The organism is Rhizobium sp. BK313 (assembly GCF_014193655.1).
In the GTDB taxonomy this organism is placed as follows: Bacteria; Pseudomonadota; Alphaproteobacteria; order Rhizobiales; family Rhizobiaceae; genus Rhizobium.
Map to the genome: position 1 here is coordinate 677,827 of NZ_JACHZQ010000002.1, position 57,671 is coordinate 735,497.

Sequence of the window (57,671 nt, forward strand, 5' to 3'; positions counted from 1 at the left end):
GTTGCTCTCCACTGCCACGGTCGCCGCCTTGAAGACGGCGCAGATCGCGGCGCTGACATCCAGTCAGATCGGCGCGCTCACGACCGGTCAGATCCAGGTTTTGAGTTCCGCGCAGATTGGCGCTTTGAGCCTGAAGCAGGTTGCGGCTCTAAGCACCGTCGCGGTGGCCGCACTCTTGACCGAACAAATCGCCGCGATGAAGTCTTCCTCGATCGCGGGGCTGACCACCGGTGAGATCGCGGCATTGTCGACGGCGCAGATCGGTTCATTGACGACGACGCAGATCGCCGCTCTCTCTGCCGCAGAGGTTGGTGCGCTGTCGTCGCAGGATATCGCGGCGTTCTCGACCGACCAGATCGGTGCCATCAGCGCGCTCGCTCTATCGAAGCTTTCCACGGCCAATGTTGCGTTGCTCTCCACTGCCACGGTCGCCGCCTTGAAGACGGCGCAGATCGCGGCGCTGACATCCAGTCAGATCGGCGCGCTCACGACCGGTCAGATCCAGGTTTTGAGTTCGGCGCAGATGGGCGCTTTGAGCCTGAAGCAGGTTGCTGCTCTGAGCACCGTCGCTGTGGCCGCACTCTCGACCGAACAAATCGCCGCGATGAAGCCTGCCTCGATCGCGGCGCTGACCAGCAGTCAGGTCGCGGCCCTATCGACGGCGCAGATCGGCGCATTGTCGACCGCGCAGGTCGCCGCGCTGACCGCCACAGAGATCGGCGCCATGTCGTCGCAGGATATCGCGGCGTTCTCGACCGACCAGATCGAAGCGATCAGCGCGCTTGCCCTGTCGAAGCTTTCCACCGATGATGTTGCATCGCTCTCCACCGATAAAATCGCTGCTTTGAAGACGGCGCAGATTGCGGCGCTGACATCCAGTCAGATCGGTGCGCTCACGACTGGTCAGATCCATGTTTTGAGTTCCGCACAGATTGGCGCTTTGAGCCTGAAGCAGGTTGCGGCTCTGAGCACCGTCGCCGTGGCCGCACTCTCGACCGAACAAATCGCCGCGATGAAGTCTGCCTCGATCGCGGCGCTGACCAGCGGTCAGGTCGCGGCATTGTCGTCGGCGCAGATCGGCGCATTGTCGACCGCGCAGGTCGCCGCGCTGACCGCCACAGAGATCGGCGCCATGTCGTCGCAGGATATCGCGACGTTCTCGACCGACCAGATCGGTGCCATCAGCGCGCTCGCCCTGTCGAAGCTTTCCACCGATGATGTTGCATCGCTCTCCACCGATAAAATCGCTGCTTTGAAGACGATGCAGATCGCGGCGTTGACGTCCAGCCAGATCGGTGCGCTCACGACCGGTCACATCCAGGTTTTGAGTTCCGCGCAGATTGGCGCTTTGAGCCTGAAGCAGGTTGCGGCTCTGAGCACCGTCGCTGTGGCCGCACTTTCCACCGCGCAAATCGCCGCGATGCAGCCTGCCTCGATCGCGGCGCTGACCAGCAGTCAGGTCACGGCGCTGTCGTCGGCGCAGATCGGTGCATTGTCGACCGCGCAGGTCGCCGCTCTGACCGCCACAGAGATCGGCGCCCTGTCGTCGCAGGATATCGCGGCGTTCTCGACCGACCAGATCGAAGCGATTGGCATCCACGGCCTGCCGGGGCTGTCAACCTATGATATTTCTGTGCTGTCCAGCGCCCAACTGTACGCTATCACGACAACCCAGGCGCAAGCACTGGATTTGGGACAAGTCGAGGCGATTATTGCGGCCTATGCTGCCTATAGCTGAATATGACGTCTGTGATTGCGGAATTTTTGCGGTCTACTCGAAATGGCCGCAGGGTAAGATCCCTTCAAGACCGGCGGTTGATTGGTTGGTCAGCCCTTTCGTCGCAGCATCATCATCAGGAAAGGCGCGCCGACGATGGCCGAGACGAGGCCGGCGGGTATCTGGTATGGCCACGCGATGGTGCGGCCGATGAAGTCTGCAAGGACCATCAGTGCCCCGCCGATGGCGGCTGCTCCCGCCATTTGCGGCAGCGCGCGGACGAGCCCCGCTTCCCTTGCCAGATGAGGCCCCATCAGGCCGATGAATGTCAGCGGGCCGACGCTCAATGTTGCCGCTGCGCTCATCAGGCCAGCAAGGCCGAAGAGCGCGAAACGGGCCTTGCGTACCGGAATGCCGACAGCTGCCGCCTGCGATGGACCGAGCGGCAAGATGTCCAGCGAGCGCCGGGCAAGGAAAGCAGCGGCGGTTAAAATTACGGCCGCAACGGTAACGGTTGCCGCGGAACGGGCGTCGACACTGTAGGTCGAACCGCTCATCCAGCGCATCAGGAGGACAGCGCGCGGATCGCCAGTGGAACTCAGGACGCCGACAATGGCATCGACCATGGCGCTCAACGAGATGCCGGCGAGCAAGACACGCTCTGGCGCCAACCCCGTGCGCAAGGAACTGAGGAAAATCAAGGCGAGCACAAGAAGTGCGCCTATCGCGGCGAACGTTACCTGCCCGGTAAACCCGGGAACGACGACAAAGACAGCGACCGCTACTCCAAAGGTCGCACCCGCGCTGATCCCCAGTAGTTCTGGGCTCGCCATTTCATTGCCGGTGGTCCTTTGCAGTATGACGCCTGCAACGGCCAGCATTGCGCCCGAGGACAAAGCGGCAAAAACCTTGGGCAGCCGCATCGGAACAATCTTGTCGAAGAGCGCTGCGTCAGGCAAGCTCCAGGTTCCATCGATACCGCGTCCGACGAACACACCGACGACGACCGCCACCAGCAAGACGACGAGCGCGACGGCAAGCACGCTCATTCCGGCCGGCGCCCATGAGCGCGATCTCTCTTTCAACTCCAACACCCGGTGTCGGACTTTTAGCCTGGGAAGCAGCAGCAGAAGCAAGGGCGAGCCGAAGATCGCCGTCACCGCACCCGTGGGCAAGAATTCTCCCAGTTGGCCAGCAACCAGCTGAATGGCGGCGTCAGCAAACAGCAACAGTCCCGCGCCGATCAACGGCGACCAGAACATCAATTGCTGCGGTCGCCGTGCCCCGGAAAGCCGAGCAATTGTCGGCGCGACCAGGCCGATGAAGCTGATGACCCCGACTGCGCTCGTCACAAGCGCAGCAAGCGCTACCGCACCACCAACGACCATGAAGCGCAGCCGGACAAGGCGGACCCCGAGCGCCGATGCTGTGCCTTCACCGAGATCGAGAAGAGAGAGCGGACGCATGACGAGCGCGCAGATGATTGCAATGACCGCCGTCTTCCAGAGGAGCGACAGCGGAATGACCCAGCTCTGCTGCGCAAGCGATCCGGCGCCCCAGATGAAGAGGCTGACGAGATAGCGTTCGTTCAGAAGAGTAAGGATCGCCGACAGGGCGCCGCACCACAGGCTGATGACAAGGCCAGACAACACTAGCGAAAAGGGCGAAAAGCCGCGCCGCGCCCCGAGGCCCATGACAAGGCAGGCGACGACTGCGCTTCCCGCGAGCGCTACCAGATCCCGGCCCAGTCCCAGCAAGCCCGGGAAGAACAGGGTCGCGACGACCAATGCGAGATTGGCGCCAGCGGAAATCCCAAGCGTCGTCGGATCGGCAAGCGGATTGCGCAGAACCTGCTGAAGGAGCGCACCGGCCAGCGAAAGCGCCGCCCCTGCAAGGAGCGCCGTCGCAAGGCGAGGGAGCGTCGAATAGAAAAGAACCATCCTCGGCACGTCATAGCCCGCCTGGCTTTTGGCCTCGAGCGTGTGGGCGATGAGCAACCATGACAGGAGGCTGCCGGCGCCGAAGAGCACCAGCGCGACGATTGCCGGTCCGAGGGCGAACCTTCCAAAAATCCTGTTCATGTCTTGGGATCCAAAAGGTCGGTCAAAAGGCGGCCGAACCGCACCGCTTCGTTGACCATGCCGAACATCAAAGCAGGGGGAAGGATTGAAAGATGTCCCGGCCTGGCGAACGGGAGGCTTTGCCACAGGGGGCTTTGCGTAATTTTGGGCAGGACGTCCGCGGGTACCGGCTCGAAGGCGACCAGACGTGCATCAGGATCGGCGATGCGGGAAAGGTCCTCGATGGCGATCGTCTGGAAACCCCAGTAGTTCGATTCCTCGGTCCAGGCGTTTCGTACGCCGATGCGCTCCAGAACGTTATGATAGAGGCCCGGGCTCGCATAGATTCTGGCGTGGCGCGCGTCCATGAAATTAACCAGCGCTACGGCAGGAGGGGATTTTGCGGCAAGACGAGCGCGGCATTCAGCGAAGAAAGCATCGGCGCGTTGGAGAAAACCTTCCGCCTCCACCTCCCGGTCGACCGCCGCCGCGAGTTTTCGTGTGGCCGCGATGGCCGCAGGCAATATCGGCCCGATACCGGGTGCATAAATCTCCAGACGGACGACCTTCGAGACCTGCTTTAGCTTCGGTAGGAGCTCATCGAGATAGGGTGTGGTCAGAATGATATCCGGCTTGAGGGCAACAAGGAGTTCGAAATTGACCTCCCACGAGCTGCCGAGGTTGGCGACGGATTGGGGCATTGCCGGCTCGACCACCCATTTATCCCAATCGGCCAGATCGGACACTGCCAAGGGGACGATGCCAAGCGATAGAAGCGTCGATGCAAGACCATAGTCGAGGCTGACGATCCGAGGTGCGGATTGCGCAAAAGCCGGGGCATTGGCCGCTACCGTCGCGGCAGCCATTGTTCGCAAAAGGGCCCGGCGTGATAGCGCGGAAAAAGAAACCGGATTAGCAGGCATAGGCAAGCGGAAAGCCGGTCTTCGGGGCGGCGATGACATCCATGTCGATGCCGTAGATCTCCTGCAGACGCTCACGCATCAGAATCTCGTCCGGTCTTCCACTGACGACGACACGACCACCTTTTAGCGCGCAGATGCGATCACAGAAGCGCGCAGCCATGTTGATGTCGTGAAGGACGATGACCACGCTCAAGCCTTTTTCATGGGAGAGCCTGCGCACCAGAGACAGGACCTCGATCTGATGCGCAATGTCGAGAGCGGCGGTCGGCTCATCCAGCAACAGGCATTCGGTATCCTGCGCGACCAGCATGGCGAGCCACGCGCGCTGCCGCTCGCCGCCGGAAAGCGTCGCCACGATGCGGCCGGCCAGAGGTTCCAGATGCGTCAAGGCAAGCGCTTGCTCCACCTTTTCTCCATCTGTCCTGGAAAAGCGCCCGAGGGGGCCATGCCAAGGATAGCGCCCGCAGCGTACCAGCTCCCGAACCGTCATGTCGGTGCTGGCATTCACATCCTGCGGGAGATAGGCGACCGAGCGCGCGAAGGCGCGTTCCGCAAATGAGCGGATATCCTGACCGGCATAGAAGGCCAAACCCGCTGTCGGCAGGATCTGCCGGCCCAGGATTTTCAGCAGGCTGGATTTTCCCGAACCGTTATGCCCAACCAGTGCGACGAACTCGCCTTTTGGAAACGAAAGATTGACATCGCTAAGGATGTCGTTTCCGTCGATCGAAAGCCGAATGTGATGCGTCGCGAACGCCTCGGTCGAGGCAGTTGCGCCAGCGGTGTCTATGCGATTTTCCACGTGTCGTCCCTCGCGGTAAGGTGCTTGTCGGTACTAAAGATGACTTAAGTAATCAAGTATTATTTTCTGCCTCTGAGGTGCTCGCTCAGATCGCCATCTGTGTCTCGGTGGAATCGAGAGGGCCGTCAGCGACGGCTTTGCCGCCCTACACATTGCGAGCTCGAAAATTCATATTAGTCATCGGCTTAAGCCCGTCGCGCCGGCTCTTTCGGCAGAGTGTGGGACGTTGGATTTTTTAAGTTGACTCTTTTGGTTATGTTTATATTTTGCCCGCGACGCAGGCGGATCGCCGGGGACCGCTGCTCCGCTGCGTGACCAGAAAATGATAGACAGGAGTGGCTTTGCATGGGGATCGTCCGGCAGGCAGGACTTCGCGCGTCCTTAAACTGCGCGGATCGGCATCGTGCGACGAGGCATCTGATAGCCAGCAGTGCTTTGATGGCTGTTTCCCTGCCTTTGGCGCCTACGGCTTGGGCACAGGATTCCGCGACCGAGCTTCCGAAGATTGTCGTGGTTGGCAAGTCCGACCGGGCAATCGGTCCCGATGCCACCATTGTCGCCAAGGAGACAATGACCGGTACCAAGACGGACACCCCAATCATCGATATTCCGGCAGCTGTTTCGGTCGTGACCGAAAAGGAACTCGAAGAGCGTCATGTCGACAATCTGCAGCAGGCCGTGGCCTACACCGCGGGGGTCTTCACCGACGAATTCGGCAATGACGACCGTTATGATTATTTCCGTATTCGCGGTTTCGACCAGACGGCGCTAGGCACCTACCGGGACGGGCTCGCGGCACGCATTCCTGCTTGGTATACGGCAAGTCGCCTTGAGCCCTACGGCCTGCAGCGCGTGGAAGTACTGAAGGGATCGACGTCGACGCTTTTTGGTCTTAACGCTCCAGGGGGTCTTATCAATGCGATCACGAAGCGGCCGCCCGAGGAAAAGCAGGGCGAGGTCTACACATCCTTTGGCGATGGGACCAAGGAGGTCGGTGCCGACTTCGGCGGGCCGCTCGATGTCGACGGCGTCTGGAGCTATCGGCTGACGGCGCTCGCCAAGGACGGAGACCTTGGCTGGGACTATTCTAACGACGATCGTCTCTATGTCGCGCCGGCTCTGACCATCAAGCCCGACGAAGGAACATCACTCACCATTCTTACCGACTACTACAAACGGAATGGCACGGGGGCGCGCGGTTTTCCGATCGGTGCCAACCTGGACATCAATACCTTCCTGGGAGAACCGGATTTCAATCGCTTCAACACCCGTGAAAGCGATATCGGCTATCAGTTCGAACATGAAATCAATGACGGCCTGACCTTCCGCTCCAATGCTCGATATACGCATCTCAGCCTGGATTATGCCGAGGTCTACGGCGCCTCGCTCGATCCGACCGCCGACCGCCAAGCCTTCTCGGTGGATGGCATGTCGAACCGCTATGTGATCGACAACCAGCTTCAATACGATACGGGCTGGAAAGCCTTTGACAGCAAGACGCTTGTCGGCGTCGACTATGCCAACGACAACACCCGCGAAAACATCCTTTACGGCACGGCCGGTCCGATCGACATCTACGACCCTGTCTTCTGCGGCCTGTCCTGCATCAATCTCGACCCATACGTAAACTGGCGCGTCAAGCAGCAGGCCGTCGGGCTCTATGCTCAGGAGCAGTTGACCTTCGACGATCGTTGGATCGCTACGCTTGGCGGCCGTTGGGACCACGTCCACACGACCGCCGATTATGTCGACCTGGGCACCAGGGATGACAATACCGAATCCGCGTTCAGCAAGCGCGCCGGACTTACCTATAAGATCAATTCCAATCTTGCCGCCTATGTAAATTATTCGGAAAGCTTCCAGCCTCTCGTGACGCCGAGCGCCAATGGCTATGCATTGAGCGGCTCCCTGAAGCCCCAGAGGGGCGAGCAGTATGAAGTTGGCCTGAAATATCAGCCTGACAACTTCGATGGACTGTTTACCGCGGCCTTGTTCGATCTGACGCAGACAAATGTGCCGACCTACCTGACGCCACACATTCAGCAGCAGATCGGCAAAGTCGGCGTGCGCGGTGTCGAGCTGGAGGGTAAGGCGGCACTGAACGATCGTGTCAACCTGACGCTGGCCTATTCCTATTGGGACGCTGAGATCCGCGAAGACGGAACGGGTGGAAATGTCGGCAACAGGCCGCAGCGCGTCCCGAGACATCTTGCTTCGGCGTGGCTCGACTACACGATCCCCGGGGAAGGGCAGCGTGGCGATCTGACCCTCGGTGGTGGGGTGCGCTATATCGGGCAGACCTATGGCGACGATGCCAACACCGTATCCGTCGGAGGATATACCGTGTTCGATGCGGCGGTCAGCTACAACGTGACCAAGAATGTCAAGCTTGCGGTCAACGCAACCAATCTCTTCGACCGCAAGTATGTCGCAAGCAGCTACTACGGGACCGAATATTATGGCGATCGACGCAAGGTCGTTGGAACGCTGAAGTATACCTGGTGAGATAGTGAGCAAGCAATTGGTTCCGACCCAAACCTTGCCAAAGCAACCGATGCCGTCCGCACCAGAAGATGCGGACGGCGACCGCGATCTCGGAGCGCTATTGGTTCGCCGTGGCGGAGAGAAGTATGGCTTCTACCGCGGGAAATTTTTGCTGGACGCACCGGCAGGCTGCGATGTCATCGCATGCTCCGCGCTTAGCGACGCAGATTGCTTCAATAGCATCATCGATCGATACGCGGCCGCGTTTTTGCCGGCCGATCGGCGCGCCATCGTATCCCTCTGGACCCTTTACTACTTCAGTATCTTGACCATCAACACCGCGCTCGCATGGCTCGAGCTGCGACGCTATCTACCGGTCTCGCTCGACGAGGTCTCGGTATGTCTCGACCGGGAAACGGCAACGCCGGTCTCGTTTCTTCTGCCTAATCTCGGAGAGGTGCGGGAATTCGATATCCACACGGCGATGAAGCCTCTCCTGCGGCAGCACATAGAACCCTTGACCTGTGCGATTTCCGACCATGCAAATCTGAGCACCAAGCTGCTTTGGGGAAACGCGGCTGGTTATCTCGATTGGATCATCGATGAAGCGGGCCGTCAAAGCGCTCCGGCATTGGCCGAGGAAGGCGCGCCGCTGTTTTCCGATGCTACGTTTCCCGACGGCGAGAGGAACCCCTTGTGTGGTACCCTTCGCAACATGCAGGATGGGAGCGGCCTTCAATTCAAACGTCGCAAGGTTTGTTGTTTGCGCTACTGTCTGGCGGATATCGGCGGGTGCGGTCTTAGCTGCCCGCTGCGGCAGGGAAGACGATAGACCGGAAGCGAACTTGCCGTTCCTCGCCGATATCTTGTCTTTCAGCTTTGACCCGATCAGAGGGCGCCGGTTCGATTCCAGATTTGCATGAGATCCCGTCTAGCGCCGCAACAGGTTTCCGGCTGATGTGATTGCCCACGCCGTTTGGCTCTATTTCCGGCTTCATCCCGGCGTTTTTTAAGCTCGCCTCAAGAAGATCTCAAGCATTCGCGGTTCCGGGGAGGCAGGTATGCCGACTGCTACACCGCCTTTGTGTTCCCGGAAGGTCGCCACAAGGCCATCGAGATAGATGCCGATCGCTTCGCCCGCCGCTATCGATGGCAAGAAAATTTCGCCGTCGCTCTCGACGGAATCAATCGACATACGCAAGCACCCGGCGCTGATCGACAGTCTGGAAATTCGAAGCTTGAGCTCAGTCTCCAGCGAAGGTTCGCCATTGATCGAGAGCGATAGCCGCCCATTCGATATGGCGACGGTGATCGGCCCGTGTGGAGAGACCACGGGCCCAAGCGTTGTATCCTGCTGTTCATTGCTGATCGTCCAACCGCGCCATGGATCTACATCGAGAACGTCGGCCATGGCCATGAGCGGCAACAGACCGGCCCAGATATAGAAGGGATCGGTATCTCCCTGGTCCATAGCTTCGCCCGTTTGCGAATTGTAGTTTTCTGCCGCTATCCGCGATCCTCGCCAGGATTTGAGGAAGAGCCGCCTTGATTGCTCCATCAGGGTGCGTGCTTCTTCGTCAAGGTCGTATCTCTTCAGGCCGAGCCAGACGAGATAGTTGACGTTTGGCCAGATCCGGCCGCGCCAATAGACGTTTTCGGCAAAAGCCGGATCGTTTCTCGTCGCATTCGGAAGGCCGAATTCGCCGGCAAATAGGCTCTCGTCCTTCAGGTGGCCGATCAAGTAGCGCGCTTGCTCGTCACTCGCGGCACCGCACAAAAGAGGATAGAAGCTCGTCGGCGACAAGGACTTTACGAAAGCTCCGGAACGCTGGCGGTTGGCGAAAATTTTCCCTTGATCGTCCCAGAGTTCCTCGCGAATGCGTTCGCGCAATTTCATTGCAATCGCTTCAAATTGAGCTGCGTCCTGCCGTTTGCCAAGAACCGTCGCCAATTTTGCAAGCATTTCAGCGTCGAGCGCCACGGCGCAGTTCAGGCCAAGATCGAAGGTTGAGAGCGTCCGCGTTGCCGGATCGTAGACCGCCTCGTCATGCGTTGCGGAATTATCCATGCCGGTCTCATTGCGCGCGCCAAAGAAAGTTCCCTTGTAGAGGGCTTCTCCTACATCCGAGGTGCCGCAGGAAACCATTCCGCGCCCCTCCGGATCGCGGTTTGCCCACCACCATCGATGAGCGCGGACAAGAACGCCATAGTTTGCTTCGACAATCGAACGTTCGCCGCTTCGCTGGTAAAGGTTCCAGACGACGAATGATCCGAGTGGCGGTTGGGTCCGGTCGACCCATGCATCGTTTGACGTGACGATGCAGGCGACATTGCCTTGCGGCGTTGATCCCGCAAACGCCGCAGCTAGGTTCTCGCGGGCGACATCCATGTCAAACAGCCCCGAAAGCAGCGCGGCGTAGGTCTGGTCGTTGTACCAGACGGCGAATTTTCCGAGATTCCAGATTCGGGTGACCGCCGTGTAAGGCCTGTTGTTGGTCTCGTCCCAGATGGTGTTCCAGCCAACGATATCGCGAACTGCTGCCAGCAATTCGTTGGTCTGGTCCGGCTCAAGGCTGTCAGCCTCTTTGAGGGCTGCCCGTGCCTTTTCGATCGCCAGATCCGCGCGATCGGCCACGGCGGCGGCGTATCGGCCATCGCGCATCATTTCCAGATTGAAGCGTAGTCCGATGACGGGGGATGCGCTGCTCCGGCTATCGAGGTAAAAGTAGCCGTTCTCCTCAAAATCCCGGCGCAGATCTTCGATGCTGTTGTGCCCCGTGACTTGAACGGGCTTTTCGTTGCTGACGATCGCAACAAACCTTTGCCCCACCTTGACGAGGGTCGCACCGGCAGCCTCGTCGTAAATGACATCCGCGCCGTCTGCGGAAATCGCCAGGGTCACCCAGAAACGCAGACCCCATTCTCCGGTCGATAGCGTTTTCCAACCGCCGTGAATGACGAAGGGGTCAGGCTTCTTCCAAAAAAGGGAAAGAGCGGTGCCGGCGTGCTCTGTCTGCAGCGATACCTCGGAACCGTCGAGCTCGTGCCGGCCCAGACGGACCTTGTCGTGCCGCGGTTCGATAGCTGAGGTCTTTCGGGTGCGGGTCGAATACAAAATGGGTGTCAGGCGAACCCCCAGCGGAAGAAACACCATCTCGGCCGGCCGATCGGCCCATGTATTCCAGGCGCGCTGAAGGGGAATGGTTGTATGCTGCGGCATGTCTCAGTGTCCCAAGAAGAAGAGGATGGGTGGCTTGGAAAGCCCTGCGGGATCATCGGCATCGCCCTTGAATGGGGTGCCGGCATAATATTTGTTTGCCGCCGTGGAGGAGACGGCGACTTCGATGACATGAGCCCCTGGCTCGAGCCTGCCAAGGTTGAAGCGATAGGGGCCCCAGCCGCGCCTGCCCGACGAGCGGGCGTCCACGGTAACGCTCGCGGCCGTGTGTACTGCCGGTAGTTCCAGCAACCATCTGCCGGGCCTTTGCGTGATGATCGTCCGAGAATAGATTGCCGTACCGGAGCGGGCCTCGAATCCTTGGCCGTCCCAGCCGCGGTCGACCCGAATGGCCACGGCCTCACGCTCTTCCTCGAAACGAAGCGTCCAGCCGTCGTCCAGAACGATTTCGTGGTCTTCTGGGAGAGTGGGGATGGCGAGGGTTGACGTCAGCGCGAGCTCACTGCTTTTTGTCGAACTGGGCGCGAGCCGCAGGCAAATCAATTCATAAGGTTCGAGGCTTACCGAAACCTGCGATGAGGATCCATGCCGCTCGACCGCACCGGTCGCGCACGACCAGATTTCGACATCGAAGCCCGAGCAAAGCGCGAAAATTTCCGTAAGAGGTTCCCGACTGTCGTTAAAGAGAGCGAGCCGCCAGCCGGAGGCATCCTCCCCCAGCCACCGCCAAAACTTGGCCTCAGCGCCGGTCTGGAGGATGGGGCCACGTTGTCCAAATCCAGATTGCAGGAGAGCGATATCAGCGTCGGCCGGCGGCACGTCGAGTTTGACAGTCGAAGGATCGGAAATCTGGGCTCCGTCGTCGATCGTCAAAAACTGCTGCCCGCAACCCGATGACCAGACTTGGCCCCCGGCCTTTTTATAACGCTCAAGTGAGCGAATGGCCTTGCTGTCTTTGACAGCGGTGACGGCAGGCAGCACCACCGCATCGAAAGTCTGGCCGCTGATTTCGATCAGTGACCCGTTAACCGCGGCATTGGCCACAGCATCTTCGGAAACGAATAGGAAATCGATACGCTTTTCTAAGAGCGCGCTGCACCAGGCTCCGGTGTGATCTGCGTGTGCGTGTGTTGGGCCCTCTGCCCATGCCGTCTGGAGGGGATAGAAGATGGCGACACGCGTCAAGGGGTGCGCAGGCTCCAGGAATGCCGATAACCGTGCGGTCTCCTCGGCGAGTAAATCGTGGAACGGCCACCAGGGTTCGAAGTTGATCCCGGGTGCAAAGTCGAAGCGCGGATTGACGAAGGGCCTCGGATCCGCATTGCCGTCGGACAGATAGAGCCCATGCCAGATGGACTGCCGCATGCCGAGAAAATGCATCCTGATCAGATGGTTCCTCAATGTCTCGAGGGTGAGTTCCCATTGTCCTGCGGCTCTCACCAACGTCCGTTCCGCGGTCGCATAGGTCTCGAGCATGCAGCGGCTCCGGCCATTGGCGCGCGCGACCGAATCCGCAAGTTTTGGGGACAGTTGGGCAATAAAGTTGTTGGCATCGGCTGCCGTCAGATGGCGGTAAGCATCGATCCCGAAAAAGTCGACAGCGGGCGCAATGCGCGGATCTATACCCTTGAAGGTGCCATTGAGGCTGAAGCTTCCGACATGAGGCAGGATTTCATGGCCGCTCAACGATAGCCCTTTGTCCTCCGCCCAGGCCCGCAGCGTGCCAAAGAACGCTTCATTCATCTGCCGGGAGAGAGCGCCATAGGCGTTCGCCCGGATTGCCGCTGTCGAAGGACCGATGTCACGGACTAGGGAAAGGAGCGTGGTTTCGAGCGGCCGGCCCGTTTGCGCGACCATCGACCTCGCGAGACCAGCTGAAAACGGCAAGCTGTTCTCGAGATTTCCCGTCTTTTGGTCCCAATGATAAAAGCCGGGTGCCGGCTGATCGTAGAAAATCTGGTCGATCGGATCCGGTATCAATCCCCCGAGCACCGAGACCAAAGGCTCAAGCCCCTGCGTGATAAAAGCCTGGGCCGCCTCCGGGAGCAGATAATTGATGATGCGGGAGGTCCGGCTTCGCGCGCTCAGAAAAACGGTCGCCTTCATTCCGGCAGGAATGTCGCCAGAGAGCCGAAACTCGCAATGCTGGTCGCTGCTGCCGGCAATCGTGACGGCGCCGGGGAAGGGCAGGATTCGGTCTAGCGATGAAATGTCTTCTGCCGGATGCAGGACTGCCGCCTCGACTTTCCAATCGCACCAGGCAGGATATCCCTCGTCATACTGCCAATCGAGGATGTCCTTTCCCATCCCCGATGTCCAGGACGTGACGATCCCGCTGACGCGCCCCGTTCGTTCAGAGGTTTCGCTCCAGAACAGATGGCGCTCGCGAAGTTCGTCGCGACCCCTAACCGTGCGTCCAGCAGCCTGTCCGCTGATCCAATTATAGTCGTCATAGATTCCGACCCGCAGGCCGAGCGTCTTGGCAGCTTCAACTGCATCCTTGTAAGCGGCGACGAACGTTTCAGACAGGTAATCGTCGAGCGGCATGGCCAGCCTGGCCTGAATATAGATCCTGCCAAAACCCTTGTCGCGGAAGTCCTCAAGTTGCCGGCCTGTCAAATCCCGGGAGGGGATCGAATGCCAAAACCAGTAAGCGGCAGGCTTGAATTCACAGCCGGGAGACTGGAAAATTCGTTCGATGAAGGCGTCCTGGCGGGATGGCATCGATCAGACCTTTAGTGGTTCGAGGAGCGCGCTCTTGCGAGCGAGCCAGCGACGTCGGACCACGCAGGTTCGTCCGGTGCAAAACGTGCTCGCAGATAGGCAACGAGATCCTCGATCGCGCTATCGCTTAATGTCGGTCCGAAGGCCGGCATCGACATCGTCTCGGGCGAATTTCGCATCTTCATCTCCGAGGGTGCCTCGGCCCCGCCCAAAATGGTCTGAATGACATTGTCGGGCGTCGGCGCGTGCAGGTTTGTGTTCAGGGCAAGCGAGGAGAGTGCGCGGTTGTCGCTGTGGCACGTGGCGCATGCCCCCTCAAAGATCCTCTGGCCCCGCGGCGCGACGGCAAGTGCCGCTTGCTTTGAGGTCTCCGCCTTGGCGATTGCCTCATCGGCCTGTTTGTCAGGAGTGGTTGCCACGGTTTCCGCACTGAGACTTGCCAGATACGCCGCCATCGCCTTGATATCTTGATCGTGCAGCGGCTCCAACGCCCTGACCACATCGCCCATCGGCCCCAAAGCGCTGCCATGGTGAGCCGAGCTGCCTTTGCGCAGATAGTCGTAAAGGGCCGCCTCCGTCCATTGCACCGGTGTATTTCCCGAACCGTTCAGCGCCGGCGCGTGCCAGCCGTCCGCAAAGCCGCCGGCAAGGTGGGCCTTGCCCGACATTTCCGCGCCGAAGGTGTTTCTTGGAGAATGACAGGCAGAACAATGTCCCAGAGTTTCGACGAGGTAGGCTCCTCTATTCCAGACCGCGTCCCTTTCCGGTGTATATTGCATTTCGCGACCGCGATGGAAGAGCGCATTCCAGCCCGCCATCAAGGGACGGATATTGTAGGGGAAGGCCAGTTTGGTCTCGGAGATCTTTGCCTCGATCGGCGGCTGGCTCATCAGATAGGCGTAGAGAGCCTGGAGGTCCGCGTCTTCAGCGCCGGCGAAAGACGTGTAGGGGTGGGCGGGATAGAGATGATGACCGTCGCGGCTCACCCCCCTGCGCATGGCCCGCTCGAAGGCCGGATAGGACCATCCCCCGATCCCCGTCGCGACGTCCGGGCTGATATTGCTGGCGTAGATATCGCCGAACGGCGTCTCGAGGCGGCGACCGCCGCCGAAAGCCTGTCCATCGCCCGAAACGTGACAGACATTGCAGGCGCCGGCAGCTGCAGCGAGCCTGCCCCGCTCGATTGTCGAGGCGGAGAAGACCCCGGGTTCCGGACGGCTGATCGTTGCTATGTTCTGCTGCCAGGGCGAGGCAAGCTGAAGAAGCCCGCCGAACAAGGCAGCAGCCCCTGCTGTTCCCAGAGAAAAGCGCCGCCATTTCCGGCTGCGCGGCGGGCCTTCCGGTTGCTTGGGGCCTAGGTTACCCAATCCGGCAAGGACGGCTTCCGGTGTCAGGGGCAGCTCGCGAAACCGCACGCCCGTCGCATCATAGACCGCGTTGGCGATTGCCGCGGCACTTGGGACGGACGCGGATTCTCCGACGCCAAGCGGGGGATCGTTCGGCCGGTCCAGCATCAGCACGTCGATCTCGGGCACTTCCGGGAATGTGATGATCGGATAGCCGCCCCACTCTTTCGAGAGCACCGATGTGTCGGAGAATTCGACCTTCTCCTTCAGGACGCGGCTCGCCGATTGGATGACATTGCCATGGATCTGGTGGCGGACGCCGTCCGGGTTGATCATCAGACCCGCGTCCTGCCCGCAGGTGACCTTGGTGATCGCTATTTCGCCGGTCTTTTTATTGACGGCGACGTCGGCAACCCAAGCGGCCCAGGCGGCAGCGGTTCCCGGGAATTTTCCGTGCACATAGACCGCATAGGCAAAGCCGCGCCCGTATAGAAGATCACCTTCCCCGCCCAGACTGCCCCAGGAGGTGTGCGGCTGCCATTTCGCCCTTTCGGCGACCGCCCGGACAAGCTCGCTTGCCCGTTCGTCCGGCAGGTAACGCAGCCGGTACTCGATCGGGTCGACCTGAGCGGCGGCCGCCAGCTCGTCGATGTAGCATTCGTGAGCGAAGGTATTCGGCATCGCCGAGACGCCGCGCAACCACGAGGCACGGGCAATCGGCGGCATGTCGTAGACCGTGACCCGCAGATTTCCGTAGGCGTAGGGGGGAATAGCCGTCCGGTCTCCCATCTGCGCCACGTCAGGCACGGGAGCGATCTTGCCCGTCAGGATCAAGGCGAGCGTTGGGGCAAGGTTGGAGGGGTAGCGGGTTTCGAAATCATAGGCTGCCGGACCGCCGTCTGTGTCGAGGCCGCCGCGCACATCCATGATCTGAGCGGCTCCCTTGGGCTCCCAGGCATGTTCCTGGTCGCGGGTCAGCTGAACACGGACGGGGGCGCCAACAGCCCTCGAAAGCAGGGCGGCGTCGGCGGTCACATCATCGGCGCAATTTCGTCCGTAGCATCCCGCCGCCTCAAAGCGTTCGACGACGATCTGCTCTTCGGCCACGTCCATCAGCAGGGCAAGGTCGCGCCGCATCGGATAGGGGTTCTGCGTTCCTGACCATACCGTGAGGCTGTCGCCGCTAAAATGCGCGACCGCGCAGGAAGGGCCGATCGAACCATGCATCTGATAGGGCCACACATAGGTGCGGTTCATCGCAGCCGGCGTGCCTTGAAGCGCAAGATCGACATTTCCGCGGTCGATCAATTGTCGCGCTGTCGCCGGGTTCGCGCGAAGCGCCATCTCCGGCCTGTTTAAGTCCGGGCGTCGAGTGGGTGCAAGCCATTCGACCTTCAGGGCATCCATGGCGGCGATGGCGTTTTCCTCGCGTGTCGCAACCACGCCGACAAAATCGCCAAGGACGACAACGGCTACCAGACCTTCGATGTGAGATACCGAAGTCTCGTCGATGGAAACGAAGCTCGCACCGACATTGTCTCCGTGGTCAAAGCCTCCATAAGGCGGCCGTATGACGCGACCGTGCAGCATCCCCGGAATGCGGACGTCATGAACGAAGGTCCAGGCGCCAACAGCCTTGAGCGGGATATCGACTCGCGGTTTCGATTTTCCGACAAGGCTGTAATCCTCGACCCTCTTCAGGGAGACATTGGGATCGTACTCCAGATGCTCGTCAAGGCCGCCGACGAGCTCGCCGTAGCTGATCGCAACGTTCCTTTCATTCGCGCAGGATATGACGCCGTCTTCTATTTTCAGCTCTTCGCCTTCGATCCCGAGGACCGTTCGAGCGCGGTTCGCCAGGAACTGTCTGGCGGTCGCGGCTGCCTGCCTCAAGGGGATTGCCGTGACCTGTATGGTTTCGCTGGCAATCGTGGCGCCCTGATCCAGTCCGCTGACCGTATTGCCGAGCACCATCTCGACGCTGTCAAATGCGACGTCCAGCTCTTCGGCAACGATCTGGGCAAGCGAGGTGCGTATTCCGGTTCCGAGATCGACGTGACCGTTGTAGGCGACGACGTGGCCATCGTCATGGATGACCAGGAACAAAGGGCCGTTCTGCGCCTTGGAGTGAACGCTAAGCATTCCGCTCTCCCCGGTCTGTTTTGACATTTGACGGCTCGAAGCCGCTTTCCCTTGCGCTATCCAGTGACCCAGGCAGAGCCGCGCTATTCGTCAGAAAAAGCGCCCTTTTGGCAGCTGCAAGGATCTCCTTGTGGGTGCCGCAGCGGCAAAGATTATGTGCGAGAGCGTTTTTGATCTCAGCTTCACCGGCATCGGGCTGATGCAGAGCGAGAGAGACGACCGTCATGATCATGCCGTTCAAGCAATAACCACATTGAGCCGCATTCTCGTCGATAAAGGCCTGTTGCACCGGATGCGGCGAGGTACTGTTGCCCAATCCCTCCAGCGTCGTCACGCTCCGGTTTTTGACCGCCGTGACCGGAACGACGCAGGAGCGGACCGCGCGTCCGTCGATCAGTACAGCGCAGGCGCCGCACTCCCCAAGCCCGCAGCCGAATTTCGGACCATTGAGAGCCAGGTCGTTGCGCAGAATGTAAAGCAGCGGCGTTTTCGGATCACATGAGATCGTATGCTGCGCATCGTTTACGCGGATTGATATGGGAGATGCGCTCAAGTGCCAAGTGCTCCCGCCGCCTGCTGTTCAGCGCACCGATAGCGGAGGGCAAATATGGCAAATCGCCTCGCCAAATCCAGCATCCCAGTCTCCAAAGCGAGCCTTGCCCGCATGATGTTCGCAACTCTCAGCCCACCGGATCAACCGTGTTCCTATGGAGCGCGTTCCCTTTTTTATTTAATAGTGCATACACTGGTTTAAGAGTGCGCTCAAGTCAATCCGTCTCTTTTTGGCTGTATTTTAAGAGGGTTAGAATCGGATATTTTGGAGTATGCGGAGAGGATTGGCCTAAATCGTGCTTGCAAAAAATAGTGTATACGCTTAATTTACCTGAAGCTGATGGCGATGCGATATCGGCCACAAAAAGGGGATTGCTGCTCATGGGAAAACAGAAGATTGCCATTATCGGCGCCGGTCTTGGCGGCGCGGTCGCAGGCTCGTTGCTGCAGCATTCCGGATTCGACGTCGACGTCTATGAGCAGGCGCCGACCTTCTCCCGGCTCGGGGCGGGGATCCACATGGGGCCGAACGTGCTGAAAATCTTCGAGCGCATCGGTGTTGCCGAAAAAGTCGTTTCGATCAGCAGTACGCCGAAGTTCTGGCTGAGCAGGGATGGCATCACCGGCGAATATCTCTCGCGCATCCCGCTGGAAGGCTACGGGGCGACCTACTGCACCGTGCACCGGGGCGACCTTCAGGCGCTTCAATGCGAGACCCTGACGGACGGGACGCTTCATTTCGGCAAGAAGCTCGCGACGATCGAGGACACCGGCAGCGATGTCCACATGACCTTTGAAGATGGCACCTCGGCGCGCGCCGACATCGTGATCGGCGCCGACGGCATCAATTCGAAGGTCCGTGAAACGCTTCTCGGCTTCGAGAAGCCGAACTACAGCGGCTGGGTCGGCCATCGCGCGCTCATCAATGCGGAGCGGCTGAAAAAGTACGATCTCGAATTCGAGGACTGTGTCAAATGGTGGGGGCCGGACCGCCACATGATGGTCTACTTCACCACGGGCCGGAAGGACGAATATTACTACGTCACGGGCGTTCCGCATGCTGCATGGGAATTCGAGACGGCGTTCGTGGACAGCAGCCGGGAGGAAATGCATGCAGCGTTCCCGGGTTATCATCCGGTGATCGAGGCGCTGATCGACAGCACAGAGACGGTCACCAAGTGGCCGCTGTTTAATCGGAACCCGCTGCCTATCTGGAGTCGCGGCAGGCTGGTGATGCTTGGCGACGCCTGCCATCCGATGAAGCCCCATATGGCGCAAGGCGCTGCAATGGCGATCGAAGATGCCGCCATGCTGACGCGCTGCCTTCTGGAAACGGGAATCTCCGACTACGAAACGGCCTTCAGGCTCTACGAAGTCAACCGGCGCGACCGGGCAACGCGCGTCCAGAACGTATCCAACGCCAACACCTTCCTGCTTCATCAGGAAGATCCCTCATGGGTCTACGGTTACGACGTCTATGCCGAACCACTCCGCTCGGAGAGCGCCGCATGAGCAACCAATTTCTCTATGGTGGCAATATTCTTGCCAATGGTATTCGCCAGCACTATTTGCGCTACGGCGGCAAGGGACGGGCGGTTATCCTCATTCCTGGAATAACGTCTCCGGCGATTACTTGGGGGTTCGTCGCCGAAAGGCTGTCGCTGCACCATGATGTCTACATTGTGGACGTTCGCGGTCGTGGTCTCTCGTCCACCGGCCCCGGTCTCGACTATGGTCTCGATGCGATGGCGGATGATGCGATCGCCTTTGCCCAGAGCCTTCAATTAAAGAATCCCGCTATTCTCGGCCATTCTATGGGCGCGCGCATTGCAATGCGGGCTGCAATCCGTTCGGAAGGGGTGTTTGGTCGCTTGGCACTCATCGATCCGCCGGTTTCTGGTCCGGGACGGCGTCCCTATCCCAGCCAATTGCCCTGGTACGTCGACTCGATCCGGCTCGCCGAAAAGGGCATGGATGCAGAAGCGATGAAGGCCTTTTGTCCGAGCTGGACCGATGAACAGTTGCAACTGCGCGCCGAGTGGCTCCACACCTGCTACGAGCCCGCGATCGTCAAGGCATTCAACGATTTCCACGACATCGACATCCTGCCCGATTTTGCCCGATTGAGGGTCCCCGCCATGTTGATGGTCGCGGGACGAGGCGGGGTCATTCAGGCCGCCGACGAAGAGGAGATCAGAGAGCTCAATCCATCGATCCAGATCAGCCGTGTTGCTGAGGCCGGCCATATGATCCCCTGGGATCATTTCGATGGCTTTTTCGAAGCGCTCGGCGACTTTCTGCTGCCCTAACATCGCGTGGTGCGATCGCCCCACGTCCCTTCGAACGCATTGCAAAAGGACAAGCCGTGCAAAACGTCTATCGCATTGGTCAGATTGTACCGAGCTCCAACACGACGATGGAGACCGAAATTCCCGCAATGCTGCTCGCAAGGCAGTCCATACGGCCGGAGCGCTTCACCTTTCACTCGAGCCGCATGCGTATGAAGACGGTCAAGAAGGAGGAGCTCGCGGCGATGGATGCGGAATCCGATCGTTGCGCTGTCGAACTCTCCGACGCCCAAGTCGATGTGCTTGGTTATGCTTGCCTAGTGGCGATCATGGCGATGGGTCCCGGCTATCACCGGGAATCGGAAACGCGCCTCAGGGGTCGAACTGTCGAAAACGGGACAAATACCCCGGTCGTGACAAGTGCAGGAGCGCTCATCGAAGCGCTCAAGATGATGAAGGCGAAGCGCATCGCAGTCGTCGCCCCCTACATGAAGCCTCTGACCGAACTTGTGGTCGACTACATTCGGCAGGAAGGCTTCGAGGTCGCTGACTGGCGTGCTCTGGAGATCCCGGACAACCTCGCCGTCGGCCGCCACGATCCTCAAAACCTTCCTGCCATCGTCGCAGGTCTCGATTTGAGCGGGGTCGATGTGATCGTGCTCTCGGCCTGTGTGCAGATGCCGTCGCTGCCTGCCATTGCGAAGGTGGAAGCAATGACGGGCAAGCCCGTGGTGACCGCCGCCGTTGCCACCACCTACTGCATGTTGAAGTCGCTGGGGCTGGAGACGGTGGTCCCCGGGGCGGGCGCGCTTCTGTCGGGCGCATATTAAGGAGCCTTCGAGATGGAGACAGCCGAAGCCAACTACCAGGGTGTATGGGGAAACAGGATCGGCTTCGGCCAATCTCCCGCGTTGCTCGTCATCGACTTCCTGAAGGCCTATACGATTGAGGGCGCCCCCCTCTATGCGCCTGGTGTCGTCGATGCAGTGGCAAGAACCCCGCGCTTGCTGCAGGAAGCCCGCGCGAAGGGGATCCCGGTCATCCATACGCGCATCCTCTATCTCGCGAAGGACTGCGCCGACGGCGGGGTCTGGGTCAAGAAGGCTCCGGTCATGAAGGCGATGGTCGAGGGCAACGTGCTTGCGGAATTCTGCGACGGTGTCGAGCCGAAAGACGGAGAGCTGGTTGTCGTCAAGCAATATGCCAGCGCCTTCTTCGGAACGAGCCTGGCATCCTATCTCCATGCGCGCGGCATCGACACCGTCGTGCTTTCGGGTTGCTCGACCAGCGGCTGCATCCGGGCAAGTGCGGTAGATGCAGTTCAGCACGGCTTTCGAACGATCGTTGTGCGCGATTGCGTTGGCGATCGCCATCCCGATCCGCATGAGGCCAATCTCTTCGACATCGATAGCAAATACGGCGACGTCGTGTCGCTCGAAGAGGCAATTGCCGCCCTTTCGAGGCGCGGTTCGAGTTCCGCCCCCGGCGCCGACTGAAGATCAAAGCCAAGCAACCAGAGGATAGAACAATGGATAGAAGCGTCTTTACCGAACTTTGCCTCGAGCAGTTGAAAATGAGTGGCGTTCATGAAGGTGAAAAGGTCGTCGTCCTGTCGCAAGGCGACGATCGCCTCGACTATGCCGATGCTTTTCTGGCCGCCGGCCAGCGGCTCGGCGCCCGGATGTATCATTTAAGGTTGCCGGCACCTTTGCCGGGGACCGGCAGCTGGGCGGTTGGCCAGACCGGTCTTGCCGGTAATCCGGAGGCGGTGGAAGCCTTGAAAAAGGCTGACATGGTCGTCGATCTTATTTTCCTGCTGTTCAGCCCGGAGCAGATGGCCATCCAGGCCGCCGGCGCCCGTGTTTTGACCGCCGTCGAACCGGCGCCTCTTCTCGGCCGGCTGATGCCGACCAAGCAGTTGCGCGAGCGCGTCGAGATCGGCGTCGACTATATGAAACGGGCGAAGACGCTGCGCATCACCAACAAGGCTGGAACGGACGTGCTCTACAAGATGGGTGTCTATCCGACCGTCGGCGAATACGGTTGCACCGATGAGGCGGGTCGATGGGACCATTGGCCGGCGGCATTCGTGTTCTCCGGAGCGTCTGACGACGGGGTCGACGGCCAGATCGTCCTTTCGCCGGGTGACGTGCTTCTGCCCCTCAACATCTATGTCCGCGAGCCTGTGACCTACACCATCGAAAAAGGCTTCATCCAGGACATCCGCGGCGGGCTCGAGGCCGACCTGATCAAGTCTTACATGAAGACCTTCAACGATCCGCGCGGCATGGGTATGAGCCATGTCGGATGGGGTCTCGACCACCGCGCCAACTGGCATGGACTGTGCGATTTCGGTGGCGGCATGGGTATGGAGCTGAGGTCGTTCTACGGCAACGTGATGTTCTCGACCGGACCAAACAACGAGCTGGGCGGACCGAACGATACCGCTTGCCATCTCGATATTCCGATGCGTAATTGCAGCCTGTTCCTGGACGATGAACCGATCGTCCTGGACGGCGAGATCGCGGTGAAGGAAATGCAGCATAAGTTTGCGTGACATCGGCGCCGGCCACCACACGCTTGAGCGGCTGCATCATCGTCATGGTGCAGCCGCTTGCAAAAAAATGGGATGAAACGAGTGGCGCGGGAGGTTTTTTGATCAGAATGAGCGGCGTGGAAGACAACCCTTCGGTAGAACCGTACCGCGTCACCGACCAGGTGGGACATCTGCTGCGTAAAGCCTATCAGCGCCACCTGGCGATTTTTCAGGAAAATGCTGTCGATCCTTCCCTGACATCGGTTCAATTCGTCACCCTATGCGCGCTGCGTGATAACGGCCCGATTTCTCAAGGTGAGCTCGTAAAGGCGACAGCCGTCGACCAGGCGACGATCCGCGGCATCATCGACCGTCTGAAATCCAAGAACCTGATCGAAATCTCGCGTGACGCCCATGACGGACGAAAAGTAATCGTCTCGCTGATACCCGCCGGGGAGGCGATCCTCGAACAGATGTATCCACGTGCCTATTCGATTTCGGAAAAGACCATGGGGCCGCTCAATCCGGCCGAGCAGGTCGCATTGCTTTATCTGCTGCGCAAGATCGCCGATGTCGATACGGATCCCAATGGTCTGGCGGAAGCAGGCTGACGTTCTTCGGGTTGCCTGTCCCTCACGCGCTTGCAGGCGCGATCACGCCCTTGTCCAGCAGGAAACATCCGTAGAAACGGCTTTCCCCCGTTTGGATCACGCAATAGCCGCGTTTGCCTGCTCGCAGAAAGCGAAGCGTTTAATCCTGTAAGGCGGCGTCGGCTGCGCAGAGCGAGCTGTCCGATGCCTGGGGGCACCGGACAGCTCTTGCGATCAGGCTGCGTAGAATGCCTTCACTTCCTGCCACAGATTGTTGAAGTTCTCCCGGCGGTCGTCCGGCAATGCGGACTGGATCGCCATGGACTTCAGATATTCGGGCTTGTGAATCTGCCGGTTCAGATCGTCTGCAGGCAGTTTCTCCATGGCGGCCGCATTGGCCGACGCCGGAGCACCGATCTTGGTCGCCCATTCCACATAGAAGGTCGGATCGATCATGTAATTGATGAAGGTTGCTGCCGCCTCCGGATCCGGCGCAGATGCCGGAATGGACAGACTGTCGAGCCAGCCGATGCCGCCTTCCTTCGGAACCACGAATTCGACCGGCAGGTGGCTGTTGCGCTTCGAGCGAACCGCCGCACCCGACCAGTAGACCGAAAGATCGAATTCCTTCGCGGCAAAAGACTTGTTCCACTGGTCTTCGCTCGACCAAAGGAGCTTGACGTTCTCCTTGAAGGCCTTGAGCTTTTCTCCGACAGCCTTGAGATCCGCCGGGTTGTTGATGTCCTGGCCGGAGAGAAGAGCACCGATGGCGATCGCCGTGACGGCGTCGTCGAACAGGGCGACTTTGCCTTTATGCTCGGGTGCGCCGAGGGCGGCATAACTATCCGGCTTGGTTGCACCTTCTGCAACCGCAAGCGCGGTTATGCCCCAGACCCATGCGACACCGTTGGTCTTGCCATCGAGCTGGAGATTGGCATGGTTCTTCAATTCCGGAGACAGCCCGGATGCGTTCGGGATTTTCGAGAAGTCGATCGGTGTCAGCAATCCGTCTGCGGCAGCCTGCTGCGAGCGGGCGCTATTAACGAGGACCACGTCGTACGCGCCGGGATTCGTGCGAAGTTTGGTCAGCATCTCCGGTTCAGAGCTGAAATAGTCATGGACGACCTCAATGCCGGTTTGGTCCTTGAATGCTTTCAACGCCCAGGTTTCGTCAGTCCCATAGCCCTGCCAATTGAGGACAGTGATCTTGCCGGCGGCGCGAGCGGGGCGCGTTGAGATTGACAGGCCGGTTGTCGCAACTGCGGCGGCGGTGCCAAAGAGGCCTAGGGCTTGCCTACGGGTGAGATGGTTCATGTCTGTTACCCCTTGATCGATACTTTTTTGGATTTTTGTCTGCGGCTGACAGGCGATTGCGTTGATGCCTCCCCGCATCCTCTGAGCGTCCGCAACGAAGGTGTTCACGAGCTGTCGGCCGCGATGATGGGCCGATGGCTGATTGCGGAAAACCATTCGTGTACAAATAAAGTGTCTCCAGACGGAATTCTTGTCAAGTGGCACAATTGCAATAGATACGGCCAGGCCCAAAGCAGTCTGAAAATCTCGGCCCTCATCGCTTATTGGACTGTAATGGCTCCTCGAGGCGATCTTCCTAGTTCCTCCGACTATTGCCTAAGGAAAACAGTATCTAAGCGCCCTTTGGAAAAAGCCGGCTTGACAAGTGGCTGCACTACTGAAATCATTTGTATACAAATAAAGAAACAAGATTTCGAGGGTGAGCAAATGGGACTGTTGAGGACGATCAAGCGCGCAGTCGCTTAGCGGGAGCCGATTTCGGCCTATCGGCTGAACGGGATCTGCAACTCAGCCTGAAAAGGCGGCAATCGAATATCAAAACACCGGAATGATCGCCGCAGTGACGACGGCAGTTCGTCTGTCCTGTGGTCGTGGAGGAGGGCTGAATGGCCAAACTTACCGCTCAAGAACCCCCGCTTGCGGCTGCCGTGAGGTCATCGCAATCACGGCGGCTTCCGCCGTGGGTTACCACCGGGGCGCTTCTCCTGCCAACCTATGGCTGGCTGACGATTGCGGTCTTCATACCTTTGCTTGCGATGTTTGCCTTTTCTTTCCTGACTGCGACGCCGCTCGGGAACAAGCCGATTGTCTTTACACTGAAGCAGTACCGCGCCTTCATTGACCAGCCCTATCTCGTCGGCGTCGGGCTGAGCTCGCTTCTGATCGGTTTCTGGACAACGTTCTTCTGTGCCGTGCTCGGCTTCTTTGCCGCTCTTGCGCTGGCGCGCGCCACGATCGGCAAGACGAAAGAGACCCTGCTTGTGCTCATCCTTCTACCCTTCTGGACCAACGGGCTGGTGCGCATCTTTTCCTGGACCATGGTTCTGAGAGAAGGCGGATTTCTCGACTATATCTTGCATCTCGTAGCCCCGCAGGCCGGATCGATCGGCTTCCTCTATACGCGGCCGGCGATCGTGGTCGGTCTGGTGCACGGCTATCTGCCCTATATGATCCTGACCTGCTACATCGCATTGTCCACGATCGACGATGCGATCATCGAAGCTGCCGTCAGCCTTGGCGCCCGATGGTGGGTGGTCCTTTACAAGATCCTCATTCCCATGGCTGCGCCTGGGCTGATTTCCGGTGCCGTCCTGACCTTCGTCCCCGTGATCGGCTCGTTCATGGAGCCCAGAATTCTCGGCGGCCGCGTCGGGGTGACCATGGGAACGGTCATCGAGGATCAGTTCACACAGGCCTTCAACTGGCCGCTCGGGGCCTCACTCTCCTTCACGCTGCTGGCGGTGGTTCTGGCGATCTTCGCCACATTTTCCGGCGTTCTGAAGCGCGGATCCGTCGCGTAGGTGCTCAAATGAAAACTTTAGGACGTTTCTATCTTTTCGCGATCCTCGCGTTTCTCTACACGCCAATCATCGTCATGATGGCCATGGGGTTCAATGAATCCCCGCTCTACCAGCTGCCGTTCAGCTTCTCGACCAGATGGTACGTCGCTCTGATGGGCAATACCGGCTTGCTGACGGCTGGACTGAACAGCATCATCATCGCCGTCATCACCGCAGTCGTTGCCACCTCTCTCGGAACGGTCGCCTCGGTGGCGCTTTCCCGCCACACATTCCGTGGACGCAGCCTCCTGCAGTTGCTGCTGCTTCCGCCGATCGCCATCCCATGGCTCATCACCGGCACGGCGATGCTGATCTTCTTTTATTGGAGCGGCATCGGTCGGGGAATGCATGCGCTGATCATCGGGCATGTGGCACTTGCCATTCCCTATGTGGTCATCGTCGTGGGTACCGGGTTCAAGACGATCCGCGCCGATCTCGAAGAGGCGGCGATGAGTCTCGGATCAACGCCGGTCCACGCCTTCTACTCCGTGACCTTGCCGCTGCTCTTTCCAAGTATCCTTGGCGCTGCACTTTTTGCGTTCGCCGTCTCTCTCGATCAGTTCGTGATCTCTTACTTCCTTGCGACGCCCGGCTACACGACGTTGCCGGTGCAGATCTATTCGGCGATCCGCAAGGGGTTCACCCCGGAGATCAACGCCATCTCCACCATTTTGTTGCTCGGCTCCATGGCCGCAATTCTCATCTTTGCCCGTTTTGCAAAACCCGGAGAAAATCGTGACCCACGTTAACGTAAAGTCGGTTGCCAAGAGCTACGGCTCAACGCCGGTCCTGTCCGACATTTCGACGGAGTTCGGCGAGGGCTCCTTTACCAGCCTGCTCGGTCCATCCGGATCGGGAAAGACAACCCTGCTGCGCATCATTGCCGGTTTCATTCGGCCAGACCAGGGTGTTGTGATGATCGGAGACCAGGATGTAACGCATGTCCCGGTCTGGGGACGCAACATCGGCATGATGTTTCAGTCCTATGCGCTGTTTCCGCACATGACCATTGCGCAGAATGTTGCCTTCGGTCTCGAGCGCAGGGGTATCCGGGGCGAGGCGGCGCGCAAGGAGGTTGAGCGGGCATTGGAGATGGTGCGGCTGCCGGGCTTTGCCGAACGCTTTCCAAAACAGCTCTCCGGCGGGCAGCAACAGCGCGTCGCGCTTGCCCGCGCCATCGTCATCAAACCGAACGTGTTGCTGCTTGATGAGCCGCTGTCGGCCCTTGATCGCAGGCTGCGCCAGGAGATGCAGGTCGAGCTGCTGCGCATCCAGCGGCAAAGCGGATTGACGACGATCTTCGTGACCCATGACCAGGAGGAAGCGCTGACCTTGTCTGACAAGGTCGCAATTCTCGACAAGGGCAAGATCGTTCAGATCGGCGATCCTGCCACCGTCTACGAGCGGCCGCGCACACGATTTGCGGCGGAGTTCCTTGGCGATTCAAATTTCCTTCCTGGTGTTGTCGAGGCCGGGGGCGTGCGGCTGGAGGACGGCGGTATAATCGAAGTGGCGGGATCGCTACCTTCGGCGGGAACGAAAGTGACGCTTGCCGTCAGACCGGAGAAAATGTCGCCGGCCGGTGAGGGCAAGAACCGCATCTCTGCCCAAATCAAGACGGTCATTTATGCAGGCCCGGTTTTGTCCTACCACCTCGAAACCAGTCAGGGCAGGGAACTGAAATTGTTCTCGCAGAATCGCGACGGCAACCTCATGCGCGAGGGTGAAAACGTGACGCTCTCGTGGATGCCCGAACACACAGTCGCGCTGGTTGAATAGGTCATGAAAATTGAATCCGTCTTTGACGATTGCTGCCATGTCGTAATCGACATGCAGCGGCTTTTTGCAGAAGAGACCGCATGGCATGCGCCGGCGCTGGCGGGCATTCTGGAAAATGTCGTTGCGCTAAGTCGCCAGATGTCGTCCAACACGCTCTTTGCAAGGTTCGTGGTTCCGGCCTCTCTAGAGGAGGCCCATGGATGCTGGAGGCCCTATTATGAACGCTGGTCGATGCTTACGGGCGAGCAGCACGATCCAACGCTGCACGATCTGGTACAGCCCCTAAAGGCGATCGCGCGGCCGGAGCAGATTTTCGACAAGCCAGGATATTCGATCTTCTCGAACAAGGATCTGCATGGCCGGCTGCGCCAGAAAGGCGTCAGAAACCTGATCTTCTCGGGTGTGGAGACCGATGTCTGCGTCTACTCCAGTGTCCTTCAGGCCGTCGATCTCGGCTACCGGGTGGTGATCGCAACCGATGCGGTTGCAAGCACCGAGGGTGCGGCCCACCGCGCCATTCTTGACTGTCTCGCACCGCGCCTGCCCGAACAAATTTTGCTCTTTCCAACCGCGACGATTTTGAGCGCTACGGACAGGACCGCCTCCCGCGGTCCCGTTCATTGACGGATACGCACATGGAGAACCAGCATCGCAAGCCGCTCAATCGATCGGAGGGCCACGGGGGCCGGACAGCCAACGCGTATGCGCTTGCTGACCAGATCGGGTTTCTTCTCAGACAGGCAAACCAGCGGCACGTGGCAATATTCACAAGCCGGATGAACGAGAAGCTGACCACGACACAGTGGGCGGCCCTCGTCAAATTGCGTGATCTTCAGCCCTGTTCCCAGGTCAATCTCGGCCGGGAAACCGCAATGGATGTTGCAACAATAAAAGGCGTCGTCGATCGTTTGGCCAAACGGAACCTGGTTCGCACCGCGCCGGACCCGGCCGACGCCAGGCGTCTTGTCCTGACGCTGACCGACGAGGGGGAAGCTGCGGTCGACCGCAATCTGTCTGTCGCCCACGACATCTCTGAGGAAACGCTGGCGGCGCTGTCACCGGCCGAACGCGCCATGTTGGGGGAGTTGCTCCGCAAGATTTCCTAACCGGGCAACGTGGCTCAGACGCTCGGGAAATGACTGAGGCAATACCGGCCGAAAAGAGCAGTGACGAAATTGAAACGACTTTGTATGACAATCATCCCATAGTGAAGGCCCTGGGGAGGCTTGAGACAAGATGACTTTTGAGGGAACGGAAGTCCGCTCTCTGTTTGAACGCACGCTTGATGCGCTGCCAGATGGCGTGTTGCTGACGGACTCGGATCGAAAGGTCGTTTATGCAAATCGGGCTTTCTCGGACCTCTGGCACATCCCCGCCCAAATCCTCGCCACTCGCGACGACCTGCGCCTGCTCTCTTTTGTCCTCGATCAGCTTCTTGATCCTGTCTGCTTTTTGCGCGAGGTCGAGCGGCTGCAACTGACGCATCAGAGTTCCGAGGATGAGGTCCTTTTGAAAGATGGACGCATTTTTTCCCGGCGCAGTGTTCCCTTCAGCGAAGATGGAGCGCTGGTGGCGAGAATCTGGATTTTTACCGACATCACCGAAGCGCGAAGCGCCAGTATCGATGCGCTGACCGGCATTCCCAATCGCCACGCCTATTCAAGGCAGTTCCCCCGTTATCTGAAAGCGCCGGAAGAAGGGCTGTTGAGCTCAGTGGCAATTCTCGATGTCGATAATTTCAAGCGATATAACGACCACTACGGACATGCGGCCGGCGACAGTGTTCTGCATCAAATCGGCGCAGTCATCCGCAGCCATTTCACCAATGCCGACGATCTGTTTTTCAGGATCGGCGGGGAAGAGTTTCTGATGGCAAGCCGGGCACGCGCTGCATTGGATGCCCATACCTTTTTCGAGGCCCTGCGCGACCGTGTCGGCAATCTGGCTATCGAACACCGTGGCAACGACCCTTTCGGCATCGTCACCGTTTCAATGGGACTGGCCGTCTTCGATGGTCCGCAATCGGCGGCAGAAGTCTTTCGTCACGTCGATGCCGCCCTCTATCGCTCAAAGGAGCTTGGACGGAACCGCGTGACGCTTGCCGCCGCGTAGTTGCGACAGACATCGCCGGCCTGGGCGCCAAGACTATAACGGCCGATTCAAAACGCAATTGAGCTGCCCCTTGTCGCCGAAAAGATCACGTGGCCGTAACAATCTGGTGTGCGGCAACGTAATGGGTTTTGTCGGCTTTCAGGCGGCGGCCTCTGTTGCGCCGGAAAGCCGGCAGGCTTGACCCCCTACGAGGACCGACCACCGCCATGAAAACCGACGACCTCATCGTGCTTCTTTCAAATGACGCCCGTCTGAAAGCTCGCTACGGGATTGTGATGGCCGCAGCAAGCGTGGTTTCCGTCGCCATCTCTACAATCCTGTTCTTTTCGCTGATGGGTGTTCGCCTCGATTTCATGACAGCGATCGAGACGGCACGATTTCTGTTCAAGCTCGCCTTTACAGTCGCCGTGACAGTGGCAGCGGGAGCCGTGCTTTCTTGGATCGGCCGTCCGGGATCCCATTTGACGCGGCGCTATCTCTTAATGTTGATACCGCCCGCGCTATTGGTACTGGCCGTCGCGCTGGAAATGGTTGTGATGCCGATGCCGACTTGGTATGGCCGGATGATCGGGCACGACGCGCTGCCATGCATCATCTATATCCCTCTTCTGGCGATCGCTCCCCTTGGGCTGTTTTTGCTCGTTCTCCGGCAAGGAGCGCCGGAGAACGCGGGTATGGCCGGAGCGGTCGCGGGATTGACGGCGGCAGGCGTCGGGTCGGTGCTCTTTGCCATCCACTGCGACAATGACAGCCCTTTCTTTCTCGCGCTCTGGTATCCTCTCACCTTCGCTTTTACCACCGCCGCCGGCTATGTATCCGGTTCGCGTTGGCTTCGTTGGTGAGAAAGAACCGGCAAATGCCGCGATCGCGGCGGAGCTGCGATGCATGGCCGACAATGCGATTTCCCATCTCAAGCTGAGGCGCCGCCTCTTCGCTCTTCCTGCTGTCAGGAACAGCATCCCTTTGCTTCGCCTTCTTGCGCGAATGACGACTACCAGCCAATATCCCAAGGGCGCGGCTTGCCATGAAAAATCACGACGCGAGCGTCTGCCGGGATCGAGCCGTTTCCGCTTTCATCATCATAAAGCGCCTGTCGCACATGCGACTTCCAAGAGACAATTTGGCCAGGTAGTAAATCCTGCCAGCGGCTGGCGCGCTCGAGCCAGAATAGCTCCAGAAACGCCTGGTCGCCGCCCTTATGATAGATATCCATCCAATGCTGTGGCTTATCGATCCATTCGCCCCAGATCCAATCACGAGCCGCTTCCGGCAGAAACATGATCGATGATTGCAAGCCCTCAGGACGATAGATATCGCGCATCAGAGCGAGCTGGTTGACGGATACGATATCGGCGAGGTTTCCGACAATTGAGGTGTCCAGATCCATGAAGAGGATGTCACCGGTCATCCCCGGCCGGAAAAGCTCCATCTTGGACCACCAGCCCGGCCAATCAGCCGTCAGCGGAAGGGTCCGGACGCCCTCCACTTCAATATCGGAAAGACACCGAAAGTCAGCATTGGGAAGATGATTCATCACCTGCTTGTGCAAGCGCAAGACATGGTCGGCCCTGTATTCGCCGCCGGATCGCAGCACACAAAAAACGGAAATCACGTTCTACCATCGTGGCTTGATATATCTGCTTCAACGAACAAAATTCGCCGATTGGTAGAACATACGGAGCGCTGCAAGACGTGTCATCGGGTGCATCATAATTTTGGCGTCCTGCGGACGAGAAGTCACAGCTATATCGATCTTGACAGAGAAGAGCTTCGCGCCGCACTGACGATCGAGGCCATGGCACGGAGCCCGAAGCTCCTCCAAGGGCAGACGGCGTTCACGACGCAAAGGCTCGCAATCTCGAATTCCTTGGCAAAAGCGCGCCGCTTTTTGCGATTGACGTGCAGAACTTTGCTCCGCAAACAGAACCTTTCGTTCTTTTCAGGCGCGAGAAAGTTGACCATGGAGCAAGCACGCGCATCACCGATGCGCGACAATCGTGCTTCTGGCCAAGTAACTTATAAGCCGGAATAGCTTCTGCAGCCTCTAGGATCGTGCCCGTCGAGAAATGCTACTTTCCGTCAGTGTTTCCCGATCGTTGGGTCGCAGCCTTGAGCACGCCCGCCTGCAGATCCGCCTCATCGGCAACAATGGAGGCGGCCTCGTTCAGCACCACGTCTTTCGCGTTCTTGCGGGCATTTTCAATGGCAATATCAGCACTCAGGCTACGCTCGTTTGCCTGCAGGCCGTCGTCTTCACCAGTGTCCACCCCATCGTTTATCTGCTCGCGCGACTTGAGACGACTTGCCTGAGCAGTCATTTCATTGCGACGTTCGCTTTCATTGAGGGAGACAACCCCTTTCTCGCGCTGCGCCTTCAGTTCGGCAATGTCTTCGACGAAGCGTTGGAAATCCCGATCGTTCTGCACCCGAGCATCGTGGCTGCTCTGCAGTTGCGGCAGCAATGCCTTTATATTACCGGCAGCCGTATAGTTCGCTGGCTTGACCTGCGTCCACGGCAAAGCGTTGTCATAACTCGACTCACCAAAGCTCTTAGGGTCCGAAAGGCCCGGCAAGCTGATGTCGGGCGTCACGCCGCGCAGCTGTGTCGTACCGCCATTGACACGGAAAAACTGAGCAACCGTTAATTTCAGCTCGCCGAACTTCGGCTTGCTGCTGTGGGCCACCTGGTCAAGATTGACCACAGTTTGCACGGTCCCTTTACCAAAACTGGGTTCGCCGACGATCACACCTCGACCATAGTCTTGTATCGCTGCGGCAAAAATCTCGGAAGCCGATGCCGAGCCGCGATTGATCAATACACCAACCGGACCTGTCCAGGCAGGCGCGGGGAGATCATCGCTTTCAACGTCCACCTTGCCATCGGCATCCCGTTCCTGAACCACCGGGCCTTTGCCGACAAACAAACCTGTCAAATCAATCGCCTCGGCCAACGAACCGCCGCCGTTGTTGCGCAAGTCGATCAGAACGCTGTCGACATTGTCCTGCTTCAGTTCAGCGAGAAGCTTGGCGACATCGCGGCTAGCGCTGCGATAATCCTTGTCGCCTTTTCGACGCGCTTCAAAGTCTTCGTAGAAGGCGGGCAGCGTAATCACCCCGATCCTGCGAGTGGCGTCGCCATCCTTTACTGACAGGATCGTCTTCTTGGCAGCCTGTTTGTCGAGGCTGATTTTATCGCGCACCAGGCTGATGACGTGATGCTTGCCATCCGGTCCGGCATCCGCCGGCAAAATGTCCAGGCGCACGACAGAACCCTTTGCGCCACGTATCATCTGCACGATTTCATCGAGGCGTGTACCGACCACTTCCTTTATCGGGCCGTTCTGGCCTTGACCAACACCGACAATGCGGTCACCAACCGCGAGCTTGCCGGACAATTGCGCCGGGCCGCCGGCCACGAGCTCGCGGATCGTCGTGTAGTCATCTCTTTCCTGCAGCACAGCGCCGATACCAACGAGCGAGAGCTTCATTGAAATATCAAATTCGGCCGCAGCGGCTGCACCGAAATAGTCGGTATGCGGATCGATCGATGTTGTATAGGCATCCATGAATGTCTGGAAGACGTCGTCGCTCTTGTACTTGTAGGCGCGCTCGAGAGAGTTTTCGTAGCGTTTGTCGAGCGTATCGCGAATGCCAGCATCATCTTTGCCAGCCAGCTTCAAACGCAGCCAGTCGCTCTTGACGCGCTTGCGCCACAGGTCATTGCTTTCCGCTTCGGATTGCGGCCAGGGCTCCTTGTCGCGGACGAGCGGATAGTCTTCCTGCACACTGAAATCGAAGTTCTGCTTGAGCAAGCCGCGCGCGTAATTCATGCGGTCGACAACGCGCTGCACATACACGTTGAAAATGGAAAAGGGGATCTTCAGGTCTTCCCGGTTGATGGCATCGTCAATCTTGGCGCTGTCAGCCATGAACTTGTCGATGTCCGTCTGCAGGAAGAGGACACGGTCCGGATCCAGCGACTTGATAAACTGGTTCATGACCCTGGCCGACAAGGCATCATCGAGTGGAATGGGCCTATAGTGGAAACGCGTGAGAAATTGCGCGCTCAAATGGGCCGCTTGCTCCTGCTGCTGCAGCGGCGCCAAGATTGGCGGTGAACCGGCTTCCAAGGCGTATGCCGACGGTGCAAGTGCCAAGAATATGCCGAGAAGGCTGTGTTGTATACGCATTAAGCTTTGATCCAATTCTCAACGATGAGTCTTTAATGTGTGATGTTCGTGGAGCAATTATGGTTTTTAGGCAACTAAACGGACGCGCCCGCCTAGAAAGATTTCCAAAATGTCTCCGCGCGACACAGGTTGCTTGCTTTTAGGTTCTCAAAAAACACCAACCGCACGAATTTCGTTCAAGGAAAAATGGCATTCGCGACCTGGTCAGAAAGGTAATCTAGAGTCCGTCGGATTGTTGCGCCCGCGCACATGGGGCAGCCCACGGCGCCAGCTCTCATATTTTCGTGGATGCCCCATTAATTTTACGGCGCCGGGTAGGGATTGATAGCGTCGACCGGGAAATGTGGAATTGTGGCGACGCAAGCGGACCAGGACCCATGTCCTCACTAGCAGCATCCGCGGCCTGCTATCTCGGCGCTCTATTCATGCATCGCTGAATAAAATCTCCCGCATGCCCTATTGCCTGCCGTCCTGCTTCGAGCTTTGCGTTCCATAGCGGCCATGCGTGGATCATGCGCGGCCAGATCTCGAGTGTCACCTCGACGTCGGCTTCGCCCGCAGCCGCTGCAAATCTTGTGGCATCGGCAAGCAGGCTTTCATCCGATCCGACCTGGATGAGGAGTGGCGGCATTCCCTTCAGATCAGCATAGAGCGGGGAAACGCGAGGATCCTTGCGATCCACCTGCGGGGGCACGTATGCCTCGGCGAGCTCAAGCAAATAGCCTTTGTGAATGAGTGGATCGATCGCATCCTTCGTGACAAGCGTCGTACCGGACATGGTCAGATCAGTCCAAGGTGAAATCAGCCAGCCACACGCCGGCAAGGCTTCGCCGCCGGCGAGCAGCGCGTTGATCAGCGCGACGGTCAGGCCCGCGCCGGCGCTGTCGCCGCCAACGGCAATGTGTTCGGCGTCGATGCCCTGCGCGCGCAAAAAACGCCAGGCCGCGATTGCATCGTTAAGGGCTGCCGGAAACGGATTTTCCGGCGCGAGGTGATAGCCGACAGCGAGCGTCCGCGCGCCCGCCGCCCGTCCGGCCTCGGTCGCCAGACGGCGATGGCTGACGATCGAGCCCGAGCAATAGCCACCCCCGTGAAAGAACAGGAGAACGCGCGAGGCATCGCTGTGCGGGGCCAATGACCATTCGGCGGAAAAGCCGTTCAATACGACCCCTTCCAGCTTGATATCGTCAGCAATCGGCCAGGCGGCACCGACTTCCTCGATTCTGTTCCGCCGTTCGGTCCATCCGACAGGGCGGGGTTTGGAGCTCAACAGGGCTCGAATAGCATCGATTTCGCGGTGGTCCGTCATCTTGATCTCCATATCGGCCCGGATCAGGTCATTGCTGGATTTCAGTCGATGCAGATGTGATTGCGGCTGACCAGGCGCCAAAGGCGTTTGGCCGGTCCCGCGCCTTTGAGGCGTTCTTGGGGAATGGCGTTAAAATTTTTCGTCGGTCCCGGCCGTAGAATAGAATTGGGTCCGCGCGGTTGCAAGCATGCAAGCGCCGACAACGAAGATCCGTTTTTGCTGCTAGCGCTTCAACCCGGGGCAAAAATACGCGGTCCAATGTCGCTTGGCAGATAGTTTGAGAATCTAAGTAACGGGATTCTCAATTTAACTGCAATCGCTTCAACTCCCTAGCAGCTGATCAGGCGTTCGTGCCCGGCAGGCCGAAAGCTTGCTGGAAATAGCGCCTGAATGCCAGCATGGGCTGAGTGAACTCGATATTGGCGCGCCAAGCCAGGCCGACATCCATCGGTGGGACAGGGTCCTGGATGTTCACAGTATCAATGCGCCGTCCTTCGAGCGACCATGGGCGGTGCACCATATCCGAGAGGATAGCGACACCAAGGCTATTTGCTACCATCGACCTGACTGCCTCGATCGAGCTTGTCCTCAACAGCACCTTTGGTTGATACGGCGTTTTGCTCCAATATTTGAGTGAGGAGTGGGCCGCTTCATCCACGGTCAGCATGATGTACGGCTCTTCCGCGATATCGCGCAGGCCGATGCCGTCGCGACGCAACAGGCTGTGACCTGCCGGAACCCAGAGCCGCCTCACAGAGCTCAGAAGTGTCTCGGTCGTGAGCATCGGATTGAGGATATTCGAGGTCAGCAACACCGAAATGTCATAGCGGTTGGTCAGCAAACCCTCCTCGATCGACTCTCGATTGACTTCGTAGAGCTGGATCCTCAGCTTGGGATAGAGGCGACGCATGCGCTCGATGTGCATGGGCAGGAAATAACCGATCACCGTGTAGGTGGCGGCAACGATAAGCTCTCCCTCGATGTCGCTGCTGACCAGATTGAGATGCGTCGCCTCATCGACCTTTGCCAGGATCTCATAGGCATGGGACAGAAATTGACGCCCGGCCGTCGTCATTTCCATGCCCTGCGGTGTGCGGTCGAACAGTGACACGCCGACTGTCAGTTCGAGATCCTTGATTGCCGCTGTGACGGCCGACTGTGATATCGACAGGTTGATGGCCGCATGCGAGATCTGTCCATACTCGGCTGTTGCGACGAAATAGCGAAGCTGCCGCAGGCTGAGGCTCATGAAATCCCTCCGATCAGTTTTTCCGAGAATCGAATCAACAAATGAGATTCGAAGATCCAAAAGCGAGCTAGTTTTCGATCCCTTTATGTGCACCAGCAATAACTTGTTGATATGGTTATACATATTTCGATGCGCAATTGTGCACTGGTATCAATTTATCAGATATTGATGCTTTGAAAATTGTATTTTTAAGAATGACGCTTTCACTCTAACGTCTTGGTCCATGATGGTCCCGATCGGGACGCGGGTGCGAGGTCATGAATTGAAGGAAGCGGTCGATATCAATTGCGACATGGGAGAGGCCTTCGGGCGCTGGCGGATCGGCGATGCAGTTGACGAAGAACTCATTCCACTGATCAGCTCCGCCAATATTGCGACCGGCTTTCATGCCGGCGATCCCAATCTGATGGACGAAACTGTGCGAATGGCAGCGGCCCATGGCGTCGGTGTTGGGGCTCATCCCGGTTACCGCGACTTGCAAGGTTTCGGGCGCCGTAAAATCAATGGCACCAGCCGCGAGATCGTCAACGATCTGATCTACCAGGTGGGAGCTCTGCGTGAGTTTGCCAGACGTCACGATGTCCCGGTGCAGCATGTAAAGCCGCACGGCGCGCTGTATATGGAGCTCGCTGCTAATGCGGACCTTTCGCAGCTGTTCATACAGTATATGCGCACGGCCGCGCCCAACATGTTCGTCTTCTGTATGGACCGTTCGGCGACCTGCCTTGCCGCTCAGGAGGCGGGCCAGCCGATCGTTCGCGAGTTCTATGCCGACCGTGACTACGGCGATACGGGTTGGATCGTCTTTACCCGGGATGCCGGTCGTCCGGATCCGAAAGCAATTGCGCGGAAGGTAGTCAGGGCCTGTACCGAGGGGGTGGTTCGCACCGTCAGCGGCGCGGATATCCCGATTGCCTTCGATTCCATCTGTTTTCATTCCGACACATTGGGTGCGCTCGAGATCGTACGTCATATACGTGAGGCCCTTGTCGCCGAGGGCATCCGGATTGCACCCGTTTCGCAGATATTGAACAACGACGCCGCGCGGAGGTCCCATGAGCAAGCTTGAGATCAGATCACCCCTTCCGGGAACCTTCTACAGGGCTTCGTCTCCGGACGTTCCGCCGTTTAAAGCCGAAGGTGACACCGTCGCGGCAAGCGACACGATCGGGCTCATCGAGGTCATGAAGACCTTCCAGCAGATCGCTGCCGGGCTGGACGGCAGGAACATTACCTTCCTCGTCGAGAACGAGGAACCGGTGATGGCCGGGCAGATCATCGCGGAGGTGGACCCATGACCATTCGGTCGGTTCTGGTTGCCAACCGCGGCGAAATCGCCGTGAGGATCATAATGGCGGCAAAGGCGCTCGGAATTCGCACCGTGCAGGTCCATAGCGCAGCAGACGCCGAGATGCTCGCGGTCAAGCTGGCTGACGAGGCGATCAACATCGGTTCGCCGGCACCGAAGAAGTCCTATCTGAACATCGATGCGATCGTCGCCGCAGCTCTTTCGGCTGGTGTCGATGCCGTTCATCCCGGCTATGGGTTTCTATCTGAGAACGGAGATTTCGCCGATGCCGTTGAGACAGCCGGCATGATCTTCATCGGACCAAGCGGCAAGGCGATCCGATTGCTTGGCGACAAAGTCGCCGCTCGTGAAGTCGCCGCACGTGCCGGCGTCCCGACGGTGCCAGGAAGCGACGGCCGCGTCCTCGATATCGATGCAGCCGCGTCGGTTGCCGCGCGCATCGGCTTTCCTGTCATGATCAAGGCCGCAGCCGGTGGCGGCGGGCGAGGCATTCGTATCGTCCAGTCACAGGCCGAACTCCAGGAGCAGTTTCCGCTCGCTTCGGCGGAGGCGGCTGCTGCCTTCGGCGATGGCGGCCTTTACATGGAGAAGGTCATCACCCGCGCCCGACATATCGAGGTGCAGATTTTTGGTGACGGCCAGAATTTCGTTCACTGCTTCGAGCGCGAATGCTCGCTACAGCGTCGCCGCCAGAAGGTTTGGGAAGAAGCGCAGGCCTTCCTGCTCCCGGATGAGGTGCGAGAACGCTTATGCGCCAGCGCGGTCGCACTTGTGGCCGAAGTTGGGTACCGCGGTGCCGGCACGGTCGAATATCTTTACGACGAAGACAGCCGCGAGTTCTATTTCATCGAGGTGAATACACGTATTCAAGTCGAACATCCGGTCACTGAAATGATCACCGGCGTCGATCTGGTGCAGGAGATGTTCAAGGTGGCAGGAGGCGCTCCCCTCTCGCTGTCGCAGTCTAATATTCGGGCTCGTGGTCATGCCATCGAATGCCGGATCAACGCCGAGGATCCGGCCAGGGGTTTTCTACCGGCGCCGGGTACGGTCACGCGGCTGTCGATCCCGGAGGGCGAGGGCATCCGCTTCGATACGATGCTTTATACCGGCTACACCGTTCCGCCCTTCTACGATTCGCTCCTCGGCAAGCTGATCGTCTGGGCCGAGGATCGCGACGCCTGCCTGGACAGGCTCGCCACCGCGCTTTCGGATTTGAAGATCGAGGGCTTACCGACGACGATTCCACTGCATCTTGCCTTGGCCCGGGACCCTTCGGTGCGCAAGGGAGCATTTCACACCCGTTTTCTCGAATCCTGGCTGGAGACCGATTTTATCGCGGTTGACGGCATAGCCGCGGAGGTTGCCTGATGCCTGCACGCTATACATTCGGGGGTGACGAGCATCTTTTCGTCGAATGCAGCGATGAGATGTCTCTCGAAGCCTTCTTCAAAAGCCTGTCGATGGCCAAGGGCGTGCGCGAGAGCGGCATCAAGGGCGTTACTGAAATCTGCCCCGCCAACGCCTCCTTCCAGATCAAGTTCGATCCGGATCTGATCAAGCCGGACGATCTTCTGCGCGAGGTCAAGGCAATCGAAGGGGCGGCTGAAAAGTCGGATCCCGTTATCACGACCCGCATTGTCGAAATTCCCGTCTTCTACAACGATCCGTGGACGCATGAGACCCTGATGCGTTTTCGCGAGCGCCATCAGGAACCGTCGGGCACCGATCTCGATTATGCCGCCAGGATCAACGGCTATGACGCGGTCGAGGACTTTGTCGCCGCTCATGCTGGCTCGCCATGGTTCGTCTCGATGGTCGGCTTCGTTGCGGGCCTGCCGTTCATGTACCAGATGGTGGAGCGACAGCGACAGATCGAAGTGCCGAAATATCTGCGCCCGCGTACCGACACGCCGCGGCTAACGGTCGGCCACGGTGGCTGCTTCGGCTGCATCTATTCGGTGCGTGGGGCAGGCGGCTATCAGATGTTCGGCATCACGCCGATGCCGATCTTCGATCCTACGCAATCGACGAGCTATCTGCGTGACTTCATGGTGTTCTTCCGGCCGGGAGACATCGTGAAATTCCGGCCGATCGATCGCGATCACTACGATCAGGCGGTCGAGGATGTCGATCGGGGTCGCTTCGCTCCGCCGATCCGCGAGGTCAGGTTTGATCTGCGGCAATATCAAGCCGATATCGACGGCTATAACGCCAAGCTGGAGGGCGCGCTGCATGGCCATTAAGGTTCTTCATCACGGCCTTTCGACCACGGTTCAGGATCTCGGACGTCCCGGCTACTTCCATCTTGGAATCCCGGTCGGCGGCGCCATGGACCGCTATGCCATGCGGGCGGCTAATCTTCTGGTCGGCAATGATGAAGGCGCTGCCGGGCTTGAGGCCGTCTTCATGGGCCCCAAGCTCGAATTTCTCGACGATGCGCTGATCGCCGTGACCGGCGCCGAGATGCCCGTCAGGATTGACGGTGAGCTCCAGCCGGGATGGACGGCGCTGAAAGTCAGAGCGGGTCAGACTGTCAGTTTCGACTTTCTGAAGTCCGGCGCGCGCATCTGCATCGCTGTGTCGGGCGGCATCGACGTGCCGGAGGCGCTTGGCAGTAGATCGACCTATGTGATTGGCGCGCTTGGCGGCTACAAGGGCAGAGCAATTGCTGTCGGAGATGAGCTTCCCGTTGGTCCTGGCTCGCTGGCGAGCGACGGAAGATCGGTCGCGGAAGAACTGCGGCGCAGGCCCGGCATGCCGGCCGAACTGCGGGTGCTGCCGGGGCTCTATTGGGATCGGCTGACCGAGGCGGCCAAGAGCAACTTCTTTGCCGACCAGTGGAAGGTGGCGCCCGAAGCCGACCGTATGGGCTATCGCTTCCGTGGCGGCCGCAAGCTTGAATTTGTCGAACGCAAGCAGCCTTTTGGTGCCGGCTCGGATCCATCGAATATCGTCGACAGCTGCTATCCGTATGGTTCGATCCAGGTGCCGGGCGGAACGGAGCCGATCATCCTGCATCGAGACGCGGTCTCCGGCGGCGGCTATTTCATGCTCGGAACGGTGATTTCCGCTGACATGGACCTGATCGCGCAATTACAGCCGCACACACAGACACAGTTCTTAGAGGTGACGATGGATCAGGCGCTTGCGGCGCGTGCCGATCGCCAAGCGCTCGTCGGGCGCTTGCGCGCCTCTTTATTATGAAGGGATATGCAAATGGCGGCCGTTCCCATCTTCACACGGCGACGGGCAGTTGCGCGGACTGCCGGCCTTTCACTCAAGAACGCGCGTGAGATAGGCGGCAGTTGCGCTTGGGCCGGGAATGATCGCGACAATCTTCATCTGCGCGATGGTGCGGTCGACGGACGCCTCCAGATGGCTCTCCATCATCGCGGCCGCTGCCGTGACGGCGCCCCGCAACAGGAGTTCCGTTATCAGGCGCAGTTCCGTGATGATCGCCGGGTCGCCAGGCAGGCCGAGTTGTCGCAGCAGTCGCTCCGTCGCCGTCACCGGCAGCAGATTGTTGCGGATCGATTCCTTCAGCCGGTCATTCGGTGTTGCGAGGATGCAGATATCGATGAAATCTGCGTACACGCCTTCGAGAGCCGAGAGGTGATCGGCAGGCTCCAGCCGCTCCAGATCGGAGAGGCGCAAAAACAGGTCGTTCAATTGTCCCCGGTCGACCCGATTGGCTCCGGCGACCAGCGCCTGCGGCTCAAGCATCCCGCGCAAGCCGTAATGATCCTTGATCATTTGCGCGGTCAGGGGACCGGCAATCCAGTGGGACGACTGGTTCTTGCGCACGAGGCCACGCTCGCGCAGGCGGGCAAGCACATCGCGCACGACGGTGCGGCTGACGTTGAAATGGTCGGCAAGCTCGATCTCGATAATGCGATATTGACCGAAGACGACGCAGCCGGCGACATCCGCCTCTACAGTGTTGTAGATCCGTTCCCAGGACGCGCGGCTTTGAAGTGCTTCGTCGGCATGGCGGGGAATGGTGAGGCCGAGCGTCTTGATGTCCGTGCGGTTCGGCTCGATACCCTGGCCCGCGGGACCGACGAGGTAGCCGCGCCCGTTGAAACGATGCACCAGTCCCTCGCTCTCCAGCGTCTGGAGTGCTCGTTGCACGGGCACGCGCGAAATCTGCAGGATTTCCGCGATCGGACCCTCGAGCAACACCACGCCAGGCGGCAGCGTGTTGTCTCCTATATTGCTGCGCAGGACATCCTCCGCGATCTCATAGCGCTTCTGCGCATTGGGGCGCGCATGGTTTTCGTTCATCTGATGCAATGGACTCACGTCGTTCCGATGTCCCAGTCTTACGCTTTTTATAGCACCAACATACTGCAAAGATAAATGACTATTGAATACAAAGTATGTTTTTGAATGTGGTTGTGATGGTGAGCGTTGCCGTGACGGATCCTGGCCGTTGTAGCCGCTGGTATGCTTAGATCGGACAGTCCTGTCTGGCGAATGACCTTGGATGGCCTTCGCCTGCGGGTTTCCTAGCCGCTATGCGTCACGGTGGTGTCGGCTCCGGCGCATCCTGTCGTTCGTCTCTCGATAATTATCGCTTGGCCGGACGACTTTTCTGAAAAAGCTTATTGAATACAAAAATCATTTATGCAATGCTTCGGTCATCAAGGCGCTCGTCAGAAGCGTCACAGGTGGAACTCATTGAAACGCCAAGGAACATCGCTTTGACGCGCATAAGATCGTGCGCGAAGGCAGACCGACGTCTGGTGACCGGATCGATTTGATTGCGGCATGGCGGCGCTTTGCCAGAAGGATGGTCCTTGCCTTGAAACTGGTGGGAATTCGGTGTCGACCGTTCTTCAGCTCAAGAAAGTCACCAAGTCGTATGGTGGAGCGCCCGCGTTGGACGCGGTGGATTTTTCTCTGCCCGCCAACGCCTATATCGCGCTGCTCGGGCCAAGTGGTTCGGGTAAGACGACGCTGCTGCGCGTGATAGCGGGCTTCGAGGAGCCGGACTCCGGTTCGATCCTCTTTCATGGCAAGCGCCTTGATGGTGTCGAGCCGCACGACCGCGGCATCGGCTTCGTCTTTCAGAACTTTGCGTTATTTCCGCATCTGTCCGTCGCCGAAAACGTCGCCTTCGGTTTGCGTAATCGCAAGGTCGATCCCGTGACCGATGCACGCGTGTTGGCGACACGGGTTCAGGACATGCTGGCGCTGGTCGGCCTCAAGGGTTTTGAGGATCGCGCCGTCACCCAGATTTCGGGCGGCCAGCGTCAGCGCGTCGCCTTGGCGCGCACGCTGGTGACCGAGCCGAAGATGGTGCTGCTCGACGAGCCGCTCGGAGCGCTCGACGCCAATTTGCGCAGCCGCATGCGCAGCGAACTCAAGGCGATCCGCGAGCGCTGCGGCGTACCCTTCCTGCATGTGACGGGCAGCGAATCCGAGGCCTTGGCGATGGGGGATCTCGTTCTCGTTCTCGACAGCGGCCGCATCGCGCAAGCCGCTGCCTCCGATGTCGTCTACAACAGCCCGGCTACGGCCGCAGTCGCCCGCTTTCTCAATTGCTACAATCTGTTTGCCGGTACTGTCGCTGAGGATGCCTTCGTCGGTCCTGCAGGCCGCTTTCCCTTGAATGCGTCGCACCGGAAGGCGCCGCAGCCGGCCTATGCCATCCGCTACGACCGGGTTTCCATCCGCAATCGCGAGGCCGAGTTGTCCGCGGACGAGGTCCGCATCGAAGGGGACTTCATCGCCAGCGAATATTCAGGCGCGACGGTCAACTCCTTCTTCGCCCTCGATGGCGGTCATGTCTTCGAGGTCGAGTCCCACCTTAGCCACGCGCGTCCACCGACATTCGTCGAGAAGGACCGCTATGCGCTCGTCTGGAAGAAGGAGGATGCCCTTGTCTTCGGCTGATGCGAACGTCCTGAAACCTTTCCACGGATCCGCCAAGGAGAGCGAGAGATGACCATGGTTGCGACAAGCGAAGAAGCTGCGCAGGAAAGCGCCACAGGGCGCCGGACATCCAACAACACAGTCTGGTTGCTGGTGCCGGGCATCATCTGGATGGTCGCCTTTCTCGTCCTCCCGATCCTCATGATGGTCTATGTTTCCTTCTGGACGCAGACGACCTTCAAGATCGAGCCAACGTTGACGCTGCAGAGCTGGGTCACCTTTCTGACCAGCCCCACCTATCTCGGTGCCCTTTGGACGACGATCCGCATCTGGCTGCTGGTGCTGATATCGACGCTCGTCGTCGGCTATCCGGCGGGGCTCTTCGTAGGCCTTCTCATCAAGAACAAGACGCTCCAGACCGTGCTTCTCGTCCTCTGCGTTATTCCGTTCTGGACGTCTTTCCTGATCCGCGTGCTCGCATGGCGGCCGATGCTCGGCACCGAAGGCGCGATCAACATGATCCTGATGAATCTCGGTATCGTGAAGCAGCCGATAGAGGTGCTCTTGTTTTCGGAGCTGTCGGTGATCATCGGCATGACGCAGATCTATTGCGTCTTCATGGTCGGACCGATCGCCTTCATGATGGGTCGCATCGATGCCTCGGTCATCGAGGCCGCACAGGATCTCGGTGCGGGCTTCTGGCGCATCTTCCGCACCATCATCCTGCCGCTTTCCATGCCGGGCGTGGTGGTCGGCGCGATCTTCGTCTCCGTCATGGTTCTCGGCGAATTCGCCACGTCAGCTGCTCTGTCAGGACGCAAGGTCAATCTGCTCGGCAACATCATCGTCACCCAGGTTGGGTCGCTGAAATGGGCTTTTGCCGCGGTCGCCGGCGTTGTGCTCACGATCATCATGGGAGCGGTCGTTGCCGCACTGCTCAAGGTCGTCGACCTCAGGAAGGAGCTTTGAGCATGAATACCGGCGGCATCAAGCTCGGCCTGGGAGTTTACACGGCCCTCTTTCTCGTCTTCCTTTACGGACCGCTTGTGGTTCTGGCGATCCTGTCATTCCAGACCGGCCCGGAGGGCGGTCCGCAATTCCCAATCATCGAATGGTCCACCTATTGGTATCGCCATCTCTTCGGGTTGACGCCGCCCTCGCGCATCGCACCCCTGCCGATCGATCAGGCGCTGATCCGTTCGTTATCGCTGGCGCTGATGACCATGATCGTCTCCACCGTGCTCGGCGTGATGTCCGCCCAGGCCTTCCGCCGCAAATTCCGCGGCTCGGGCGTCGTCTTCTACCTGATCGTTCTGGGCATGATGGTGCCGGGAGTGCTGGTCGGTCTTGGCACGGCACTTGTCGCCAATGCCTTCGGGATAGACCGCCACTGGTGGAGCACCGCCTTCGTCCTGCATGTCGTCTATACCTTTCCCTTTGCCTTCCTGGTCATGCTTGCGATCTTCAACCGGTTCGATCCGAGCATGGAGGAGGCGTCGTGGTCGCTGGGTGTTACGCCTGTCCGCACCTTCCGCAAGGTCACGTTTCCGCTGATCTTCCCCGGCGTGCTCTCGGCGATGCTCTTCGCCTTCACGCTGTCCTACGATGAATTCTCACGCACTCTGTTTGCTTCCGGTCGCGAGTTGACGCTGCCCTTGGCGATCTATGGCACCTTCTCCGTCGAGGTCCATCCGAACGTATTTGCCTTCGGTGTCCTGACGACGCTGTTTTCCTTCGCGCTTCTCGGCACCTACGCGATCCTCATGGGGATGTCGGTGCGCCGTGCCAAGCGCATCCGCATCCAGGAGGACGCATGATGGCGCAGACACCCTCAGCAATCGTCACCGGTGCCGGCTCGGGTATCGGCCGCGCCATCGCCTTTCGCCTCGCGGCCGATGGCTACGCAGTCCTGGTCAACGATCTTTCCGAGGACCGGGCCCAATCCGTGGCATCGGAGATCATCAAGGTGGGCGGAGCGGCGACAGCGATCGCCGGCGACGTCGCCCGGCCCGAGGATGTAGCGGCGGTCCATGCTGCCGCCAGGGCCTCGCACGGCGACGTCGCGCTTCTCGTCAACAATGCCGGCATTGTGCATCAGGCGGCATTCGAGAACCTCGAAGTTGAGGATTTCGACAGGATGTTCGCCGTGCATGTGCGGGGAAACTTTCTGATGACCAAGGCGGTCCTGCCGTCGATGCTGGCGCGGGGCGACGGCGTCATTGTCAACATCGCCTCTCAGCTTGGACAGATCGGCGGCGTCGAACTCGTCCACTATGCCGGCGCCAAGGCCGCGATCATCGGTATGACGAAGTCGCTTGCCCGCGAGGTCTCGAGCCGTGGCGTGCGTGTCAATGCCGTGGCGCCGGGACCGATCAATACGCCGCTTGTCCAAGGGCTTTCCGAGGAGTGGCGAGAACGCAAGAGACGCGAATTGCCGCTCGGCCGTTTCGGCGAGCCTGAGGAAGTGGCCGCGACCGTGGCGTTTCTGGCGTCGCCCGCAGCGAGCCTGTTTGTTGGCCAAACGCTCGGACCCAATTCCGGCGACGTGATGCTCTGAAGGGGAGATGCAGATGGACAGTCTAGGAAAGCGCGTTGTCATCGTCACGGGCGCGGGCATCGGTATCGGGCAAGCGACCGCGAAGGCATTTGCCGCGCTCGGCGATCATGTCGTCGTCACCGACATTCTTGACACGGAAGGCGAGGGGGTCGTGCGCGACATTCTCGTTGCCGGCGGTTCGGCCGAATTCCGTCTCTACGACGTGCGCTCCACGGACGCCGCCAACCGTCTGGTCGCAGATGTGGAGACGCGCTTCGGCAAGATCGACGTCATCGTAGCCAATGCGGGGATCGCCCATCGAACGCCGCTGGACAAGCTCAGCGACGACAAGTGGGACCTGACCATGGATGTCGACCTCAAGGGCATCTTCAAGCTGGTGCGCGCCGCCGCACCCGGTATGCGCGCTCGCAAATCGGGAAGCATCATCGCTCTATCCTCGATCATGGGCGTCGCCTACGGATGGGACGAGCATGTCCATTATTCGGCGGCAAAGTCCGGTGTTGTCGGGCTGGTGCGGGGACTGGCCGTCGAACTGGCGAAGGACGGCATCAGGGTCAATGGCATTGCTCCCGGCTACATCCGCACGGCGCAGCTTCTTTCGGAAGAGAATTCGCTTGGCCCTGCGGGTGCTGAAAAGGCAGCCGAATTTATTCCGATGGGGCGGCTCGGCGAGCCGGAGGATATCGCCGACGTGATCGCATTCCTCGCATCGAAGGGCGCGAGATACATGACCGGCCAGGTTCTGGTCGTGGATGGCGGCCTCCTCGTGGGGCGGTACTGATCGCCGGCGCCCGGCAAAGGCCGGGCTTCGTGCGACAGGGCAATGAAGCATGCCCGCAAAGGGCTCAGGGAACAGCAATCAGCACTGGAGAACACAATGTCCAAAATGGAAATGAACAGACGCTCTCTATTGAAACATTCCGCAGGCGTCATGGCGCTCGCGATCGGTGGCGGCACGCCATTCCTGTCGTCGCGGGCAGCTTATGCGCAGGCCTCCGATCTCGCCAAGGAGCAGTTGCGCACCATCGGTCTTTCGGTCACCGTCCAGGAGCGAATCCTTGACGATTTCCGCAAGGAAAGCGGCGTCGGACAGACGTCCGGCACTGCGGCGACTTTCCCGGACGCGCAGACCAAGATCCTCTCCGGCTCCAAGGACTATGATTGCTGGGAGATCATCGGCGAGCGCCTGCCGTCGATCGTCATGACCAACAATGTCGAGCCAATTCCGGCCGCCTCCTTGAAGAACTGGGCCAACATCCGCGACACCTTCACGACGCCGTCCGACAAGTGGGAGCCGAAGCAGCAGATCGTCGGGCAAATCTGGGCAGACGATGCCAAAACCGTGCTGAACATGGTTCCCGCAGTCTATAACTACGATTCCATCGGTTATAATCCGGACGTGCTGTCGGCCGAGGAGGCCAACAGCTGGGCTGCAATCTTTGATCCGAAGTGGAAGGGCAAGTCGGGTCTCAACACCGATCCGCTCATCGCTTTCGGTCAGGCTATCATGGCGATGAACACGCTCGGGCTTTCGAGCGTCAAGAATCCCGGCAATCCAAGTGCGGCCGAAATCGATGAGGCGGCGAAATTTCTGGTTTCCAAGAAGAAGGACGGTCAGTTCCGCGCGCTGTGGGGCGATTTCGGCGAGCTGGTCAACCTGATGGCATCGGGCGAAATGGTCGTCTGCGACGCTTGGCAGCCGGCTGTCATGGCCGTGAAGGCTCAAGGCAAGGCATGCAAATATGCTGTGCCGAAGGAAGGGTATCGCGGCTGGGCGATCGGTCCGTCGATGATTGTCGGTACGCCCAACAAGGAGGCGGTGATCGCCTATGCCGACTACTGGCTGTCGGGCGAGCCCGGCATCACCGTGTCGGAGCAGGGGTACTACTCGCCGTCGACCAATATTCAGAAGGTCATGGCACCGGAAAAATACGCTTTCTGGTACGAGGGCAAGCCATGGGTGGGCGCTCCCGAGCGTGGCATCAAGGAAGGCGACCTACGCGACGGCGGCTCGCTGGCGGAGCGTGCAAAGAACGTCGCCTACTGGCACCAGTGGCCGGATGAATACGACCATCTCGTCCAGAAGTGGGATGAATTCCTCAATGCCTGATCGGGCGGTACAGGCTTTAGCCGTCCGTCACATGCCCAGCGGGGAGGCCAATCCAGCCTCTCTGCTCACGCCTGGAGATCCCTCATGATGTATGACCTGGAACTTATCAATGTCGGCAAGGTCTATGACAATGGCACCCCCGCCGTCATCGACTTCAATCTCGCGATCAAGAAGGGGGAGTTCATCGCCTTTCTGGGACCGTCTGGCTGCGGCAAGACCACGACGCTTCGTATGATCGCCGGCTTCGAGAGCATTTCTTCCGGCGACATGATGATCAAGGGCGAGCGCATAAACGATGTGCAGCCGCAGAAGCGGCCGACATCGATGATCTTCCAGAACTATGCGTTGTTCCCGCATATGACGGTCCGGCGCAATGTCGGATACGGTCTTGAGGTCAAAGGCGTGGCGCAGGATGAGCGAAACGCGCGGGTCGACCGCATCCTCGCCACCCTCGGACTGGAGGACATTGCCGAGCGCAAGCCGGACAAGCTTTCCGGCGGCCAGCGTCAGCGCATCGCGCTTGCGCGCGGGCTGGTGGTCGAGCCGGATGTGCTGCTCCTCGACGAACCGCTTGGCGCCCTCGACGCCAATCTGCGCAAGGCGATCCAGAACGAGCTCAAGTTGTTGCAAAAGAGGCTTGGCGTGACCTTCGTGTTCGTCACGCATGCCCAATCGGAGGCCTTGGCGCTGTCCGATCGAATCGTCGTAATGAACCAGGGCAGGGTTGAGCAGATCAGCCCGCCGTATCAGCTCTACACGCGCCCAGACACGCCTTTCGTTGCGCAGTTCATCGGCCGCAATACAATCTTCGAAGGCGAAGTGGCTGGCACCCAGGCCGACAACACGCTCGTCTCGACGTCGTTTGGCATGCTGTCGGGCTGCGCAAACGGCGGTCCTTCCAGCAAGGTCAATATCGTCATTCCTTCGGAAGCGATCGAAATTCACGCGGCCGACGCTTCGGCGCGAGAAAGCCTCGCCGGCACTTTCGGCGGCAATGTCGTCGGGGCGCGCGTCGATCGCTTCGATGTCGTCGGCCATATCTCGCAGATCGGCGTCAGCCTACCGGATGGTCGCGGGCTGGCATTGGAGGCGCATATCGACAAATACCGGCCCGGTGCCTTCCCGGTGGGCGCCGAGGTGATGCTCGCCTGGAATCCGGCAGACGCGACCGTCATTCCAGCTCACTGATAATCGAAAACCAGACCGAAGGAGGTAATCCCATGACAAAGGAAATCTTGTGCAGTTTTGGCATCGACGTCGATGCCGTGGCCGGATGGCTCGGCTCCTATGGCGGCGAGGATTCGCCCGATGATATTTCGCGCGGCCTTTTTGCCGGCGAAGTCGGCAGCATGCGGCTGGTGAAGTTGTTCGAGCGCTTCGGCATCAAGACGACGTGGTTCATTCCTGGCCATTCTATCGAGACTTTTCCCGAGCAGATGCAGGCTGTCGCCGATGCCGGTCATGAAATCGGCATTCACGGCTATAGCCACGAGAACCCGATCGCCATGACGCGCGAGCAGGAGACCGAGATCCTCGACAAATGCATCGAGCTGGTGACCAAGCTCTCGGGCAAGCGCCCGACGGGCTACGTCGCACCCTGGTGGGAGTTCTCGAATGTGACGAACGAACTGCTGCTGGAACGTGGCATCAAGTACGATCACTCGCTGATGCACAATGACTTCACGCCCTATTATGTGCGCGTCGGCGACAGCTGGACGAAGATCGACTATTCCCGCAAACCATCGGAATGGATGGTGCCGCTGAAGCGCGGCAAGGAAACCGATCTGATCGAAATCCCGGCATCCTGGTATCTCGACGACCTGCCGCCGATGATGTTCATCAAGAAGTCCCCCAACAGCCATGGCTTCGTCAATCCGCACCATATCGAGCAGATGTGGCGCGATCAGTTCGACTGGGTCTATCGCGAGATGGACTATGCCGTTTTCCCGATCACCATCCATCCGGATGTCGCCGGCAGGCCACAGGTACTGATGATGCTGGAGCGGCTCTATGCGCATATGATCAAACATCCCGGCGTGAAGTTCGTCACGATGAACGAGATCGCCGACGATTTCGCGGCCCGTTTCCCGCGCGGCAAATAGGCCTTTGGGCTTTCAGCCGGCGGTTTTATCCGAAGGAGGTGGTCGTCATGTGTTCACTGTGCGGTGTGCTCGGCAGCAACGAGCACTGGACCGACGCGGCCGCCCGTCCGGGCGTCTTCACGCGCGGTCGCGCAAGCCCCGACCGGCGGCGCGAACGCGTAGAGCGCGTGCGGGCGGCCAATGAGATGCTTGCAGGTTTCGGCCTTGTCCTGTCCGATTGGCAGGGTGCCTCCTTCGTCTTGTCCACGAAGACGGGCAGGACCGAGATTGTGGAGGATCTCGGACATCTCTGGCCGGCGGCCGAAAGGCTCGTCGGCCGGGCGTGTGATCCGCTCGACGCCGCGTTCATCGCAAGGATGGAGGCGCGGCGTGTGGATTGAGACCGACGGCTTCCTACCGGTCTATCTTCTGACGGGCTTTCTCGGCTCCGGCAAGACGACGCTGCTCAAGCGCATTCTGGCGGACCCGGCCTTTGCCGATACGGCCGTTCTGATCAATGAATTCGGCGAAATCGGGCTGGATCACGATCTTGTTGAGCGCGTCGACGGCGAGATGGTCCTGCTGCGCTCCGGATGCGTCTGCTGCACGGTTCGTGGGGAGCTTGCCGCCACGCTCAAGGACCTCTACTCCCGACGCGAGCGCGGGCTGTTGCCGCCGTTCCGGCGCGTCATCATCGAAAGCACCGGTCTTGCCGATCCCTTCCCGGTGCTGTCGACCATCAAGGCTGATCCTGTCCTCAGGCATCACTTCTGCGCAGGCAGCGTAATTACGACGGTCGATGCGGTGAACGGGTTGCGCCAGCTCGACACCTATATCGAATCCAACCGGCAGGCGGCGATCGCGGACCGGCTAGTCGTGACCAAGACGGATCTCGTGATGGACGGAGAAGGGCAGGCTCTTCGGGAGCGTCTTCGGGTGCTGAACCCCGATGCCCCGATCCTGAAGGCGGCCGATCCCGATCTCGACCTCTCCTCGCTTATCGCTGTCCAAACCGACGTCTCGCCGAGCAGCAGCCTGTCGCGGAGCGGTTTTTACTGCGAGGAGCCGACGCAGCTCATCTCAGCAGATGGCATGCCTCATCAGGCCGCGATTTCCTCAATCGCTCTCAGGATAGACCGGCCCGTCGACTGGACGGCTTTCGGCCTCTGGCTGACCATGCTGCTCAATCGCCACGGGGAGCGCGTCCTGCGTGTGAAGGGCATTCTCAATCTCAGCGGCGAAGAACGTCCGGTCGCGGTTCATGGCGTCCAACATCTGGTGCATATCCCCGTGCATATGGAGGAATGGCCCTCCGACGATCGTGCGTCGCGCCTGGTCTTTATCCTGGATGGATTGGACGGTGCCGTATTGAAACGGTCTTTCGAAGCCTTCACACTGGCACCGGTACCGCAGAGATCGTCTGCCGCACCATCTTTGATCGCGGCGCAATAGGACAACCGGATCCTCCATGAACAAGCATCAGCCCGTCGCAAAAACCGTATCGGCTCCCGCCCTGCACTTGGCCGGCCGGCCACGTCTGCGCATCCTCGGCACGGCGATCTCGCTACTGGAGGAATTGCGGCTTCGTGCGCAGGCTGATCTCGGCATCGATGTGACGTTCGACAACAATGATTTCCTGACGACACAGTACAAAGCGGCGCGCCAACCGGAAACCTACGACATTTACGATCAATGCTTCCACAATCTCGATATCGTCTGGCATTGGCGCGCGATCCAGCCGATCGACACCCAACGCATCGTGTTGTGGGATGAGGTCAACGATCTGACCAAGACCGGCCATATAGGGCCCAATCCAAGACTGGGTCTTGGCGACGTACCCGCACGCAAACTGTTCGTTCAGCCGAACCTCGCTTTGGGCGATACGCCGTCGCGCTTCATCTCGATGCTGCCGACCACCCACAATTTCGACAGTTTCGCCTACCGGACCGATCTGGTGAAGAATGACGTCGGCATGCATTCCTGGAGTGCGTTGTTCGACGAACGTTGGGCCGGTCGGGTCGCTCTGGTGGACGAGCCCGCCATCGGTGTTTTCGATGCGGCGCTGGCGGCACAGGCCGCCGGTCTCATGTCTTTCGACAATATCGGGAACATGTCCATTCAAGAGATCGACCAGTTGATCGAGCTCTTGGAGGAGCGCAAGAAGGCTGGCTTCTTCCGTGGCTTCTGGAAAACCGCCGAAGACGCCGCGCGGCTGATGATCGCCGGCGAGACCAGCGTGCAAAGCATGTGGTCACCCGGCATCGGCATCCTGAATTCCAGGGGCGTTCCGGTCGAGCAGGCCGTGCCGGCGGAAGGCTATCGTGCCTGGCACGGAGGCTTGTGCCTTTCGAAACATCTTAGCGGCCGCCTGCTCGATGTCGCCTACGACTATCTGAACTGGTGGATATCGGGCTGGCCCGGTGCCGTCGTCGCGCGGCAGGGCTATTACATTTCGACGCCGCAACGCTCCCGCCAGTTCATGACATCGGCGGAATGGGATTACTGGTACGAGGGTGCCGCCGCGACCGAAGACCTCCCCGGCCCGGATGGGTTGACGCGGATAGGAAAGGGTTCGGTGCGCAGCGGCGGTTCTTATTGGCAGCGCGCCAATTGCATTGCGGTTTGGAACACGACAATGGATGAGCACAATTATCTCGTGCGTCGCTGGATGCAGCTTGTCGGCGGCAAGGGAGAGTAGGGACAATGACACAAGCCCATCTCGGCAAGTCGATTGCGCAATTGTCGGTCTTGATCCAATCCGGCAGCCTCGACCCGGTCGCGCTGGTCGAGGAGAGCCTGGATGCGATCCGCACCCATAAGGATCAGGCGATCTTCACGCGGCTGCTGGAGACGCGGGCGAAAGAAGAGGCGATTGCCTCGTCGAGACGGCTGCGGGAGGGGCGTTCGCGCGGGCTGTTGGATGGTATTCCGGTCGCCTGGAAGGATCTGTTTGCTATCGCCGGCCTGCCGACGACTGCCGGATCGATCGTTCTCGCGAATGCTGCAGCCGCACAAGAGGATGCGGATGTCGTCAAGGCGCTGAAAGCGGCGGGTATGATCGCCGTCGGCCGGGTCAATATGAGCGAGTTTGCCTTTTCCGGCCTCGGCCTCAATCCGCATTACGGCACGCCGCTCAATCCGCTGGCCTCGGATATGGCCCGGATACCGGGCGGCTCATCTTCCGGCTCCGCCGTCGCTGTCGCTTCCGGATTGGTGCCGGTATCGATCGGCACGGACACAGGCGGCTCGGTGCGCATTCCCTCGGCCTTCAATGGGCTTGTCGGCTACAAGGCAAGTCGCGGCCGCTACAGCATGGCCGGGGTCTTTCCGCTGGCAACCAGTCTCGATTCGCTTGGCCCGCTCTGCCGAAGCGTTCAGGACGCCGTCTGGGTCGATGCGGCGATGCGTGGCCGTGCGGCACCGGACGTCATTCGTGTGGACCCTGCCGGGCTCTCGATCGTTGTGCCGACCAATATCGTGATGGACGATGTCGAGCACGGTGTGGCGCAAGCTTTCGAGGCAGCGCTTGCCCGGCTGAGCGCTGCCGGCGTCAAGGTGCGACACGCCGCTTTCCCGGCTTTCGACGGGCTCTTCCAGGTGATGGCGGATCATGGGCCGCTGGCGACCGCCGAGGCCTTCGTCCTTCACCATCGGCGGCTGGCAGGGCCTGAGGCGCAACGTATGGATCGGCGTGTCGTTGCTCGCACGCGCCTCGGCGAAAAGATCACGCTGGTCGACTATCTCGCAATACTCGGGGCGCGCGAACGACTGATCAAGGACGCGGCGGGTATGCTCGGACCCAATGAGCTCATCGCCTATCCGACCGTCGCCCATGTAGCACCCGCCCTTGCGCCACTGGAAGCGGATGACGAGCTGTTCGTCAAGGTCAACTTCAAGACGCTTCGCAATACCTTGATCGGCAACTTTCTCGATTGGTGCGGCGTGTCCATGCCTTGCGGCACTGGAGAGGCCGGCATGCCGGCGGGATTGCTGTTGTCCGCCCCGCAGGGGCGGGACGAGTCGCTATTGGCCGTGGCAATGGCCCTGGAAGATATCGTCGCCGGATAGATCACCCTGGCACGCATTGTTGGCAAAGATGGCGGCAGGGAGACCAGACGTACACGGGTCGATTCGGTGGGCTTCGCGCTGCGCTCGGCATCGCGGATCTCATCGTGTTCTCCAAGTCTGAACGACTAGACAGCGAGACGCTTTTCGACGATCCGGGCAAGCAGGCTCGCGCCGACGGGCAGAATGCCGTCATCCAGTACGAAGCCGGAATTGTGAACCGGAACCGAGCCGCCGTGGCCGACGGTGCAGTAGACGCCCGGCGTCGCCTGCAACATGTCGGCAAAATCCTCGCTTCCCATGACCGGCTGCGTCTTGAGGTAGACATTGTCGTTTCCAACGATGTCACGCGCGGCATCGGCGTAGAACTCCACCAGTTCGTCGGTGTTCATCAAAACATCGAAGACATTGCGGATATCGACGTCGATTTCCACCTCGAAAGAGGCGGCCAGGCCGGCGGCAATCTCGCGCATCCGCTTGCGCACGAGTTCGTTCACCTCGCGGTCCAGGAAACGGACCGTGCCGGAGACGGTCGCATCCTCCGGCACGACATTGTAGGCGCTGCCCGAATGGATTTGCGTTACCGACACAACGGCTTGTTTCAGCGGGCTGACATTGCGGCTGACGATCGATTGCAGCGCCTGCACAAGCGCCGTTGCGACGATGATCGGATCGCGCGAAACCTCGGGCATCGCCCCGTGGCTGCCGCGGCCATGGATGTGGAAATCGAAGAAATCGGCGCCGGCCATGGCCGCACCGGGCTTGATGCCGATGCGGTAAGGTGCGTCATGGGGCGCATTGTGCAGTCCGTAGATTTCGTCGCACGGAAAGCGATCGAAAAGCCCGTCCGCGAGCATGGCGCGCGCACCACCGCAGCCTTCCTCGCCTGGCTGGAAAATGAACACGGCAGTGCCGGTGAAATCTCGCGTCTCAGCGAGATAGCGCGCGGCGCCTAGAAGCATGGTCGTATGACCGTCATGGCCGCAGCCATGGAAACGGCCGGGAATCTTGGAGGCGTAGCCAAGATTAGTGCGCTCTTCCATCGGCAGCGCATCCATGTCAGCCCGAAGGCCGATCGTGCGCCCCGCCCCCTTATTGCCTCTCAATACGCCGACGACGCCAGTCTTGCCGATGCCGCGATGCACTTCGATACCCCATTCCGCCAGCTTCTCGGCGACGATGCCGGAGGTTCTCACCTCCTCGAAGCCAATTTCCGGATATTCGTGGATATCGCGGCGAATGGCGGTCAATTCGTCTTTGTAGCTGTCAATACGGTCAATGACGGGCATGGGTCTAACCTCTAAAAATCGCCTGGAAAATGAAGGGAGAAAGCGAGGGGCGGAAGGCGTGCCTGGGAAACACGCCGGCAATATCAAATGAGGACTACAATCCGCCCCTTGTACAAAGAATTTCGTTATTCAAAAGAGATGGTCCGGTCTTTCGCATCCGGCACCAATTCGGTTCCGCCGAGGAAGAGTCGTTCCGCCTTTCCATCGGCGCCGAGGCGCAGGGCGGCCCGTTCACCATGGCTGCCAAAGCCGTTTGCGAGGGCGATGTGGCCCTCGGTCGGGCTCGATATTTCAAGCTCGGTCGCGTCAACGAATGGCTTGGCGGCTGAAGGATCGGCGAGAAGAACTTTTTCGCCCATCGGCACAAGGTCGACGGCACCCCAGATGGTCCACCAGCGCCCCGACCACGCGGCAATTTTGGAGGTGGGCGCGCCGCGCAGGCTGAATTGGTGCATGATGGCAACAATACCTTCGACCCAAGGATTGGCAGGGCCATCGATGGCATTGGTGACGATCGAAACGGTGACCCCCCATTCCGGCACGGTGACCGTCCGGCTGATGAAGCCCGGAAACGCGCCGCCATGGCCGAACATGGCATGGCCGTCGATCGACCCCGCCATGGTACCAAGACCATAGTAGCGCACTTCCTTCTGATGCGGCACTTGCCAATGGCGGCGCGTCATCTCGCGGCGGCTGGCAACCGACAATATGCTCGTCGAGGCCGCAGGATCGAGACTTGCAAAAAAGCGCGCGAGATCGCCGGCGGTGCTGACGAAGCCCGTTGCCGCCGCAAGTGCGTAGGTTGCTCCGTCACCGGCAACAGCACCGCGTCCAAACGGCATGCGGCCGCTATGGCCGGCGGCAACCGGCGTGCCCTCTGGCAAAGGCGTATCGGGCAATGTGTGCCGAAGCCCGCTCGGCTCGACCACTTCGCGGCTGATCCAATCATTATAGGTTTCGCCGGTAATGGCCTCGATTGCCAAGCCAAGCAGGCCGAAGCCGAGGTTGGAATATTTGAAGCGGGTATTGGCGTCGATCGCGAGCGGTTCGGCGAGCTGAGCGCGAAGCTGAGCTTCGTCGAAGAAGGGGTTGCGAAGCTGCCAATGTGGCGCGGATGTGCCATCCCGCAAGATACCGGCGCCATGCGAAAGCAATTGGGCAATCGTGACGGTCGCGACGGCGGCGTCGAGGCCTTTGACATATTGACCGATCTTGTCGTCGAGATGCAGGCGCCCTGCCTCGTGCAACTTCATGATCCCGACCGCCGTGAAAGTCTTCGAATGCGAGGCGACGCGAAAACGGTGCTCGGGGGCAAGGGGGGCCTCGGTCTTGAGGTCGGCGACGCCGTAAGCGCGCTCGAGGACGAGTTCGCCGTCCTTTGCGACCGCCAGTACGCAGCCCGGAAGTTCGGCTACCTTCATCTGGTATTCAAGCCATTGCCCGGCATAGCCGAGAGCATCTTTGAGCCATTCAGTCATAGGTGGTCTCCCTAAAATTATGGAAAGCTTGATTTAATTTGTGGAAGC

48 protein-coding genes and 2 pseudogenes (1 of these 50 running past the window's edge) are annotated in these 57,671 nt (G+C 59.5%); 33 read left to right on the forward strand and 17 right to left on the reverse strand.

Annotated elements, in window-relative coordinates:
- Positions 1-1,738 (forward strand): annotated as a pseudogene (locus tag FHT86_RS15435) (hypothetical protein); the annotation flags it as partial.
- An 89-nt stretch (positions 1,739-1,827) separates the two neighbouring features.
- Here the strand turns inward: FHT86_RS15435 and fhuB are convergent.
- The 3 genes from fhuB to FHT86_RS15450 are packed head-to-tail and all read right to left on the reverse strand — an operon-like array spanning position 1,828 to position 5,490.
- Positions 1,828-3,798, reverse strand: a complete 1,971-nt coding sequence (gene fhuB / locus FHT86_RS15440; protein ID WP_133707667.1) for a Fe(3+)-hydroxamate ABC transporter permease FhuB — start codon at positions 3,796-3,798, stop codon at positions 1,828-1,830.
- Positions 3,795-4,643 (reverse strand): iron-siderophore ABC transporter substrate-binding protein, encoded by an 849-nt coding sequence (locus FHT86_RS15445; RefSeq protein ID WP_246779522.1) that lies wholly within the window; start codon positions 4,641-4,643, stop codon positions 3,795-3,797. Before FHT86_RS15445 ends, fhuB begins: the two co-directional genes overlap by 4 nt.
- A 46-nt stretch (positions 4,644-4,689) precedes the next feature.
- Positions 4,690-5,490, reverse strand: coding sequence for an ATP-binding cassette domain-containing protein (locus FHT86_RS15450; RefSeq protein ID WP_133707888.1), 801 nt, complete (start codon positions 5,488-5,490; stop codon positions 4,690-4,692).
- 450 nt (positions 5,491-5,940) lie between these two features.
- On the opposite strand from FHT86_RS15450, the gene FHT86_RS15455 reads away from it, so the two are divergent.
- Together FHT86_RS15455 and fhuF are read left to right on the forward strand one after the other, a co-directional pair.
- The gene (locus tag FHT86_RS15455; RefSeq protein WP_246779523.1) at positions 5,941-8,007 is read left to right on the forward strand and encodes a TonB-dependent siderophore receptor; all 2,067 of its coding nucleotides are present in this window, start codon (positions 5,941-5,943) and stop codon (positions 8,005-8,007) included.
- Positions 8,008-8,056: 49 nt separating this feature from the next.
- On the forward strand, positions 8,057-8,818 hold the full coding sequence (gene fhuF, locus FHT86_RS15460) for a siderophore-iron reductase FhuF (protein ID WP_210297691.1): 762 nt from the start codon (positions 8,057-8,059) through the stop codon (positions 8,816-8,818).
- Between the two features lie 177 nt (positions 8,819-8,995).
- Here fhuF and FHT86_RS15465 read toward each other — a convergent pair whose 3' ends face one another.
- From FHT86_RS15465 to FHT86_RS15480, 4 genes are read right to left on the reverse strand one after another with little or no spacing between them, the layout of a single operon-like run.
- Complete coding sequence (locus tag FHT86_RS15465; protein WP_133707670.1) at positions 8,996-11,206, reverse strand: MGH1-like glycoside hydrolase domain-containing protein; 2,211 nt, start codon at positions 11,204-11,206, stop codon at positions 8,996-8,998.
- Between the two features lie 3 nt (positions 11,207-11,209).
- A complete protein-coding gene (locus FHT86_RS15470; protein ID WP_133707671.1) occupies positions 11,210-13,888 on the reverse strand; it encodes a carbohydrate-binding protein in 2,679 nt (892 codons plus the stop codon).
- Positions 13,889-13,899: 11 nt separating this feature from the next.
- A complete protein-coding gene (locus FHT86_RS15475) occupies positions 13,900-17,376 on the reverse strand; it encodes a molybdopterin cofactor-binding domain-containing protein (RefSeq protein ID WP_246779524.1) in 3,477 nt (1,158 codons plus the stop codon).
- On the reverse strand, positions 17,369-17,929 hold the full coding sequence (locus tag FHT86_RS15480; protein WP_133707673.1) for a (2Fe-2S)-binding protein: 561 nt from the start codon (positions 17,927-17,929) through the stop codon (positions 17,369-17,371). Before FHT86_RS15480 ends, FHT86_RS15475 begins: the two co-directional genes overlap by 8 nt.
- 380 nt (positions 17,930-18,309) lie before the next feature.
- Here FHT86_RS15480 and FHT86_RS15485 point away from each other — a divergent pair, with 380 nt between their 5' ends.
- The 6 genes from FHT86_RS15485 to FHT86_RS15510 all read left to right on the forward strand — a co-directional run bounded on the left by FHT86_RS15485 (position 18,310) and on the right by FHT86_RS15510 (position 23,363).
- Positions 18,310-19,440, forward strand: a complete 1,131-nt coding sequence (locus tag FHT86_RS15485) for an FAD-dependent monooxygenase (RefSeq protein ID WP_183868815.1) — start codon at positions 18,310-18,312, stop codon at positions 19,438-19,440.
- Complete coding sequence (locus tag FHT86_RS15490) at positions 19,437-20,237, forward strand: alpha/beta fold hydrolase (protein ID WP_133707674.1); 801 nt, start codon at positions 19,437-19,439, stop codon at positions 20,235-20,237. Before FHT86_RS15485 ends, FHT86_RS15490 begins: the two co-directional genes overlap by 4 nt.
- Before the next feature lie 56 nt (positions 20,238-20,293).
- Entirely contained in the window at positions 20,294-21,046 is a 753-nt protein-coding gene (locus tag FHT86_RS15495; protein WP_133707675.1) for an Asp/Glu racemase, read from the forward strand.
- A 12-nt stretch (positions 21,047-21,058) separates the two neighbouring features.
- Complete coding sequence (locus FHT86_RS15500; RefSeq protein ID WP_133707676.1) at positions 21,059-21,712, forward strand: N-carbamoylsarcosine amidohydrolase; 654 nt, start codon at positions 21,059-21,061, stop codon at positions 21,710-21,712.
- Positions 21,713-21,744: 32 nt separating this feature from the next.
- Positions 21,745-22,773, forward strand: a complete 1,029-nt coding sequence (locus FHT86_RS15505; protein WP_133707677.1) for a leucyl aminopeptidase — start codon at positions 21,745-21,747, stop codon at positions 22,771-22,773.
- A 107-nt stretch (positions 22,774-22,880) separates the two neighbouring features.
- Positions 22,881-23,363 carry a MarR family winged helix-turn-helix transcriptional regulator gene (locus FHT86_RS15510; protein ID WP_133707890.1) on the forward strand — a complete coding sequence of 161 codons (483 nt, stop codon included), beginning with the start codon at positions 22,881-22,883 and terminating at the stop codon, positions 23,361-23,363.
- Between the two features lie 22 nt (positions 23,364-23,385).
- On the opposite strand, the pseudogene FHT86_RS15515 reads toward FHT86_RS15510, so the two are convergent.
- Both FHT86_RS15515 and FHT86_RS15520 read right to left on the reverse strand, forming a co-directional pair.
- Positions 23,386-23,528, reverse strand: a pseudogene (locus FHT86_RS15515) (RbsD/FucU domain-containing protein); the annotation flags it as partial.
- Between the two features lie 48 nt (positions 23,529-23,576).
- A complete protein-coding gene (locus FHT86_RS15520) occupies positions 23,577-24,656 on the reverse strand; it encodes a PotD/PotF family extracellular solute-binding protein (protein ID WP_133707678.1) in 1,080 nt (359 codons plus the stop codon).
- 605 nt (positions 24,657-25,261) lie between these two features.
- On the opposite strand from FHT86_RS15520, the gene FHT86_RS15525 reads away from it, so the two are divergent.
- From FHT86_RS15525 to FHT86_RS15555, 7 genes are all read left to right on the forward strand, one after another.
- Complete coding sequence (locus FHT86_RS15525) at positions 25,262-26,176, forward strand: ABC transporter permease (protein WP_133707679.1); 915 nt, start codon at positions 25,262-25,264, stop codon at positions 26,174-26,176.
- Positions 26,177-26,184: 8 nt separating this feature from the next.
- Positions 26,185-26,964 carry an ABC transporter permease gene (locus tag FHT86_RS15530; RefSeq protein ID WP_133707680.1) on the forward strand — a complete coding sequence of 260 codons (780 nt, stop codon included), beginning with the start codon at positions 26,185-26,187 and terminating at the stop codon, positions 26,962-26,964.
- Entirely contained in the window at positions 26,951-27,994 is a 1,044-nt protein-coding gene (locus FHT86_RS15535; protein WP_133707681.1) for an ABC transporter ATP-binding protein, read from the forward strand. Before FHT86_RS15530 ends, FHT86_RS15535 begins: the two co-directional genes overlap by 14 nt.
- Positions 27,995-27,997: 3 nt before the next feature.
- A complete protein-coding gene (locus tag FHT86_RS15540; protein WP_133707682.1) occupies positions 27,998-28,618 on the forward strand; it encodes a cysteine hydrolase family protein in 621 nt (206 codons plus the stop codon).
- Positions 28,619-28,629: 11 nt separating this feature from the next.
- Complete coding sequence (locus FHT86_RS15545) at positions 28,630-29,100, forward strand: MarR family winged helix-turn-helix transcriptional regulator (protein WP_133707683.1); 471 nt, start codon at positions 28,630-28,632, stop codon at positions 29,098-29,100.
- Positions 29,101-29,230: 130 nt separating this feature from the next.
- Positions 29,231-30,106, forward strand: coding sequence for a sensor domain-containing diguanylate cyclase (locus FHT86_RS15550; protein WP_133707684.1), 876 nt, complete (start codon positions 29,231-29,233; stop codon positions 30,104-30,106).
- 206 nt (positions 30,107-30,312) lie between these two features.
- Positions 30,313-30,948, forward strand: a complete 636-nt coding sequence (locus FHT86_RS15555) for an NrsF family protein (RefSeq protein ID WP_133707685.1) — start codon at positions 30,313-30,315, stop codon at positions 30,946-30,948.
- Between the two features lie 149 nt (positions 30,949-31,097).
- Here the strand turns inward: FHT86_RS15555 and FHT86_RS15560 are convergent, their stop codons facing one another.
- From FHT86_RS15560 to FHT86_RS15575, 4 genes are all read right to left on the reverse strand, one after another.
- On the reverse strand, positions 31,098-31,640 hold the full coding sequence (locus FHT86_RS15560) for a hypothetical protein (RefSeq protein WP_246779525.1): 543 nt from the start codon (positions 31,638-31,640) through the stop codon (positions 31,098-31,100).
- Positions 31,641-32,175: 535 nt separating this feature from the next.
- Positions 32,176-34,296 (reverse strand): carboxy terminal-processing peptidase, encoded by a 2,121-nt coding sequence (locus FHT86_RS15565; protein WP_133707891.1) that lies wholly within the window; start codon positions 34,294-34,296, stop codon positions 32,176-32,178.
- A gap of 406 nt (positions 34,297-34,702) precedes the next feature.
- Complete coding sequence (locus FHT86_RS15570) at positions 34,703-35,605, reverse strand: alpha/beta hydrolase (protein ID WP_133707687.1); 903 nt, start codon at positions 35,603-35,605, stop codon at positions 34,703-34,705.
- A 340-nt stretch (positions 35,606-35,945) separates the two neighbouring features.
- Entirely contained in the window at positions 35,946-36,854 is a 909-nt protein-coding gene (locus tag FHT86_RS15575; RefSeq protein WP_133707688.1) for a LysR family transcriptional regulator, read from the reverse strand.
- A gap of 262 nt (positions 36,855-37,116) precedes the next feature.
- Here FHT86_RS15575 and FHT86_RS15580 point away from each other — a divergent pair, with 262 nt between their 5' ends.
- The 5 genes from FHT86_RS15580 to FHT86_RS15600 are packed head-to-tail and all read left to right on the forward strand — an operon-like array spanning position 37,117 to position 41,370.
- Positions 37,117-37,923 carry a 5-oxoprolinase subunit PxpA gene (locus FHT86_RS15580; RefSeq protein ID WP_133707689.1) on the forward strand — a complete coding sequence of 269 codons (807 nt, stop codon included), beginning with the start codon at positions 37,117-37,119 and terminating at the stop codon, positions 37,921-37,923.
- Positions 37,910-38,152: an acetyl-CoA carboxylase gene (locus tag FHT86_RS15585; RefSeq protein ID WP_133707690.1), complete on the forward strand. Its 243-nt coding sequence runs from the start codon at positions 37,910-37,912 to the stop codon at positions 38,150-38,152. The genes FHT86_RS15580 and FHT86_RS15585 overlap by 14 nt, the downstream gene beginning before the upstream one ends.
- Positions 38,149-39,534 carry an acetyl-CoA carboxylase biotin carboxylase subunit gene (locus FHT86_RS15590; protein WP_133707691.1) on the forward strand — a complete coding sequence of 462 codons (1,386 nt, stop codon included), beginning with the start codon at positions 38,149-38,151 and terminating at the stop codon, positions 39,532-39,534. Before FHT86_RS15585 ends, FHT86_RS15590 begins: the two co-directional genes overlap by 4 nt.
- Positions 39,534-40,409, forward strand: a complete 876-nt coding sequence (locus tag FHT86_RS15595; RefSeq protein WP_133707692.1) for an allophanate hydrolase subunit 1 — start codon at positions 39,534-39,536, stop codon at positions 40,407-40,409. The genes FHT86_RS15590 and FHT86_RS15595 overlap by 1 nt, the downstream gene beginning before the upstream one ends.
- Positions 40,399-41,370 (forward strand): biotin-dependent carboxyltransferase family protein, encoded by a 972-nt coding sequence (locus FHT86_RS15600; protein WP_133707693.1) that lies wholly within the window; start codon positions 40,399-40,401, stop codon positions 41,368-41,370. The genes FHT86_RS15595 and FHT86_RS15600 overlap by 11 nt, the downstream gene beginning before the upstream one ends.
- A gap of 69 nt (positions 41,371-41,439) precedes the next feature.
- On the opposite strand, the gene FHT86_RS15605 is transcribed toward FHT86_RS15600, so the two are convergent.
- Entirely contained in the window at positions 41,440-42,450 is a 1,011-nt protein-coding gene (locus tag FHT86_RS15605; RefSeq protein ID WP_133707892.1) for a GntR family transcriptional regulator, read from the reverse strand.
- A gap of 540 nt (positions 42,451-42,990) precedes the next feature.
- Between FHT86_RS15605 and FHT86_RS15610 the strand changes: the two genes are divergently transcribed.
- The 12 genes from FHT86_RS15610 to FHT86_RS15665 all read left to right on the forward strand — a co-directional run bounded on the left by FHT86_RS15610 (position 42,991) and on the right by FHT86_RS15665 (position 54,859).
- Complete coding sequence (locus FHT86_RS15610) at positions 42,991-44,064, forward strand: ABC transporter ATP-binding protein (RefSeq protein WP_133707694.1); 1,074 nt, start codon at positions 42,991-42,993, stop codon at positions 44,062-44,064.
- 54 nt (positions 44,065-44,118) lie between these two features.
- Positions 44,119-45,012 (forward strand): ABC transporter permease, encoded by an 894-nt coding sequence (locus tag FHT86_RS15615; RefSeq protein WP_409527599.1) that lies wholly within the window; start codon positions 44,119-44,121, stop codon positions 45,010-45,012.
- 2 nt (positions 45,013-45,014) lie between these two features.
- A complete protein-coding gene (locus FHT86_RS15620) occupies positions 45,015-45,860 on the forward strand; it encodes an ABC transporter permease (protein WP_133707893.1) in 846 nt (281 codons plus the stop codon).
- The gene (locus FHT86_RS15625) at positions 45,860-46,600 is read left to right on the forward strand and encodes an SDR family NAD(P)-dependent oxidoreductase (RefSeq protein ID WP_133707696.1); all 741 of its coding nucleotides are present in this window, start codon (positions 45,860-45,862) and stop codon (positions 46,598-46,600) included. The genes FHT86_RS15620 and FHT86_RS15625 overlap by 1 nt, the downstream gene beginning before the upstream one ends.
- A 13-nt stretch (positions 46,601-46,613) precedes the next feature.
- Entirely contained in the window at positions 46,614-47,381 is a 768-nt protein-coding gene (locus tag FHT86_RS15630; RefSeq protein ID WP_133707697.1) for an SDR family NAD(P)-dependent oxidoreductase, read from the forward strand.
- A 96-nt stretch (positions 47,382-47,477) separates the two neighbouring features.
- On the forward strand, positions 47,478-48,710 hold the full coding sequence (locus FHT86_RS15635) for a PotD/PotF family extracellular solute-binding protein (protein ID WP_133707698.1): 1,233 nt from the start codon (positions 47,478-47,480) through the stop codon (positions 48,708-48,710).
- 84 nt (positions 48,711-48,794) lie between these two features.
- Positions 48,795-49,898 (forward strand): ABC transporter ATP-binding protein, encoded by a 1,104-nt coding sequence (locus FHT86_RS15640; RefSeq protein ID WP_133707699.1) that lies wholly within the window; start codon positions 48,795-48,797, stop codon positions 49,896-49,898.
- Between the two features lie 32 nt (positions 49,899-49,930).
- Positions 49,931-50,812, forward strand: coding sequence for a polysaccharide deacetylase (locus tag FHT86_RS15645; RefSeq protein ID WP_133707700.1), 882 nt, complete (start codon positions 49,931-49,933; stop codon positions 50,810-50,812).
- 47 nt (positions 50,813-50,859) lie between these two features.
- Entirely contained in the window at positions 50,860-51,192 is a 333-nt protein-coding gene (locus FHT86_RS15650; RefSeq protein WP_133707701.1) for a hypothetical protein, read from the forward strand.
- On the forward strand, positions 51,182-52,243 hold the full coding sequence (locus tag FHT86_RS15655; RefSeq protein ID WP_133707702.1) for a CobW family GTP-binding protein: 1,062 nt from the start codon (positions 51,182-51,184) through the stop codon (positions 52,241-52,243). The genes FHT86_RS15650 and FHT86_RS15655 overlap by 11 nt, the downstream gene beginning before the upstream one ends.
- Positions 52,244-52,259: 16 nt before the next feature.
- Positions 52,260-53,489, forward strand: coding sequence for a PotD/PotF family extracellular solute-binding protein (locus FHT86_RS15660; RefSeq protein ID WP_133707703.1), 1,230 nt, complete (start codon positions 52,260-52,262; stop codon positions 53,487-53,489).
- A gap of 5 nt (positions 53,490-53,494) precedes the next feature.
- Positions 53,495-54,859 (forward strand): amidase, encoded by a 1,365-nt coding sequence (locus FHT86_RS15665; protein WP_133707704.1) that lies wholly within the window; start codon positions 53,495-53,497, stop codon positions 54,857-54,859.
- A gap of 125 nt (positions 54,860-54,984) precedes the next feature.
- Here the strand turns inward: FHT86_RS15665 and FHT86_RS15670 are convergent, their stop codons facing one another.
- From FHT86_RS15670 to FHT86_RS15680, 3 genes are all read right to left on the reverse strand, one after another.
- Positions 54,985-56,145, reverse strand: coding sequence for a M20 aminoacylase family protein (locus FHT86_RS15670; RefSeq protein ID WP_133707705.1), 1,161 nt, complete (start codon positions 56,143-56,145; stop codon positions 54,985-54,987).
- A gap of 125 nt (positions 56,146-56,270) precedes the next feature.
- Positions 56,271-57,623 (reverse strand): serine hydrolase domain-containing protein, encoded by a 1,353-nt coding sequence (locus FHT86_RS15675; protein WP_133707706.1) that lies wholly within the window; start codon positions 57,621-57,623, stop codon positions 56,271-56,273.
- Between the two features lie 33 nt (positions 57,624-57,656).
- Positions 57,657-57,671: the 3' end of an ABC transporter ATP-binding protein gene (locus tag FHT86_RS15680; protein ID WP_133707707.1), read on the reverse strand. The gene runs 999 nt beyond the window's last position; only the last 15 of its 1,014 coding nucleotides appear in the window; its start codon lies beyond the right edge, outside the window; the stop codon is at positions 57,657-57,659.

Coding starts and splice junctions, on each gene's coding strand:
- fhuB (WP_133707667.1), bottom strand. CDS start 3,798: ATGAACAGGATTTTTGGAAGGTTCGCCCTCGGACCGGCAATCGTCGCG.
- FHT86_RS15445 (WP_246779522.1), bottom strand. CDS start 4,643: ATGGCTGCCGCGACGGTAGCGGCCAATGCCCCGGCTTTTGCGCAATCC.
- FHT86_RS15455 (WP_246779523.1), top strand. CDS start 5,941: ATGGCTGTTTCCCTGCCTTTGGCGCCTACGGCTTGGGCACAGGATTCC.
- fhuF (WP_210297691.1), top strand. CDS start 8,057: ATGCCGTCCGCACCAGAAGATGCGGACGGCGACCGCGATCTCGGAGCG.
- FHT86_RS15465 (WP_133707670.1), bottom strand. CDS start 11,206: ATGCCGCAGCATACAACCATTCCCCTTCAGCGCGCCTGGAATACATGG.
- FHT86_RS15470 (WP_133707671.1), bottom strand. CDS start 13,888: ATGCCATCCCGCCAGGACGCCTTCATCGAACGAATTTTCCAGTCTCCC.
- FHT86_RS15475 (WP_246779524.1), bottom strand. CDS start 17,376: ATGCTTAGCGTTCACTCCAAGGCGCAGAACGGCCCTTTGTTCCTGGTC.
- FHT86_RS15485 (WP_183868815.1), top strand. CDS start 18,310: ATGGGAAAACAGAAGATTGCCATTATCGGCGCCGGTCTTGGCGGCGCG.
- FHT86_RS15490 (WP_133707674.1), top strand. CDS start 19,437: ATGAGCAACCAATTTCTCTATGGTGGCAATATTCTTGCCAATGGTATT.
- FHT86_RS15500 (WP_133707676.1), top strand. CDS start 21,059: ATGGAGACAGCCGAAGCCAACTACCAGGGTGTATGGGGAAACAGGATC.
- FHT86_RS15505 (WP_133707677.1), top strand. CDS start 21,745: ATGGATAGAAGCGTCTTTACCGAACTTTGCCTCGAGCAGTTGAAAATG.
- FHT86_RS15510 (WP_133707890.1), top strand. CDS start 22,881: ATGAGCGGCGTGGAAGACAACCCTTCGGTAGAACCGTACCGCGTCACC.
- FHT86_RS15520 (WP_133707678.1), bottom strand. CDS start 24,656: ATGAACCATCTCACCCGTAGGCAAGCCCTAGGCCTCTTTGGCACCGCC.
- FHT86_RS15525 (WP_133707679.1), top strand. CDS start 25,262: ATGGCCAAACTTACCGCTCAAGAACCCCCGCTTGCGGCTGCCGTGAGG.
- FHT86_RS15530 (WP_133707680.1), top strand. CDS start 26,185: ATGAAAACTTTAGGACGTTTCTATCTTTTCGCGATCCTCGCGTTTCTC.
- FHT86_RS15540 (WP_133707682.1), top strand. CDS start 27,998: ATGAAAATTGAATCCGTCTTTGACGATTGCTGCCATGTCGTAATCGAC.
- FHT86_RS15545 (WP_133707683.1), top strand. CDS start 28,630: ATGGAGAACCAGCATCGCAAGCCGCTCAATCGATCGGAGGGCCACGGG.
- FHT86_RS15550 (WP_133707684.1), top strand. CDS start 29,231: ATGACTTTTGAGGGAACGGAAGTCCGCTCTCTGTTTGAACGCACGCTT.
- FHT86_RS15555 (WP_133707685.1), top strand. CDS start 30,313: ATGAAAACCGACGACCTCATCGTGCTTCTTTCAAATGACGCCCGTCTG.
- FHT86_RS15560 (WP_246779525.1), bottom strand. CDS start 31,640: ATGAATCATCTTCCCAATGCTGACTTTCGGTGTCTTTCCGATATTGAA.
- FHT86_RS15565 (WP_133707891.1), bottom strand. CDS start 34,296: ATGCGTATACAACACAGCCTTCTCGGCATATTCTTGGCACTTGCACCG.
- FHT86_RS15570 (WP_133707687.1), bottom strand. CDS start 35,605: ATGACGGACCACCGCGAAATCGATGCTATTCGAGCCCTGTTGAGCTCC.
- FHT86_RS15575 (WP_133707688.1), bottom strand. CDS start 36,854: ATGAGCCTCAGCCTGCGGCAGCTTCGCTATTTCGTCGCAACAGCCGAG.
- FHT86_RS15585 (WP_133707690.1), top strand. CDS start 37,910: ATGAGCAAGCTTGAGATCAGATCACCCCTTCCGGGAACCTTCTACAGG.
- FHT86_RS15590 (WP_133707691.1), top strand. CDS start 38,149: ATGACCATTCGGTCGGTTCTGGTTGCCAACCGCGGCGAAATCGCCGTG.
- FHT86_RS15595 (WP_133707692.1), top strand. CDS start 39,534: ATGCCTGCACGCTATACATTCGGGGGTGACGAGCATCTTTTCGTCGAA.
- FHT86_RS15600 (WP_133707693.1), top strand. CDS start 40,399: ATGGCCATTAAGGTTCTTCATCACGGCCTTTCGACCACGGTTCAGGAT.
- FHT86_RS15605 (WP_133707892.1), bottom strand. CDS start 42,450: ATGAACGAAAACCATGCGCGCCCCAATGCGCAGAAGCGCTATGAGATC.
- FHT86_RS15615 (WP_409527599.1), top strand. CDS start 44,119: ATGGTTGCGACAAGCGAAGAAGCTGCGCAGGAAAGCGCCACAGGGCGC.
- FHT86_RS15620 (WP_133707893.1), top strand. CDS start 45,015: ATGAATACCGGCGGCATCAAGCTCGGCCTGGGAGTTTACACGGCCCTC.
- FHT86_RS15625 (WP_133707696.1), top strand. CDS start 45,860: ATGGCGCAGACACCCTCAGCAATCGTCACCGGTGCCGGCTCGGGTATC.
- FHT86_RS15630 (WP_133707697.1), top strand. CDS start 46,614: ATGGACAGTCTAGGAAAGCGCGTTGTCATCGTCACGGGCGCGGGCATC.
- FHT86_RS15635 (WP_133707698.1), top strand. CDS start 47,478: ATGTCCAAAATGGAAATGAACAGACGCTCTCTATTGAAACATTCCGCA.
- FHT86_RS15640 (WP_133707699.1), top strand. CDS start 48,795: ATGATGTATGACCTGGAACTTATCAATGTCGGCAAGGTCTATGACAAT.
- FHT86_RS15645 (WP_133707700.1), top strand. CDS start 49,931: ATGACAAAGGAAATCTTGTGCAGTTTTGGCATCGACGTCGATGCCGTG.
- FHT86_RS15650 (WP_133707701.1), top strand. CDS start 50,860: ATGTGTTCACTGTGCGGTGTGCTCGGCAGCAACGAGCACTGGACCGAC.
- FHT86_RS15660 (WP_133707703.1), top strand. CDS start 52,260: ATGAACAAGCATCAGCCCGTCGCAAAAACCGTATCGGCTCCCGCCCTG.
- FHT86_RS15665 (WP_133707704.1), top strand. CDS start 53,495: ATGACACAAGCCCATCTCGGCAAGTCGATTGCGCAATTGTCGGTCTTG.
- FHT86_RS15670 (WP_133707705.1), bottom strand. CDS start 56,145: ATGCCCGTCATTGACCGTATTGACAGCTACAAAGACGAATTGACCGCC.
- FHT86_RS15675 (WP_133707706.1), bottom strand. CDS start 57,623: ATGACTGAATGGCTCAAAGATGCTCTCGGCTATGCCGGGCAATGGCTT.